Annotated in this window: 48 protein-coding genes, 1 tRNA gene and 2 riboswitches (1 of these 51 running past the window's edge); of the genes, 20 read left to right on the plus strand and 29 right to left on the minus strand. The window is 69.4% G+C overall.

Translation table 11 applies throughout. The features are described 5' to 3' along the window. The first annotated feature begins 410 nt into the window (after positions 1-410). The 4 genes from BLQ75_RS11785 (at position 411) to BLQ75_RS11800 (ending at position 7,015) form a co-directional block, all read left to right on the plus strand. Positions 411-785, plus strand: a complete 375-nt coding sequence (locus tag BLQ75_RS11785) for a CU044_2847 family protein (protein WP_092601624.1) — start codon at positions 411-413, stop codon at positions 783-785. A 35-nt stretch (positions 786-820) separates the two neighbouring features. Further along, positions 821-5,116, plus strand: coding sequence for an nSTAND1 domain-containing NTPase (locus BLQ75_RS11790; RefSeq protein WP_092601626.1), 4,296 nt, complete (start codon positions 821-823; stop codon positions 5,114-5,116). 872 nt (positions 5,117-5,988) lie between these two features. Continuing rightward, positions 5,989-6,801 carry a hypothetical protein gene (locus tag BLQ75_RS11795; protein ID WP_139182961.1) on the plus strand — a complete coding sequence of 271 codons (813 nt, stop codon included), beginning with the start codon at positions 5,989-5,991 and terminating at the stop codon, positions 6,799-6,801. Positions 6,802-6,811: 10 nt separating this feature from the next. Next, positions 6,812-7,015: a hypothetical protein gene (locus tag BLQ75_RS11800; RefSeq protein WP_092601989.1), complete on the plus strand. Its 204-nt coding sequence runs from the start codon at positions 6,812-6,814 to the stop codon at positions 7,013-7,015. A gap of 606 nt (positions 7,016-7,621) precedes the next feature. Here the strand turns inward: BLQ75_RS11800 and BLQ75_RS11805 are convergent. Both BLQ75_RS11805 and BLQ75_RS11810 read right to left on the minus strand, forming a co-directional pair. Beyond that, positions 7,622-8,665, minus strand: a complete 1,044-nt coding sequence (locus BLQ75_RS11805) for a hypothetical protein (RefSeq protein WP_092601630.1) — start codon at positions 8,663-8,665, stop codon at positions 7,622-7,624. Further along, the gene (locus tag BLQ75_RS11810; protein ID WP_211481327.1) at positions 8,662-9,012 is read right to left on the minus strand and encodes a PadR family transcriptional regulator; all 351 of its coding nucleotides are present in this window, start codon (positions 9,010-9,012) and stop codon (positions 8,662-8,664) included. The genes BLQ75_RS11805 and BLQ75_RS11810 overlap by 4 nt, the downstream gene beginning before the upstream one ends. A 251-nt stretch (positions 9,013-9,263) precedes the next feature. Here BLQ75_RS11810 and BLQ75_RS11815 point away from each other — a divergent pair, with 251 nt between their 5' ends. Beyond that, entirely contained in the window at positions 9,264-9,764 is a 501-nt protein-coding gene (locus BLQ75_RS11815; RefSeq protein WP_092601634.1) for a methylated-DNA--[protein]-cysteine S-methyltransferase, read from the plus strand. 154 nt (positions 9,765-9,918) lie between these two features. Here the strand turns inward: BLQ75_RS11815 and BLQ75_RS11820 are convergent, their stop codons facing one another. From BLQ75_RS11820 to BLQ75_RS11835, 4 genes are all read right to left on the minus strand, one after another. Further along, positions 9,919-10,275, minus strand: coding sequence for an NUDIX hydrolase (locus tag BLQ75_RS11820; protein ID WP_092601636.1), 357 nt, complete (start codon positions 10,273-10,275; stop codon positions 9,919-9,921). Between the two features lie 13 nt (positions 10,276-10,288). Further along, positions 10,289-11,035 carry a GNAT family N-acetyltransferase gene (locus BLQ75_RS11825; RefSeq protein ID WP_211481328.1) on the minus strand — a complete coding sequence of 249 codons (747 nt, stop codon included), beginning with the start codon at positions 11,033-11,035 and terminating at the stop codon, positions 10,289-10,291. Positions 11,036-11,096: 61 nt separating this feature from the next. Then, positions 11,097-11,795, minus strand: coding sequence for a response regulator (locus BLQ75_RS11830; RefSeq protein ID WP_092601993.1), 699 nt, complete (start codon positions 11,793-11,795; stop codon positions 11,097-11,099). Next, positions 11,792-13,492 (minus strand): ATP-binding protein, encoded by a 1,701-nt coding sequence (locus BLQ75_RS11835; RefSeq protein WP_092601637.1) that lies wholly within the window; start codon positions 13,490-13,492, stop codon positions 11,792-11,794. The genes BLQ75_RS11830 and BLQ75_RS11835 overlap by 4 nt, the downstream gene beginning before the upstream one ends. 298 nt (positions 13,493-13,790) lie before the next feature. On the opposite strand from BLQ75_RS11835, the gene BLQ75_RS11840 reads away from it, so the two are divergent. From BLQ75_RS11840 to BLQ75_RS11855, 4 genes are all read left to right on the plus strand, one after another. Beyond that, positions 13,791-14,780, plus strand: coding sequence for a Bug family tripartite tricarboxylate transporter substrate binding protein (locus BLQ75_RS11840; RefSeq protein WP_092601639.1), 990 nt, complete (start codon positions 13,791-13,793; stop codon positions 14,778-14,780). Further along, a complete protein-coding gene (locus BLQ75_RS11845) occupies positions 14,777-15,337 on the plus strand; it encodes a tripartite tricarboxylate transporter TctB family protein (RefSeq protein WP_092601641.1) in 561 nt (186 codons plus the stop codon). Before BLQ75_RS11840 ends, BLQ75_RS11845 begins: the two co-directional genes overlap by 4 nt. Then, positions 15,337-16,839: a tripartite tricarboxylate transporter permease gene (locus BLQ75_RS11850; RefSeq protein ID WP_092601643.1), complete on the plus strand. Its 1,503-nt coding sequence runs from the start codon at positions 15,337-15,339 to the stop codon at positions 16,837-16,839. The genes BLQ75_RS11845 and BLQ75_RS11850 overlap by 1 nt, the downstream gene beginning before the upstream one ends. Positions 16,840-17,196: 357 nt before the next feature. Beyond that, entirely contained in the window at positions 17,197-17,826 is a 630-nt protein-coding gene (locus BLQ75_RS11855; RefSeq protein WP_092601645.1) for an HNH endonuclease family protein, read from the plus strand. Between the two features lie 76 nt (positions 17,827-17,902). Here the strand turns inward: BLQ75_RS11855 and BLQ75_RS11860 are convergent, their stop codons facing one another. Both BLQ75_RS11860 and BLQ75_RS11865 read right to left on the minus strand, forming a co-directional pair. Continuing rightward, positions 17,903-18,994 carry a ribonucleotide-diphosphate reductase subunit beta gene (locus BLQ75_RS11860; RefSeq protein ID WP_092601647.1) on the minus strand — a complete coding sequence of 364 codons (1,092 nt, stop codon included), beginning with the start codon at positions 18,992-18,994 and terminating at the stop codon, positions 17,903-17,905. 129 nt (positions 18,995-19,123) lie between these two features. After that, positions 19,124-21,556 (minus strand): ribonucleoside-diphosphate reductase subunit alpha, encoded by a 2,433-nt coding sequence (locus tag BLQ75_RS11865; RefSeq protein ID WP_425286449.1) that lies wholly within the window; start codon positions 21,554-21,556, stop codon positions 19,124-19,126. A gap of 185 nt (positions 21,557-21,741) precedes the next feature. Further along, positions 21,742-21,975, minus strand: a riboswitch (cobalamin riboswitch). 511 nt (positions 21,976-22,486) lie between these two features. Between BLQ75_RS11865 and BLQ75_RS11870 the strand changes: the two genes are divergently transcribed. After that, on the plus strand, positions 22,487-23,332 hold the full coding sequence (locus BLQ75_RS11870; protein ID WP_092601651.1) for an SAM-dependent methyltransferase: 846 nt from the start codon (positions 22,487-22,489) through the stop codon (positions 23,330-23,332). A 43-nt stretch (positions 23,333-23,375) separates the two neighbouring features. Here the strand turns inward: BLQ75_RS11870 and BLQ75_RS11875 are convergent, their stop codons facing one another. The 4 genes from BLQ75_RS11875 to BLQ75_RS11890 all read right to left on the minus strand — a co-directional run bounded on the left by BLQ75_RS11875 (position 23,376) and on the right by BLQ75_RS11890 (position 27,468). Beyond that, positions 23,376-24,374, minus strand: coding sequence for an Acg family FMN-binding oxidoreductase (locus tag BLQ75_RS11875; protein WP_092601653.1), 999 nt, complete (start codon positions 24,372-24,374; stop codon positions 23,376-23,378). Between the two features lie 281 nt (positions 24,375-24,655). Next, on the minus strand, positions 24,656-25,591 hold the full coding sequence (locus BLQ75_RS11880) for a heme o synthase (RefSeq protein WP_092601655.1): 936 nt from the start codon (positions 25,589-25,591) through the stop codon (positions 24,656-24,658). Next, positions 25,588-25,971, minus strand: a complete 384-nt coding sequence (locus BLQ75_RS11885; protein WP_092601657.1) for a DUF3817 domain-containing protein — start codon at positions 25,969-25,971, stop codon at positions 25,588-25,590. Before BLQ75_RS11885 ends, BLQ75_RS11880 begins: the two co-directional genes overlap by 4 nt. A gap of 393 nt (positions 25,972-26,364) precedes the next feature. Further along, positions 26,365-27,468, minus strand: coding sequence for an LLM class flavin-dependent oxidoreductase (locus BLQ75_RS11890; protein WP_092601659.1), 1,104 nt, complete (start codon positions 27,466-27,468; stop codon positions 26,365-26,367). A gap of 325 nt (positions 27,469-27,793) precedes the next feature. Here BLQ75_RS11890 and BLQ75_RS11895 point away from each other — a divergent pair, with 325 nt between their 5' ends. The 5 genes from BLQ75_RS11895 to BLQ75_RS11915 all read left to right on the plus strand — a co-directional run bounded on the left by BLQ75_RS11895 (position 27,794) and on the right by BLQ75_RS11915 (position 32,561). Continuing rightward, on the plus strand, positions 27,794-28,882 hold the full coding sequence (locus BLQ75_RS11895) for a DivIVA domain-containing protein (RefSeq protein WP_139182963.1): 1,089 nt from the start codon (positions 27,794-27,796) through the stop codon (positions 28,880-28,882). A gap of 4 nt (positions 28,883-28,886) precedes the next feature. Next, positions 28,887-29,489, plus strand: coding sequence for a hypothetical protein (locus BLQ75_RS11900; RefSeq protein WP_139182964.1), 603 nt, complete (start codon positions 28,887-28,889; stop codon positions 29,487-29,489). A 168-nt stretch (positions 29,490-29,657) separates the two neighbouring features. Continuing rightward, complete coding sequence (locus BLQ75_RS11905; RefSeq protein ID WP_211481329.1) at positions 29,658-30,767, plus strand: DivIVA domain-containing protein; 1,110 nt, start codon at positions 29,658-29,660, stop codon at positions 30,765-30,767. 99 nt (positions 30,768-30,866) lie between these two features. Further along, positions 30,867-31,343 (plus strand): hypothetical protein, encoded by a 477-nt coding sequence (locus tag BLQ75_RS11910; RefSeq protein ID WP_092601665.1) that lies wholly within the window; start codon positions 30,867-30,869, stop codon positions 31,341-31,343. A 75-nt stretch (positions 31,344-31,418) separates the two neighbouring features. Beyond that, complete coding sequence (locus tag BLQ75_RS11915; protein WP_092601667.1) at positions 31,419-32,561, plus strand: polysaccharide pyruvyl transferase family protein; 1,143 nt, start codon at positions 31,419-31,421, stop codon at positions 32,559-32,561. Here BLQ75_RS11915 and tenA read toward each other — a convergent pair. From tenA to BLQ75_RS11930, 3 genes are all read right to left on the minus strand, one after another. Beyond that, positions 32,555-33,319 (minus strand): thiaminase II, encoded by a 765-nt coding sequence (tenA, locus tag BLQ75_RS11920; protein ID WP_092601669.1) that lies wholly within the window; start codon positions 33,317-33,319, stop codon positions 32,555-32,557. The two genes, BLQ75_RS11915 and tenA, sit on opposite strands and share 7 nt — an antisense overlap. Positions 33,320-33,538: 219 nt before the next feature. After that, positions 33,539-34,360 (minus strand): bifunctional hydroxymethylpyrimidine kinase/phosphomethylpyrimidine kinase, encoded by an 822-nt coding sequence (thiD, locus tag BLQ75_RS11925; RefSeq protein WP_092601671.1) that lies wholly within the window; start codon positions 34,358-34,360, stop codon positions 33,539-33,541. Between the two features lie 145 nt (positions 34,361-34,505). Next, positions 34,506-34,604, minus strand: a riboswitch (TPP riboswitch). Between the two features lie 95 nt (positions 34,605-34,699). Beyond that, entirely contained in the window at positions 34,700-34,942 is a 243-nt protein-coding gene (locus BLQ75_RS11930) for a biotin/lipoyl attachment domain-containing protein (RefSeq protein WP_092601673.1), read from the minus strand. A 312-nt stretch (positions 34,943-35,254) separates the two neighbouring features. Between BLQ75_RS11930 and BLQ75_RS11935 the strand changes: the two genes are divergently transcribed. Next, complete coding sequence (locus BLQ75_RS11935) at positions 35,255-35,989, plus strand: hypothetical protein (protein WP_092601675.1); 735 nt, start codon at positions 35,255-35,257, stop codon at positions 35,987-35,989. A gap of 159 nt (positions 35,990-36,148) precedes the next feature. On the opposite strand, the gene BLQ75_RS11940 is transcribed toward BLQ75_RS11935, so the two are convergent. Continuing rightward, positions 36,149-36,553 (minus strand): hypothetical protein, encoded by a 405-nt coding sequence (locus BLQ75_RS11940; protein ID WP_092601677.1) that lies wholly within the window; start codon positions 36,551-36,553, stop codon positions 36,149-36,151. 289 nt (positions 36,554-36,842) lie between these two features. Between BLQ75_RS11940 and BLQ75_RS11945 the strand changes: the two genes are divergently transcribed. From BLQ75_RS11945 to BLQ75_RS11955, 3 genes are all read left to right on the plus strand, one after another. Then, the gene (locus BLQ75_RS11945; RefSeq protein ID WP_425286450.1) at positions 36,843-38,387 is read left to right on the plus strand and encodes an AMP-binding protein; all 1,545 of its coding nucleotides are present in this window, start codon (positions 36,843-36,845) and stop codon (positions 38,385-38,387) included. A gap of 126 nt (positions 38,388-38,513) precedes the next feature. Next, positions 38,514-39,161, plus strand: coding sequence for an oligoribonuclease (gene orn / locus BLQ75_RS11950; protein WP_092601995.1), 648 nt, complete (start codon positions 38,514-38,516; stop codon positions 39,159-39,161). A 130-nt stretch (positions 39,162-39,291) separates the two neighbouring features. Next, positions 39,292-39,367 (plus strand) — tRNA-His (locus BLQ75_RS11955). A gap of 226 nt (positions 39,368-39,593) precedes the next feature. Here the strand turns inward: BLQ75_RS11955 and BLQ75_RS11960 are convergent. The 8 genes from BLQ75_RS11960 to BLQ75_RS11995 form a co-directional block, all read right to left on the minus strand. Then, positions 39,594-40,640 (minus strand): methionine synthase, encoded by a 1,047-nt coding sequence (locus BLQ75_RS11960; RefSeq protein WP_092601681.1) that lies wholly within the window; start codon positions 40,638-40,640, stop codon positions 39,594-39,596. Between the two features lie 229 nt (positions 40,641-40,869). Continuing rightward, complete coding sequence (gene mnmA, locus BLQ75_RS11965) at positions 40,870-41,958, minus strand: tRNA 2-thiouridine(34) synthase MnmA (RefSeq protein WP_092601683.1); 1,089 nt, start codon at positions 41,956-41,958, stop codon at positions 40,870-40,872. A gap of 2 nt (positions 41,959-41,960) precedes the next feature. Further along, entirely contained in the window at positions 41,961-43,184 is a 1,224-nt protein-coding gene (locus BLQ75_RS11970; protein WP_092601685.1) for a cysteine desulfurase family protein, read from the minus strand. Beyond that, complete coding sequence (locus tag BLQ75_RS11975) at positions 43,181-44,584, minus strand: MFS transporter (RefSeq protein WP_244515472.1); 1,404 nt, start codon at positions 44,582-44,584, stop codon at positions 43,181-43,183. The genes BLQ75_RS11970 and BLQ75_RS11975 overlap by 4 nt, the downstream gene beginning before the upstream one ends. After that, positions 44,499-45,554, minus strand: coding sequence for a lysophospholipid acyltransferase family protein (locus tag BLQ75_RS11980; protein WP_092601687.1), 1,056 nt, complete (start codon positions 45,552-45,554; stop codon positions 44,499-44,501). The genes BLQ75_RS11975 and BLQ75_RS11980 overlap by 86 nt, the downstream gene beginning before the upstream one ends. Continuing rightward, a complete protein-coding gene (locus tag BLQ75_RS11985) occupies positions 45,551-46,336 on the minus strand; it encodes a GNAT family N-acetyltransferase (protein WP_092601689.1) in 786 nt (261 codons plus the stop codon). The genes BLQ75_RS11980 and BLQ75_RS11985 overlap by 4 nt, the downstream gene beginning before the upstream one ends. Positions 46,337-46,666: 330 nt before the next feature. Beyond that, the gene (locus tag BLQ75_RS11990) at positions 46,667-47,626 is read right to left on the minus strand and encodes an electron transfer flavoprotein subunit alpha/FixB family protein (RefSeq protein ID WP_092601691.1); all 960 of its coding nucleotides are present in this window, start codon (positions 47,624-47,626) and stop codon (positions 46,667-46,669) included. 167 nt (positions 47,627-47,793) lie between these two features. Next, a complete protein-coding gene (locus BLQ75_RS11995; protein WP_043577098.1) occupies positions 47,794-48,576 on the minus strand; it encodes an electron transfer flavoprotein subunit beta/FixA family protein in 783 nt (260 codons plus the stop codon). A gap of 292 nt (positions 48,577-48,868) precedes the next feature. On the opposite strand from BLQ75_RS11995, the gene BLQ75_RS12000 reads away from it, so the two are divergent. Next, entirely contained in the window at positions 48,869-49,708 is an 840-nt protein-coding gene (locus tag BLQ75_RS12000) for a DegV family protein (protein WP_092601693.1), read from the plus strand. 128 nt (positions 49,709-49,836) lie between these two features. Here BLQ75_RS12000 and hrpA read toward each other — a convergent pair whose 3' ends face one another. From hrpA to glgP, 5 genes are all read right to left on the minus strand, one after another. After that, a complete protein-coding gene (hrpA, locus tag BLQ75_RS12005; protein WP_092601695.1) occupies positions 49,837-53,796 on the minus strand; it encodes an ATP-dependent RNA helicase HrpA in 3,960 nt (1,319 codons plus the stop codon). Between the two features lie 176 nt (positions 53,797-53,972). Continuing rightward, positions 53,973-55,154 carry a class I SAM-dependent methyltransferase gene (locus tag BLQ75_RS12010; RefSeq protein ID WP_092601697.1) on the minus strand — a complete coding sequence of 394 codons (1,182 nt, stop codon included), beginning with the start codon at positions 55,152-55,154 and terminating at the stop codon, positions 53,973-53,975. A gap of 10 nt (positions 55,155-55,164) precedes the next feature. After that, positions 55,165-55,947 (minus strand): enoyl-CoA hydratase/isomerase family protein, encoded by a 783-nt coding sequence (locus tag BLQ75_RS12015; protein ID WP_092601699.1) that lies wholly within the window; start codon positions 55,945-55,947, stop codon positions 55,165-55,167. A gap of 165 nt (positions 55,948-56,112) precedes the next feature. After that, positions 56,113-56,880 carry an ABC transporter ATP-binding protein gene (locus tag BLQ75_RS12020; RefSeq protein WP_425286451.1) on the minus strand — a complete coding sequence of 256 codons (768 nt, stop codon included), beginning with the start codon at positions 56,878-56,880 and terminating at the stop codon, positions 56,113-56,115. Positions 56,881-57,444: 564 nt separating this feature from the next. Continuing rightward, on the minus strand, positions 57,445-57,671 hold the end of the coding sequence (gene glgP, locus BLQ75_RS12025) for an alpha-glucan family phosphorylase (RefSeq protein WP_092601703.1). The gene runs 2,335 nt beyond the window's last position; only the last 227 of its 2,562 coding nucleotides appear in the window; its start codon lies beyond the right edge, outside the window; it ends in the stop codon at positions 57,445-57,447.

A 57,671-nucleotide genomic window follows, 5' to 3' on the forward strand; every position in this document is an offset into this window, starting at 1 on the left:
AGCGGGTGCGGACCCGGCTGCTCAACCAGGTCGACGAGCGCCGCAACCCGCGCACGAACGCCACCGTCGAACAGCTGCTGGACCGCTACCTCGAATCGATCAGGAACGTCACTTCTCCTCCCTTCCTCACCGCTTCCTCGGTACTGTGACAACGCTCCCTGTCAGTCAGATGATCAGCGGGCGCGGTGCCGGGGCGTCGCACACTTCGACCGGACGTGGTGGCGAGTCATCGATCTTGCGGCCGGCTGGACCATCCGCGTGGTCACGGCCAGGTCCGACGAGTAGCAGACAGCTACGGGATCTTGGATCAGTCGAAACCGCATCCTGGCGCTCGAAGTTCTCAGAAAACTGACCTCTCGGCCATCGGGCGTTGCTACGCTCTCTGAATCCCGAATGGTTGGAGGAGAGTTATGAGCGACCGCCCTGTCCACACGGTGGAAGTTCCGCTGAGTGACAACAACGGCCAGGCGGTTCGTGTCCAAATCCGGGAGGTGGACGAAACGCTCGTCCGGGCGGGCCGAGGAGGGCGCTCCATAGCACGGGCCGAACGGTCGTTCGGGCAGATGTTGGACACTATACGCCCCATGGCGGAGAGCTTTGTGGGGCGATTCAGCGGGCTTGCGAACGCGCCGGACGAGATCACGCTGGAGTTCGGAGTTTCGTTGTCGGCCGAGGCTGACGTGGTCATTGCCAGCACCGCGACGGAAGCCAATTTCTCCGTGAGTCTGACCTGGAACAGGAGTGTTTCGGGAGATGCCGACGAGAATACTGTGCAGGTGAGTTGAGCCGCTCGAGGCTCGCAACGGGGTAGGAGGTCTCAGTGACGGAGGCTCAGGAGCGGGATGGCGAGGAGGCGGAGCCGGTACTGGTTTCAGCGGTCGTCCGAGTCAAAGGGTCGGATGGTGCGATCGGCGGCGCAGGCTTCCTGATCGCTTCGGACCTGGTGCTGACCTGCGCCCATGTGGTCTCAGACGCGCTGGACCGGCCCCGGCAGGACACGGTTGAGGCAGGCGCCGAGGTCACGGTGGACGTGCCTCTGGCCAACAACGCCGACGGCGTGGACGGGAGCGACTACAGTGCCGAGGTCCGGCACTGGATACCGATCAGACCGGACCAGACCGGCGACATCGCCGTGCTACGGTTGCGGAACCCGATTTCCGGCTCCCGGCCTCTCCCCATGATCGACCCGGAGTCCGGCGTGTGGGACCACAACACGCGCGCCGTGGGCTTCACCGACGACAACCCGGATGGAATCTGGCAAAGCGGCAGGTTTCTCGGTCCCACCGGTCAGGGCTGGATACAGCTCTCGCGGACCGACAGTGAGGCCGTGGTCGTTCAGGGGGGCTTCAGTGGCAGCCCGGTCTGGGACAACGAGCTGGGTGCCGCCGTGGGCATGATGGTGGCGGCCCAGCCAGTGCGTGAGGTCCAGCAAGCGTTCGCCCTGCGAACGAGAACACTGCTGCGAGAAGTACCCGAACTCGCCCCATTCGTGAGCCCGGCAACGCCATTTCGGGGTCTGTCCGCTTTTCAGGAGGGCGACGCTGATGTCTTCTTCGGTCGGGACGACGACATCGAGCGAGTGATCACCACCTTGCGGGGCGATCATCCCACCGTGACGGTGTACGGGCCGTCGGGCTGCGGCAAGTCGTCGCTCGCGCTGGCCGGTGTGGTGCCGAGGATGAGGCAGGACGGCTACCGCATTCTGCGGGTGGACGCCACACGCTTCGCCTCCCTGCGTGCCGCGCTCGCCACCGAACTGTTCGAGAGCGTGCGATCGGGGCAGTACGGCCCACCGCGCGTGCGGAGCGCCGACCGAGTAGACCAGTGGTTGAGCGAATTGGGACTCGCGGACGCCTTCCACCGGGTGACAGGGGAGCCCGCGGCACGGTTGCTGGTCGTACTCGACCAGGCCGAAGCACTGCTGAACCATCCGGAACAGCGGCTCGCCGAGGCCATCGGACTCTTGTTCCCCAAACAGCAGCCAGCCGATCCGCAGGTCCTCGTCACCCTGCGCGCCGACTTCATGGACGCCGCACTGAGCGACGCGCACCTGGGACCCGCGCTGAAGCGCGGGGTGACACTTCCGCTCACACCCATGACCCGGAACCAGCTGCACGCGGTGATCACCGAACCGATCAAGCACATTCCGACAGTCGACTACGACCCTGGGCTCGACCGGCGCATCCTGGACGACGCGCGCGGTGAACCGGGGATTCTGCCGCTGCTGAGCTTCGTCCTGACGCAGCTGTGGGAAAACAAGGCCTCGGGACGGTTGCGGGCTTCGACGTACGAGGCCATCGGCGGGGTATCAGGTGCGCTGCGGCGGCATGCGGAGGAGGTGTGGAAAGAGTGCGTTCCGCCTGAGGAGGAGGCCGAGGCACGACGGCTGTTGACTGGGCTGGTGCGGGTGCTGCCAGGCAGCGAGGCTCCGCTGCGGCGCGCACTGACACGCGAAGAGGCCGGGGAACGACGCTGGCGCCTGGCGCAGGCACTGGCCGGCCAAGAAAGACGCCTGCTGGTCCTGTACGGAGGCGATGGTCGGCCGGAGACCGCGGAGCTGACCCACGAAGCGCTGATCACGGCATGGCCCGACCTGGCAGAGCTGGTCCGGGCCAACGCCGACTTCCTCGCGGTGCGGGCGGAGGTGCAGCACGACCTGGAACGGTGGCGGAAGGCGGACCGCCCGGCCGACCTGCTGCCCAGATCCCTCCAACTCGCGGCCGTGGAAGCGAGGCTGCGGGACCGCGAGGCGGACCTGACCGAGGAGCAGCGGGACTTCCTCGCGCTGGCGCGTCGGCGCCAGCGGACGCGGCGGGTCCAGGTGCGTGCGGGCTGGGTCGCGGTGACCGTGGTCGTGGCGCTGATCGCCATGCTGGGCATATCCCTCGTGCAGGAGTCACGGGTGAGCGCACAGCGAGAGGCGGAGGGAAAATCGCGGACGCTTGCCGTGCAATCGGACGAGCTGACGAGCAGCAACCCTGGGCAGGCCGCCCTGACCGCGCTCGCCGCATACGAGATCGCGCCAACACAGGAAGCGCGAAGCGCGCTGATGCGCCGGTACCTGGAACTCAAGGACGCGGCGTGGGTGCTGTCAGGAGCGGAAGGGCCGATCCAGGCATCGGACATGAGCGCCGACGGCCGGGTGACGCTGGCAACGAGCACGGGCGGCCGCGCGACCCTGTTCGTGCGCACGGCCAAGGGCAGGATCAGACAGGAGCAACTCCGCCTCGCCCACAATGTTCTGTCTCCAGTGGTCAGCCGGGACGGACGGCGGATCGCCTATCTGCGCGAGGCGGACGGGGTGGTGGTATGGCACGACGTGGCGCCCTCGGCAAAGAAGCTGGTGGGACCAGCGCACCTACTCCGCAGTGGCCAGATCAAGCACTATACGACCGGCACGCAGTGGGGCCAGCACAAGATCATGGACTTCTCCCCGGACGCCCGCCGATTGGTCGGGGTGTCGACCGAAGGGAACTGGGCGTCGTCGCAGCACCCGGTGCGGGTGTGGAACCTGGAGACAGGCGAGCTTCGGATGCTGCCCAAGCAGATCTCGGGCCTCCGTGAGGTGTGGTTCGGAGCAGACGAGAACACGTTGGTGGCCCGGCGCAGCACCGGACCGGAGACGCTGGAGGACTCGGTGGTGACAGTCGATATCACTGAGGGGACGCTGCGCACACTGGCGAAGGAAACCAATTCGTCGGCTACCGAAGTGTCGGGGGACGGCAGTGTAGTGATCGTCTGCCGGGACGGGCCCGGGGCGGACAACGAGCGAGTGGCGCGCTACGAGGCCATAGACGTGTCGGACGGACAGACACTGCGCCGCTACCAGCGGGGGAGCGACATTTCCTGCTCGGAAACCACCGTCGACGAAACGGGCGAACACTTCGCGGTCCCGCGCGTGGGAGTGGGAGAATGGGACCTCGTCGATACGCGCAATGACAAGAAGCCCCAGCCCTTCTTCGGTCCCGACGTCGATGACGGCTCCCATCTGCCTCTCCTGGGTACCCCGCACGAGCCCGTCATCGTCACCATGGACGAGGACACGGGGGTGACCGGGTCGGCGCTGCTGAGGTCTCACGGTGGCACCGCCTACAGCCCTCCAAAGCTGCTCGGCGACGGAAGCAGGATGGTGGTCCGCATGGGCGAAGACGGCAGAAGCCTGCGCGTCATGGAGACGGAAGGCGAGGAGCGGATCATTGCCGAGGTCGACAGCAATGCCGAAACGCCTCCGGACGCGAATCAGGAAATCCAGGTCAACCACGCCGAGACTCTGGTGGCGGATGTGGCGGACCGGAACCGGATCACCGTCCGTGCACTGCCCTCGCTCCACAAGGTTGCCGAGTTCACCACGGCGGAACCGCCCGTCGGCGAAGGCGGGAAACCAGAGCTGCTGCGATTCCACTTCCTCGGCGACGACCGGCTCGTGACGCTCTCCGGCACGCGCGTCGAGCACTGGGACGCCCGCGAAGGCCGCCGCCTGTCGCAGCCGATCGACCTGCGTGACCTGCAACTCACCACGCGGGATCAGCCGACCTACTTCGTGGGCAGCCACCCCGAGCCGGGGTATGTGGGGGTCACGGTGTCCCGCGAACCGGACGTCCATGCCGTCAACCTGCGAACAGGCAAAGAGAACAAGGAACTTCGCCTCCGCCTCGGCGATGACCTCAACGTGGCCGTGTTCCTGGAGGACCCGCGCTATGTGGCCGTGAAGACCACGGGCGGCATGGTGGAGCTGTGGTCGGTACAGTCCGGGCAGCCGGCAACGAGAGCGGTGGGCCCGCTCGGACCGCTGAACCCGAACCGATGGGCGGCAGGCACCCTCGAGGGATCCGGATTCTTCCTGGCCAACAACAGTTCCGTACGCTTCCTGAAGGCGGACGACCCCGGGGACCGGGAGACGTACGAGTTCGAGGAAAAGCAGGGCTTCGTGGCGGGGACCAGGGACGGCAAGGCGCTGCTACGCACGCCCGTGTCCGGCGGAGGCCGGCTTGAACTGGTCCGCCTCGACCCCGCCCTGTGGAAGCGGCACCTCTGTGCCGTCCTCGGCCGTGACCTCACCAAGAACGAACGCGATGGGCTTCCCGACGGCCTGCCGACCACTATCTGCCCTTCCTGAAGCCAGAGAGGCAAGTCCAGTCCAGCCGGACACTCGCGGACCGACAGCACCGGACCGTGCTTCCAAGCGGCGCGACCTGCCCGGCACACGGGCGAGAAGCCCCCTTCCCGGGTCCGGCCAGGTCCGGGTGCGGCCAGGGAACAGGCTCGTGCGACTGACAGAACCGGGGAACGAACCGGCCGAAGTGGACTCGATGCTCGATGCGGTCCCGACATCCTCGCCTGCGAACTCATCGTGTGCGACACCGACGACCAGCACCTCACCACACCCCACCACCATGCCCCCGTGAACGAGCCGGCCCCCATGAACAAGCCGGGAAAAGGCGACAACCCGAGGAAGGGGTGGCGTCCCCGTACGTACGGCTGTGCCGCGAGCGGACCCGGGAGTCGGGAGCGCGTTGAGTCTCGGCCGACTGGTCACCTCGTCCCGAACTCAGCCCTCGTGACTGAAGCAGAACAGTTCCGAGACGGTGAGCACCGGGGATGTGCCGCTCTCGCCGTATGACCATGCGAACACTGTCCTTCGGGGCCACTCGTGACTGGTTCCGGACGCGTTCCGGCCACACCCCGCCGGACAGCGGTCAGTGGGTCTGTTACAGCTAATCCACATTCGTTATGAAAAGCCGCTTTTTGGTGTTGTGGCTTTTCATCTGTTCGTAGTAGAGCATCGTGCTGGTCATCGTGCGACGATTTTTCACGGGTTCGCGCTCGCGTCACAATGCTCAAGGCCACGCTAAGACCGTGTCCGCGCGTAATACGCGTGCTTCGTGACGCGACGCCGACCCGTGGCGCCGACGTTTCCGGACGTCCCGCATTATCCGACACTCGACGGCGTCCGGAGTTTCCACAGGCAACGATACACAGTTTGAGAACGTGGAGAGCCATATCTTAACGACGACGAAGTTTCGCAAGCCGGTGATGGCAGTCGCTCCTCTGGCCCTGGCACTCGCGGTGGGAGGGATGACGCCGACACCCACCGTGGCGGCACCGCAGGAGGCCCAGCGGCCTGCCGCCACGGCTGCTCCCGATACGAATGGAACCTGCTCACCCCAGGGCCCCTCGGCGGGTTCGACGACCGAGATGACCCTGGTCGACGGCCATGAGACGCGTGAGTTGACGAGCGCGGCCTTCGAGGCCGTGAAAAACGGCGAGATCTCCGTCCAGACTCCGCGGAACGCGCTTTCCCGGGGCCAAGCCAAGGTTTACGCAGTGGACGCTGAGAACAGCGATTCCACTTCGGTGACGATTCCTGTCGGCGGGGAATACAGCCTGATCAGTAACCTCACGGTTCTCTTCGACACGAGCGGCGACATCGTCCAGTACAGTGAGACGCTCGTCAGTGAGAACGAAGTCGGAAACTTCAACATTACGAGTTACACGGACGGCGTTCTCGTGAACAGCGAGGACACGGATCTGCCGTTCATGACGGACGCCGAGCTGCGGCAGCAGGCCAACAACGGCGCCGATAGTTCCGACCCCATGGCCGCGATGGGGGTCGGAAGCACGGCTGCCTGCGTCGCGGCGGTACTCGGCGTGAGCGGCGCCACCGGGTATCTCATCGTGAGTGCCTGCACGGGTGCGTGCTCGACTCCTGGAGTGGGTACGGCGGTGTGCGTCGCTTGCATCGGCGCCTACGCAACCGTCGGCAGCGCGTCGGTGACCGCCGTCGCCAGCTGCTTCGGTTAAGGTGAGGGTGATGAAGCAGACGTGGCTATTCGTGGTCAGCCTGGCCGGGATGGCCGTCTCGGCCGCCGTGCTGATGTTGTACATCCCGTCGCTGTTCCGCTCGGGTGAGCAGGACGGCTTCTGGACCCTCGGGGTGCTCGCGTGCCTCACCGTGACTTTCGCGGTGGGGACGCGATACTGGCGTCCATCGACGTCGGGTTCGGACGGCGGATAGTCCCTGACTGCCCCCCCCCCCCCCCCCCCCCCCCCGCGCGCGAAGGTCGTGACAGCCGCCGGAGGGCCCACCTGGCGGCTGTCACGACCTTCTTCCGCGCGCAGTGACGGTGTCGCGCCCCGGAGACCGCGTCGACGATTCCCCGATCCCACCGCAGGAGGGTTCGGAGAGGACGAGGCGGGGCGGTCGCGGGACGTCGTCGCAATCGCTGCCCCACCCCGCCCCGCTCGGAAAACGCTGCCTGGCGGGGGATCTTCCCGTCCTTGTCCAGCACGGGTGGTACCGAACCGGCGCGCCTGGCTGAACGCACGTCTGGACTGACCCCGGCGTCGGCGCTGTGGGGAACCGCCGGGGTGGGTGGTTGTCCGTGCGCGGCGTCAACACCGTCGTCCGCGAGACCGCCACCGCGCCCGGATCGGTCCGCTGTGCCGGTTCGGGCGGGAAAGACGCGGGTCCGTCCGCACTTCGCGGTCTGCCTCCGTCATCCGGCTGCCGCGCGACGGCGTCGAGGTCGTTACCGTCGCCGAGCTGACGGGCCGCGCCGAGCTCGACTCCACCCGCGTCGGCGCCCGTGTCTCGACCGTCCTGTCAGCTACGCGGCCGCGATCAGTGCTCCGCCACCCCGAGTGCGGCCGAACCGCCCCCGCGAGGTGATCGGACAACGGTGAACACCAGAACGACCACGAGGACGAGCAGTGCCGCCTGCGGCAGCACCAGGAAAAGCGCGGACACACCGTCCGGCAGGCCGAATGCCACGAGCGGCGCCACGTACGCCAGCAGGGACAGCACACCGATCACGGCCAGCGCGACCGACCAGGAGTTCGTGATCAGCCTCGGACGGCGCCCTCGCACGACCAGGGTCGCCACGGCGGCACCCAGCATTCCCCAGATGAGGGGCCCGGCAACCACCACCGTCGGGTCGATTCGGCCCACCACTACGAACAGGAGACAGCCGAGAACCGCTACCGGCAGCGCGAGCGACCACGGCCTCCGTGACGGGGCGGGGGCGTCACGATGGAACCCGAGGAGCACGCAGGTGACGGGCAGCCAAACTCCGAGCTCGATCAGTACAGCGGTGACGAACATGGTCGTGCCCTCGGTGACCGTGGAGATCACCGAGGTTAACGAAGGCAGCGAGGCCACGACCGCGCAGCACCGACCGGAACGACGTTTCCCCAGCACGAGCAACAGGTACGCGGGCACCCACACCAGGTTCGGCAGCAGGCTCAGGGCGATGTGGCCGCCGGTCGGGCGCACCAGCACGCTCGGCCCGCCGAACGCCGCGCCGCCCCGAAGCTGAACGTAGGCCAGACCGGCCAGGGAGGCCAGTGCCAGCACAGCGCGCACGAGCAGCCCGAGCAGTGCGACGGTGCGAACGGTGTCACCCCACGCACGAGCCGCACGCGGGGCACCGACTCCGCCGAAGCGGGTACGAACCGCGAGCCCCGCCACGGCGACGACCTCCCGCCAGTCGGGCCAGCCGTACTCACCACGCAGATCCTCGTCGTCCTGCTCGTCGTCGCCGTACGCACTCTGCCTCGCTGCGTCGTCGAGCAGGAATACGGCCACCATCTCCTCCTCGCGGTCGGAGCGGTACCAGGCGGGCAGCAGCCGCAGCAGGTGTCGGTAGCGCTGTTCGAGCCTGGTCATGCCGTACCACCCGACCCGGGAAGCAGCCCGCGGACCCGCAACCGGTCGGTGGCCGCCCGCACCGCCTCCGAGCGGCGAGCGGTCTCGCCGGCCAGTGTGGTCAGTCCTTCGTCCGTGATGCGGTAGTAGCGCCGCAACCGTCCGTTGTGGACCTGCTCGCTGTCGAGTTCCACGAGTCCGTCGGCGCACAACCGGTCGAGCACCCCGTACAGGGTTCCCACGCGTAACACCACCCGTTGTCGGGAGAGTTCGCCCACCGCCCGCACGATCCCGTAGCCGTGCAAGGCTCCCTCTGCCAGCACGGTCAGCACCAGGAAAGTCTGCTCGGACATGGCTCGGCGTGACACGCGTACAGTATATATCGTTAACCGGTATATATGTCTCGTCGAGTTTTTTGAATCCACCGGACGCGTGAGAGAACATCACACGCCCACGGGAAGCGGTGCGCCGCTGACCAGGTTCTTCGCGAGTCGTCCCGTTCCGGAAGCCCGTTCACAGGCCGCTCCACCCGGACGACCACGAAACCGGGAACGCGCCCTCCCGATACGGATAGACTCGTGCTACACGCACCCGCCCGCACTGCTTCGAGGACCACGGCATGAGCACGAGACACACGGTGATCGCCTCGCCGGTCGGTGACCTGACCGCCGTGGCCGAGGACGACCACTTGGTCGGGCTCTACTTCACCGGACGGGAGGACGGGAGCCTCGCCGTCACGCTCGGACCGAGGATCGACGAGGATTTCCCGGACACGAGGCTCCAGCTGGACGAGTACTTCGCGGGCGAGCGAACCCGGTTCGACCTTCCGCTGGCCCCGCACGGCGACGAGTTCGAGCAGCGGGTCTGGGAGCTGATCGCCGAGATCGACTACGGCGAGACGCGCAGCTACGGCGAACTCGCCCGTCGGCTGGGCGGCCCCGGGCTGTCCAGGGCCGTGGGCACCGCGACCGGCCGCAACCCGATATCGGTGATCGTGCCCTGCCACCGCGTGATCGGCGCCGACGGCAGCCTGACCGGCTTCGGCGGAGGGCTGGACCGCAAGCGCTTCCTGCTTCGGCTGGAGGAGCCATCCGCCGAAGTGGCTGGCAGGCTGTTCTGAGCGAAGCACTCCGCTGGCCTCATCCCTCGGAGGCCGCGGGTTCCGAAAACGTCCGCCGCACGTGCCGGACCGGGTTCAGCGCCAGTGCCGCCTCCGGGCCGAACCAGCCGTACCGATCGTGCTCCTCGGGGACAGCACCACCGGCGCGTCCGGGTCAGTCTCCACCGCGTGGAACGTCACGGTGTGGAACCGGATGCGGCGCCTCTCGGTGTCCTCGTTCGTGTGGCACGACGACCGCGCCGATCTCGACGCGCAACCCGGTCTCCTCCCGTACCTCCCGACGTGCCGCCACCGCCGGGATCTCCCCCGCTTCCACGATTCCGCCGCGGATGTCCCACCGCCCGCCGAGACAACGCCCCGGCCGCCGTAGCAGCGGCCAACCATCTTCCCGCAGCAGCGCGTGGGCGATCCACCGCTGTTCCCACGCCCCCTCCGGCCCGTGACCGGCCCCGCCCGTCGCCGAGCCCGGCGTGTTCGGGCGTGGGGAACGAGCGCTCCCACCACTGCTCATCCAGTGAGCTTGCTCATCCGGTGAGCCGTACCGAACTGACATCGGCGACCTCGCGGTAGCCGAGCCGCTCGTAGAGCCCGATCGCCCGCGCGTTGTCCACGGTCACTCCGAGCGCGACCTCGCCGAACTCCGCCAGCAGCGCGCGGGTCATCGCGGCTGTCAGGGCACTTCCCAGACCACGACCGCCGTATGCGGGATCGACGGTGATCTTGACCAGGAAACCGACGCCGTTGACGCTGCGGTCGGCTCCGCACGCGACGAGCCGCTCTCCCTCGCGGATGCCGAACCACCGGCGGATTCCCGTGGCGCGGGGTTCGGCCGAGGTGGCCGGGTGCCCGTCCCGCAGCAACCGCTCGATCCGCTCGCTCTCCCCGCTCGGTAGCACCTCCACATCGGACTCACCGCGCCGCTTTCGGGGAGCTCGCTCGGTGGCGAGGAAGTACCAGTCCTCCTCCCGGTGCACCGGCAGCCGCTCGAGCTCGGCGTCGGGCAGCAGCGGGAGCCGCACCGGGGCCCCGGGACCGAGCGGTTCCTCCGCCCGGAGCCACTCGAGCAGGTCGATGGCCGCGTGCGCCCGACCGCGCAGCGAGACCGAACCGGGCTGCCACGGAACACCCGTGAACCAGGCGACGGCCTCGTCCGTCGCGTAACCGACCACGTCTTCGGTGACGGTCATGCGGGTGTAGGCGTCCGCGCCCGCGGCCGTGAACAGCTCGGGGACTCCGACGAGGCGGCGCGGGCTCAGGCAGGACACTGTCATGACGACGATCCTGGCAGAGCGGATCGGTTCCCGCGTGACCACGTCCGGAAACGCCCGCTGATCACGAGAAGCCGCGCCCGCCCGCCCACCGGTAGCGGTGTTCGGGTCGGCCCGCCGAACCGTACCGCAGGTGCAGCGTGATTCCGCCGGTGTTGGCGAAGTGGTCGAGGTAGCGGCGGGCGCTGACCCGGGACAGCCCCGCGCTGTTGGCGACCTCGGAGGCGGAGAGGTCGGTCCCCGCAGAGCGCAGCGTGTCGAGCACCAGCCGGGCGGTGACCGTCGAGAGCCCCTTGGGGAGCTCTTCGGGCACGGTGTGGGGTTCGGCTGGACGCAGCATGCCGTAGACCCTGTCCACATCGGCCTGCTCCGCCTCGTCGACCGCGTCCAGCTCGCTCTTGGCCTCGGCATAGCCGTTCAACCGCTGCCGCAGTTCGCGGAACGGAAAGGGTTTGAGCAGGTAGTGCACCGCGCCACCCTGCATGGCCGCCCTGACCGTCTCCACGTCCCGCACCGCTGTGATCACCAGCACGTCGAGTGGCCGGGCGTTGCCCCGCAACCGCTGCAGCACCCGCACCCCGGACTCGTCCGGCAGGTACAGGTCCAGCAGCACCAGATCCGGGAGCAGCCGTTCGCTCAGCGCCAGCGCTTCCCGCGCGGTGTGGGCCACCCCGACGGCCTCGAAACCGTCCATGCTCCCGACGAGCTTGCGGTGGTTGTCCGCCACCCGCACGTCGTCGTCGACCACGAGCACTCGGATCATCGGCGACTCCACGAGCTGGGCTGTCGATCGGGGCCGGGCAACCCGGCCGGTTCCGCTTCCTCGATGGGCTCTGCCACCGTCGGCAGCAGCGCGGTGAACACCGCACCTCCGTCATTGTCGGCACGGACCCAGCCGCCCCGGTTCCGGCAGGTCTGCCGTACCAGCGCCAGCCCCAGGCCGCAGGGACCTCCCTGCTGGGCCACCTTGGTCGTGAAACCGGCCCGGAACACCTCGTCGACCAGCTCGGGCGCTATCCCGACTCCGGAGTCGCCGACCTCGACACGTGTGGCGGCGGTTCCGTTCTCGGTGACCGAGCACAGCGAGACCCGCACCCTGCCGGTGCCCGCTTCCAGCGACTCCAGCGCGTTGTCGATGAGATTGCCGACCACCAGGATCAGATCGTCCCTGGCGGTGGTGGACGGCAGCGCGTCGAGGTCGGTGTCGGTGCCGAGCACGAACTCGGCACCCCGCTCGGTGGCCGCGGCGGACTTGGCCAGCAGCAGGGCGGCGACGGCGGCGTCGCGCACCCGCGTGGTGAGGTCCTCGGTGAACCGCCCGTGCGAGGCGCTGAGCTCGTCGACGAAGGTGCGTGCCTGCTCGTACTCACCGAGTTCCAGCAGACCGGCGATGGTGTGTATCCGGTTGGAGAACTCGTGCGCCTGGGCGCGCAGGGCGTCGGTGGTGGTACGCGCGCCGTCGAGTTCCTGGGCCAGCTGGTCGAGCTGGGTGCGGTCGCGCAGGGTCACCACCGAACCTCCCCCGATGCCGTCCGGTCGGATCGGCATCCGGTTCAGGGCCAGCACGCGCCCCCGCCGCAGCACGATCTGGTCGGTGCCGTCGGCCTGCCCCGCCAGCACCTCGTGCAGCCGTTCCGGCAGTTCGAGCTCGTCGAGGCGTCTCCCCTCCGCGTCCGGGGGCAGGCCGAGCAACCGGTGGGCCTCGTCGTTGACCAGGGTGATCCTTTCCGACGGGTCGAAGGCCACAACTCCCTCCTTGAGCGCGTGCAGCATGGCCACCCGGTGCTCGACCAACCTGCCGATCTCGTCGGCGGCCATGCCGAAGGTCTGCCTGCGCATCCGCCGGAAGACGAGGTAGGTGCCGAGCGAACCCAGCACCACCAGGGTCAGCACGGTTCCCAGCAGTTCGGGAAGGCTCTGGGCCACTTCCTGGCTGACCGTGGAGACGGGCACCCCGACGGAGACCACGCCGATAACCTTCCCCGCCTCGTCGAGCACGGGCACCTTGGCGCGCATGGATCGCCCGGTGGTTCCGGTCTGGACGCCGGTCCAGACGTCGCCCGCCAGCGCCGGGGCGGCGTCGGTGGACAGTCGGTGACCGATTCGCTCGGGGTCGGGGTGTGAGTAGCGGATCTGCCGCCGGTTCGCGACGACGATGAACGAGGCACCGGTGGCGCGGCGTATCCGCTCGGCCAGCGGCGCGATGGTGTTCTCCGGGTGCGGGTCGTCGAAGGCCTCGCGCACCGTGCGCAGCGTGGCCACCGACTCTGCGATCGCCAGCACGCGCTGCGCGTACTGCTCGTCGAGCTCGGCACGGGTGTTCCGCCACCAGAACAGTCCACTGGCGACGAGCGCGAGCACGACGAGCACCAGCTGCAGCGCGAAGAACTGCCCCGCCAGCGGCCAACGGCGCGCCGGGCCTCGGCTCCGCGTGGTGTTGCCCTCGGCGATGACGTCCATCCCTCCCACGGTCGATGACCGTCCGACCGTAACGGCAGCGCAACGTCCCCGGAAACCACAGTGCCGATGTGCGCTGCGACGACCCCGCGACCGCCGTGACCACAACGACCAGTACCGCGTTTATGAACACCACATTCCCCACGGACGGGGGAGGCACACACCCTGTGATCCACGACTCGCGACGTGCTGTTCACCTCACGGCGTCACGGCGAACACCTCAACCGGTTCCGCCGCCCGAACCGGGGAGCAGTGGGTTGGGAATCGTGTCGAAGAATCCGGACTCTCGCAGGGAAGGACCATGACAGGACGACTGATCCTCCGCCTGACCGCCGCGGTCCTGGGCGTGGTCGTCGTGGGGGCCGGGCTGGCCGACGCCCACACGAAGGCCTCCGGTGGAACCGACCCCCGGGACAAACTGCGGTTGATCGCACCCGCCGATCCCGGCGGTGGCTGGGACACCGTGGCCAGGGAGCTCCAGAGCGCGGTGGACGCGCACGACCTCTCACGGACGACCGAGGTGCTCAACGTGCCGGGGGCGGGCGGCACCATCGGGCTGTCCCGGCTGGCGAACCAGGCCGGCAGCGGCAACAAGCTGATGATGAGCGGGGCCGTGATGACCGGCGCCATCCAGACCACCGACTCCCGCACCACGCTGGACGGCGTCACCCCGATCGCGCGGTTGGCGGACGACTACGAGGTCGTGGTGGTGCCGAAGGACTCGCGGTTCCGGACGGTGCGGGACCTCATGTCCGCCTGGCGGCGGGCGCCGCGTTCGATCGCGGTCGGCGGTGGTTCCGCGGGCGGTACCGACCACCTGTTCGCCGGGATGCTCTCGCGTGCCGCCGGAGTGCCGACCTCCGAGCTCAACTACATCGCCTACTCGGGCGGCGGCGAGGTGGTCACCGGTCTGCTCGACGGCGGCCTCGACGCCGGAGTCTCCAGCTACGCGGAGTTCGCCGGGCAGATAGCGGCAGGCGAACTCCGCGCGCTCGGCGTCTCCGCCGAGCAACCGCTCGACGGGATCGACGTCCCGACCTTCGTCGAGCAGGGCGTGGACGCCACGCTGGCGAACTGGCGCGGGGTGGTGGCCCCGCCCGGACTGTCCGCCGAGCAGCGCGCGGAGCTGGAAAAGATCGTCACGCGGGTGCACGACACCGAGCAGTGGCGCGGTGCCGTGGAACGCAACGGCTGGGAGGACACCTTCCAGACCGGAGCCGAGTTCCGGAGCTTCCTCGAGTCCGAGACCGCACGCATCAAGAGAATCAGCGAGGAGCTGGGCCTGTCATGACCACATTCGTGCGAGGAAACGCCTCGCGGCAGCGAGGCGAAGAGGGCGAATCCACCTCGTTCTGGACCGGGCGCGGTGAACTGCTGGTGGGGATGCTGGTCGGTTCCATCGGCGGTTTCCTGCTGGTCCGGACCGCGAGCATGGACGTGCCGTCCTCGGTGAGCTTCCTGGGTCCCCGCTTCTTCCCCGCCGTGGTGGGAGCGCTGCTGGTGGTGCTGGGGATCTCGCTGGCCGTGCGGGTGGCGCTCGCCGGGCACCGCACCGGGACGGCCGACGCGGCGACCGAGGAACCCGCCGGCGCCACCGGCTCGGGCAGCGAATGGAAACCGTTGCTGCTGACCGCGGCGACCCTGGTGGCTCACCTGGCACTGCTGCGCACCGCCGGGTGGATCGTGGCGGGAGCGCTGCTGTTCTGGGGCGTCTCCTGCGCGCTGGGCAGCGAGCACAGACTGCGTGACCTGGGGATATCGGTGATCGTGTCCTCGGCCGTGCAGCTGGCGTTCTCGGCCGGGCTGGGACTGTCGCTGCCCTCCGGACTGCTGCTGGAGGTGCTGTGATGGAAACACTGTCGTTGCTGCTGGACGGCTTCGGCGCCGCCCTCACCCCGGTCAACCTGCTGCTGTGCCTGGCCGGTGTGGTGCTGGGAACGGTCGTGGGCGTGCTGCCCGGGCTCGGCACCGCCATGGCGATCGCGCTGCTGGTGCCGGTCACCTTCCGCCTGGACCCCGCCGGGGCCTTCATCATGTTCGCCGGGGTCTACTTCGGAGGCCAGTTCGGCGGTGCCACCACCGCCATCCTGTTGAACACGCCGGGGCAGAGCTCCTCGATGGCCACGGCGTTCGAGGGGTTCCTGATGGCCAGGAACCGCAGGGCACCGCAGGCACTGGCCACCGCCGTGCTCGGTTCCTTCCTGTCCAGCGTCGTGGCCGTCACGCTCGTGGTGTTCTTCTCGCCGCTGATGGTCGAGCTCGCCGTCGGGTTCGGCCCGCCGGAGTACTTCGCGTTGACCGTGCTGGCCTTCCTGGCGACCTCGGCCGTGGTGGCCGGTGACGTGCTGCGCGGCCTGAGTGGCCTGGGAGTCGGCCTGGCCCTGGCGATGGTGGGCATCGACGAGCAGAGCGGGGCGGTGCGCTTCACGTTGGGAACCCCCCAGCTGCTGGACGGGATCAGCATCGTCGTGGTGACGGTGGGGCTGCTGGCGATCGGCGAGGTGCTGTACGTGGCCTCGCGGGCGCGGCGCAGCCCCGCCACCGAGACGGTGGCCTCCGGCAGGCCGTGGCTGAACAGGCGTGACCTGGGACGTTCCTGGCGGCCGTGGCTGCGCGGCACCGCGCTGGGCGTGCCGTTCGGCGTGATCCCCGCCGGCGGCGCTGAGATCCCGACGTTCCTGTCCTACGGGGCGGAGAAGGCCCTGGCCGGACGTCGTGGGGACGACGAGTTCGGACGGGGCGCCATCGAGGGCGTGGCGGGCCCGGAGGCGGCCAACAACGCGACCACGGCCACCTCGCTGGTGCCGCTGCTGGGGTTGGGACTTCCCACCTCGGCCACCGCCGCGATCATGCTCGGCGCCTTCCAGCAGTACGGGATGCGTCCGGGGCCCCTGCTGTTCACCCAGGAGTCCGACCTGGTCTGGGCACTGCTGGCGAGCCTGTTCATCGGCAGCGTCATGCTGCTGGTGCTGAACCTGCCGTTCGCTCCGGTGTGGGCGAAGCTGCTGCGGATACCGCGCAACTACCTCTACGCCGGGATCGTCGTGTTCGCCACCGTCGGGGTCTACACCGCGAGGTCCGCGCTGTTCGACGTGCTGCTGCTCTACGTGGTGGGAGCGCTCGGCTTCCTGCTGCGCCGCTACGGTTTCCCGGTCGCGCCGGTGCTGATCGGCGTGATCCTGGGGCCGCTCGCGGAGACCTCGCTGCGCCGGGCCATGGCGATGAGCCAGGGGGATGTGGGCGTGCTGTTCGCCGGTCCCTTCGCGGTGGGCATCTACTCGGTCCTGATCGTGGCTGTGGTCCTCTCGGCGGTGCTGCGACCGCGGCGCGGCCGGGCTGGAACGGGCTGAGGCGAGCTGCCGGAGGATGCGGCCGGTGTCCTCCGGCGGCTTCGTGGCCGCGCCGAGTGCCGGAGGGATGAGGGGGTCGCACTGGTTCAGCGGCTTCGCAGCGCGGCCCCGGACCGGGGACGGCGGATGCCCGAGGAGTCCGGCGGGCGCTGTCTCGCCGACGCGGTGGCGCGAGCGGCGCGCGGGGGCGAGAACGCGTCCGCCGAAGGGTTTTCCGATGTCCGGAGACCCGGCCGTCGGGTTAACCGCGGAAGGCCCCTCGAAATCATCGGCTCTTCACCGCGATCTCGACCGGTGTTGTCCCTCGCTTGTCACGCTGCGGAGGTCGTCTCACCCCAGCACGTGAGGAGAACGGCCGTGCGACGTCTCGCGATCGCTTTGACCACCACGTCATCCGCCGTGGCACTGGTTCTCGCCTCGGTGGGAACCGCCGCCGCCTACCCACCCGACCCGCCCGGCGCGGCGACAGCACGACAGCAACTGTCCGAGCTCGCGGTGCGCGCCGAGGGCTCCATGAGTGGCTACGACCGGGACAGGTTCCCCCACTGGTCGAACCGGACGGGTACCTGCGACACCCGGGAGACCGTGCTGAAACGCGACGGCAGTGGGGTCTCCGTCGGACCGGACTGCTATCCGGACTCCGGAAGCTGGTACAGTGTCTACGACCAGCGGTGGGTGAGCGACCCCGGCGAGGTGCACATCGATCACGTGGTCCCGCTCGCCGAGTCCTGGCGCTCCGGCACCGCCGGATGGAGCGACGCGAAACGCGAGGACTTCGCCAACGATCTGAGCACCCAGCAGCTGATCGCGGTCTCCGGCACCTCCAACATGGCCAAGAGCGACGACGACCCGGCCGCCTGGCGACCCTCGAACACCGGATACCACTGCGTATACGCGCGTAGCTGGATCAACGTGAAACACGTTTGGGGACTCAGCGTCGACTCTGCCGAGAAGAACGCCCTGTCGAGTATGCTCGACGACTGCTGAGCGCGAACCGCCTCGGACCGCCGGTACCCATCAGCCCGGCGGTCCGAGCCTCGCGGGGCTCACGGGGCCGTTCCGCTCAGTCCCACTCCAGCGCCGCCCCGGACCGGTACTCGGTCACCCGGGTCTCGAAGAAGTTCTTCTCCTTCTTCAGGTCCATCGCCTCCGACATCCAGGGGAACGGGTTCTCCGTCTCGGCGAACACCGGTTCGAGGCCGAGCTGGGCGCAGCGGCGGTTGGTGATGAAGTGCATGTACTCGGCGCACAGTTCCGCGTTGAGGCCGAGCATCCCCCGGGGCATGGTCTCGCGACCGTAGGCCACCTCGAGCTCGCAGGCCTCGGTCAGCATCGTCCGCACCTCCTCCTGGAACTCCGTCGTCCACAGCCAGGGATTCTCGAGCTTGATCTGGTTGATGCAGTCGATTCCGAAGTTGAGGTGGATCGACTCGTCCCGCAGGATGTACTGGTACTGCTCGGCGATGCCGACCATCTTGTTCCGGCGTCCCAGCGAGAGGATCTGCGCGAAGCCGGTGTAGAACCACATCCCCTCGAAGATCACGTAGAACGCCACGAGATCGCGCAGGAAAGCCTGGTCGGCCTCGGGTGTTCCGGTGGCGAAGTCGGGGTTCTCCAGGTTCCTGGTGTAGCCCAGCGCCCACGAGTCCTTGTCCGATATGGACGGTATCTCGCGGTACATGTTGAACAGCTCGCCCTCGTCGAGTCCCAGGCTCTCGCAGATGTACTGGAAGGTGTGGGTGTGCACCGCCTCCTCGAAGGCTTGGCGGAGCAGGTACTGCCTGCACTCCGGATTGGTGATGTGCCGGTACACCGCCAGCACCACGTTGTTGGCCACCAGGGACTCGGCCGTGGCGAAGAAACCGAGGTTGCGCTTGAGCATCAACCTCTCGTCGTCGGTGAGCCCGTCCGGGGATTTCCAGAGCGCGATGTCGGCCTGCATGGACACCTCGGTGGGCATCCAGTGGTTGTCGCACCCGGCCAGGTACTTGTCCCAGGCCCAGCCGTACTTCAGCGGCAGCAGCTGGTTGACGTCGGCACGCGAGTTGATCATCGCTTTGTCCGCGGCGTCGACGCGTGCGCCGGAACGGTCGATCTCACCGAGTCCGCTGGTGTCGGGGTTGACGGCGGCATCCGGCACGTTCAACGAGGTCATACTGGTTTCCGGTCCTCCTGTGAGTGATTTTCGCGAACCGCTCCGGTTCGCGGCGGTGCGTGACGCTTCCACCGAGCCACCTTCCGGAGCCTCCCCCGGAGACGAGCTCTTCCGGGGCCGCCCGGCCGGTCACTGGCAGGCTTCGCACTCCGGGTCCTCGGCCGCGCAGGCAGCGCCGTCGGTCGCCCGCCCGGCGGGGACCACGGTGGGAGAGACGGCGTTGAGCTTGCCGTCGGTGCCGCGCAGCGTGCTCTTCTCGACGTCCGAAGCACTGCTGGAGCGCAGGTAATAGGTGGTCTTGAGCCCCTTGCGCCAGGCACTGCGGTACTGGCGGTCGAGTTCGCGCCCGCTCGGCCGCGCGAGGTACAGGTTCAACGACTGGGCCTGGTCGATCCACTTCTGCCTGCGCGCCGCGGCCTCGATGAGCCAGTCGGAATCGATCTCGAAGGCCGTGGCGTAGAGCTCCTTGAGCTCCTCCGGGATGCGCTCGATCGGCCCCAGAGCCCCGTCGAAGTACTTCAGGTCGGCGACCATACGCCGGTCCCACAGACCGGCCCGCTTGAGGTCGGCGACCAGGTGCGGGTTGATCACCGTGAAGTCGCCGGACATGTTCGACTTGACGTAGAGGTTGCGATACAGCGGCTCGATGGACTGACCGACACCGCAGATGTTGGAGATCGTGGCGGTGGGAGCGATCGCCATCACGTTGGAGTTGCGCATCCCCACCCGCCGCACCCGCTCGCGCAGCGAATCCCAATCCAGGGTAGACGATGTGGACAGTTCGACGTCACCGCCGCGTTCGCGGCGCAGCAGCTCCAGCGAGTCCAGCGGCAGAACGCCCCTGCTCCACAGCGACCCCTCGAAGGAGTCGTAACGACCGCGTTCGGCGGCCAGGTCCACCGAGGCCGAGATCGCGTGGTAGCTGATCTCCTCCATGCCCCGGTCGGCGAACTCCACCGCCCGCCGCGAGGCCATGGGGATTCGGCGTCGGAACAGCGCGTCGGTCAGACCCATGATCCCCAGTCCGACGGGCCGGTGCCGCAGGTTGGAGTCGCGGGCCTCCGGGATGGTGTAGAAGTTGATGTCGATGACGTTGTCGAGCATCCGCACGGCGGTCCGCGTGGTGCGCTCCAGCCGCCCGTGGTCGATCCCGTCCGCGGTGACGTGGTTGGCGAGGTTGATCGAGCCCAGGTTGCACACCGCGACCTCGTCGTGGTCGGTGTTGAGCGTGATCTCGGTGCACAGGTTGGAGGAGTGCACCACACCGGTGTGCTGCTGCGGCGAACGCAGGTTACAGGGGTCCTTGAACGTGATCCACGGGTGCCCGGTCTCGAACAGCATGGTCAGCATTCGGCGCCACAGGTCCACCGCCGCGACCTTGCGGTGGACCTTCACCTCACCGCGCTCGGCGGCGCGCTCGTACTCGCGGTAGCGCTCGGCGAACGCCGCGCCGTAGAGCTCGTGCAGGTCACCGACCTCGTCCGGGGAGAACAGCGTCCAGCTCTCGTCGGCCTCGACGCGGCGCAGGAACTCGTCGGGGACCCAGTTCGCGGTGTTCATGTCGTGGGTGCGCCTGCGGTCGTCCCCGGTGTTCTTGCGCAGATCGAGGAACTCCTCGATGTCGATGTGCCAGGTTTCCAGATAGGCGCACACCGCGCCCTTGCGCTTGCCGCCCTGGTTGACCGCCACCGCCGTGTCATTGGCGATCTTGAGGAAGGGCACCACCCCCTGGGACTGCCCGTTGGTGCCGTTGATGTGGGCTCCGATGCCGCGCACCGGTGTCCAGTCGTTGCCGAGCCCCCCGGCGTACTTGGAAAGCTTCGCGTTGTTGCCGATCGAGTGGAAGATGCTGTGCAGATCGTCGTCGACGGTGGTCAGAAAGCAGGAGGACAGCTGGGGCCGGGTGGTGCCCGCGTTGAACAAGGTCGGGGTGGAGCACATGAAGTCCATGCTCGACAGCGACTCGTAGAACTCCACGGCACGTCGCTCCCGATCGTCCTCGTGCAGTGCCAACCCCATGGCCACCCGCATGAAGAACGCCTGCGGCAGCTCGTAACGCGCTCCCCCCTCGTGCAGCAGGTAGCGGTCGTAGAGCGTGCGCAGCCCGAGGAACTCGAACAGCGTGTCCCGCTCCGGACGCAGGGCGGCACCGAGTCGCACCAGGTCGAACTCCCCGAGCCTCGGGTCGAGCCGGCCGATCTCGACGCCGTGTCGCACGTAACGGGCGAAGTACTCCGGGTAGCGGTGCCGCATCTGCTCCTGGTCGGCCTCACTCCGTTGTCCCTCCAGCAGGCTGAGCGCCTCACGTCGGAGGTCGTCCAGCAGCAGTCGGGCCGCCACCGAGGAGTAGTTCGGTTCGGCTTCGACGAGCGTACGTGCCGCCATGATCAGCGCGGTGGCCAGCTCGTCGGGGGAGATGCCGTCGTAGAGGTCGCGACGCACCTCCCGCAGCACGGTCCCGGTCGAGACGTCCGGCAGCCCGGCACAGGCCTGTTCCACCACCGTGGAGACCCTGTCCCAGTTCAGCTGTTCGAGTTCCCCACCCGACCCGCTCACGCGAATGTCGGGGGCGTCGGAGACGGCCTCGGTGGACGCTTGAGTCACTGTGCACTCTCCTCGCGAGTTCGAACCGTTGCCCGGACCGGGCGGGAACACACGAGGTCCACGGGACACGGCGTCGGACTCCGACACGCGCGTCCGGCCGGGTTCGCGCGGACCCTCCCTCGAGGTCGCGGACGGCGCGCACGGTCGTGCGCGCGTCGACGGCAGGTCTTCGGACTCACGGGCTTCCGGCGGCTCGGCCACCGGTCCTGATAACCGTCGCTTCCCGGACACCTCGGCGTCCAGTGCTTGCACCACCCGAGTGGGTGGCACGGCGTTCGTTCCCGTTCACCGCTGCGGGGCAGTCCCGGACTCCCACCGGGTTCCCTGTTGGCACACCGGCTGTCGGGAACCGGTGAACCGTCGACGACGACACACTACATGTTGATCTAATGGATCTATAAGACCCCCACATGAGCAAATTCAATATGTCGTCACCGGCACATCGACACGAACAGGCCACGAAGCCCCCTCGACGTGACCGGGCGCGGCGAAACCGCCCCCGAACATTCCGTCGCGCGAAACACCGGCTCGCCCTGGCCCACGGCGGTTCCTGGCTTGTGGAAGAAGCATCGACCGGCGGACCCCCGCAGGAACGGCGTTGTTCTCTCAGAACCGACCGGAAAACTCACCCGCTCCGGGAACGGATCGTTCGAGCGCTGCCGACGAATCGCCCGGCGAGGCCCCTTCACGACGAACTCGCGGCGGGACACCTCGTCCGAGGGCACGGCGCGCCGCCGGAAGGATTACCGCACCGTCACGCAGCACGCTCCGGGGCGCCCGTGGTCATCCACTTCGCGAAACGCACCGGTGTGTTCGGAAAACGCGGAGGAGTAACGTTGCTCGTAGTCCCGGTTCGGCCGAACGTGCCAGCGCTCGGAGGAAACGCGAATGGACCAGCACGACCCCCCTCACGAACAGGCTCCGCTCGGCTCCTTCGGCCCACCCGCGGGGGAGGCACGGATCGACCGGCCGAACGCCGCCCGCATGTACGACTACTACCTGGGCGGCTCCACCAACTTCGCCGTGGACCGCGAAGCGGCCGAGGCCGGGTCCGCCGCGATGCCCCACGCCCGCGAGTACGCGCGCGCGAACCGGGCCTTCCTCGGGCGGGCGGTCGCCTATCTGTCCGAGCGGGGAATCGACCAGTTCCTGGATCTGGGCTCGGGCATTCCCACCGTCGGCAACGTGCACGAAGTGGCCCACGGGCTCGACCCGAACGCACGGGTGGCCTACGTGGACCACGAGCCGGTGGCGGTGGCACACGCGCAGCGGCTGCTCGCCGAGCACTCGAACGTGACGATCACGCTGGCCGACGTTCGCGACCCGCAGGCGGTGCTCACCGCTCCCGGCGTGTCCGGGCTGCTGGACTTCGCCCGCCCCGTGGGTGTCCTGGCCGTGGCGGTGCTGCCGTTCGTACCGGACCAGCGGACGGCGCTGGACGTACTCGCCGCCTACCGTGAAGCCTGCGTGACGGGCAGCTACCTGGTGGTCTCGCACATCTCCGCGATCTCGGCGACCGAGCAGCAGGTCGCCGGTGCCGAGGAGGTCATGGCTCGCACCCCCACTCCGGTGAGGTGGCGTCCCCCGAACGAGATCGCGGAACTGCTGGAAGGCTACGAGTTGGTGGAGCCCGGACTGGTTCCACTGCCGGAGTGGCACGCGCGGGACGCGGTTTCGCGGTCCCAGGTCGAGACCTCGAACGCTTACGGGGCGGTGGGTTATCTGGCGCGTTGAACCGCTCGGCCCGGCTCGGTGGAACGAAACACCGCACTCGGGGTCAGACGCGGCGCTGCCCCGGCACCGGGACCGGATAGCCGAACCGAAGCAGCACGTGCGGGAACCCGGGTAGTCCGAGGCGCTCGCGCAGTCCCGCACGCACCTCGGTGAGGTGGAGGGGTTGGGTGATCACCGAGGCCGCCAGGCCGAGGCTGGTAGCGGTCAGCCAGGTGAACTGCATTGCCTCACCGGCACGCAGATGCCAGGCGGGGTCGTCGTCGGCGGTCGCCAGTACCATGATCGACTCGTTCGCGATCCACTCGGCGAGGCGCTGCTCGTCCGGGAGTCTGCTCTGGGAACCGGTCAGCCCGACCGCCGCGACTCCCTCGGTGCCCAGGTCCTCGGAGGCGATCCCGCCACCGGGGTCCACGCCGCCCTGTCCGTCCACCAGCCACATGGACAGTTCCCGCTGGTAGTGGCGGTCCTTTCGGTGCACTCGCGCGGCGTAGCCGAGCATCTCGGCCACGGAGCTCGCCTCGTCGAAGCCGGTTATCCACCGCGCGTGGACGTCCGCGGCCCCACCCGCCGCCAGCAGGGCCTCCCGGGCCACGTGGGCGAGCGGCTGTTCGTGGAACGGCCTGCGGTAACTGCTGCGCCGCGTGATCGCCCGGTAGCGCTGCCCCTCCGCGACCGAGGGTTGCTGCCGTTGGGTGGCGGTGACGGTGGCGACGAGCTCCGGCTCGTCGCCGCTCTCCTCCGGGCCGCGGCGCAGCCGGGCGGCCCACCCGAGGGCGCGAACGGCCAGGAACAGGTTGGTCACGGCGGCGCCGCAGGAGAGCCGGCGGTCCCTGCCTTCCGGGTCGTGCTGCCGCAGGGCCACGGCCGAGCGCTCGCGCAGCACAGCCGTCCGGTCACTCGTCGCCAGTTCCCAGGGCTGGGTGTTGTGGACCGAGGGTGCTCGCTCCACGGCCTTCTCCAGCGTCTGGACGTCCTCGGACGACCAGCCCTGTTCGGTCGTGGAGGTACCGGTTCGTCGCCGGTGTGGTCTGAGCCAACTCATGGTCGCCCCCCTGCGGCACGGAGTGCGCGCGGTGGCTGCGGTTTCGCGGTGGACGGGCGCTCGTGACGCGGAAGCGCCGGGAGAGCACCGAGCACGAACAGCTCGGCTGCGGGAGTTCCCCAGGTCACTATGGCGCCGCGCCCGCGGCGACGCACTCCGACGGCTCGGGACGGGACGGTGTTCGGCGGATATATGCCCCACCGCACTCGGGCGAACCACCGCGGCGGACACCCGAGCGGAGTTCCCGCCGGCCGTTCCGGGCGGGCGCGCGAACGGGGGGCTCAGCCGAGCACGGGCAGTCCGACCGCCGCGTCGACGGCCAGTGCCAGGAACAGGGCGCTGAGATAGCTGTTCGACAGGTGGAACAGCCGCATCGGGTTGACGGCGCGTCCGCGCCGCACCCCCCGGTGCAGCTGCTGCGCCACCACCAGGAACACCGCGCCGATCCCCAGGGCACAGCAGACGTAGATCCAGCTGGTGACCGGAATCAGCAGCAGCGTGCTCATCACGGTGGCCCAGGAGTAGACGAGGATGCGCACCGAGACCTGGCGGGGAGTAGCCACGACGGGAAGCATCGGGACCCCGGCACGCTCGTAGTCCGCGCGGTACTTCATGGCCAGCGACCAGAAGTGCGGCGGGGTCCAGAGGAACACCACGACGAACATCACCAGCGCGGGCCACCCCACTGTTCCGGTGACGGCGGCCCAGCCCACGAGCACCGGCATGCAGCCTGCCGCCCCGCCCCACACGATGTTCTGCGAGGTCCGACGCTTGAGCACCAGGGTGTAGATGAAAACGTAGAACAACGTCGCCGCCGAGGCGAGCACCGCCGCGAGCAGGTTCGCCCCCGTCCACAGCACGGCGAACGAGAGCACGCTCAGCGCGATGCCGAACACCAGCGCGTGCCCGCGCGGGACCCGGTAGCTGACCAGGGGGCGGGACTTGGTGCGGTCCATGACGGCGTCGATGTCCGAGTCGGCGACGCAGTTCAACGCGTTGGCGCTGCCCGCGGCCATCGCTCCGCCGACCAGGGTGACCAGCACCAGGCCGAGCGGCGGGATACCCCGCTCCGCCAGGAACATGGCCGGGATGGTGGTGATCAGCAGAAGTTCTATGACGCGCGGCTTGGTCAGGGCCAGGTAGGCGCCGAGCACTCCGCCTACGCCCGCGCGGCCGGTGGCCCCCTGCTCTCCGGTGGAAGACGTGGTGGTCGTCATGTCTGCGCCGACCCCGTCTGCTGCGTCGTCCCGGTCGAGGGACCGTACTTTGCTGTGCTCCACACGCGGAACCACTGAACCACCTTGTGCTCGGCGAAGAAGGCACCGAAGGGAATCGTTCCCGCCAGCAGGACCAGGATCATCGGGCCGATCGGGACCCGCAGCAGCCGAGTGATCAACAGTGCCAACACCAAATAGACCATGTACAGCCAACCGTGGGCGATGCCGACCACGGTCGTAGTGGTGGCACCGAAGCTGTGGAGATCGGTACCACTCGGCCAGCCGAGTTCGGCCGCCCAGGCGAGGCACAGCACGATCAACAGTACGGCGGTCACATACGCCATGACCCGGTAACCGGTCAGCAGAACACTCGGCTTCACGACAACTCCCTCAATCCCGCCTCGTGCCTCCACCACGACCGCGGCGACGACGTCCGTCCCGTTCGGGGCCGATGGAGCGGCTGCCTACCGCGGCCTCGCGGCTGAGGCGGGCCACCGTGGCTACCCATCGTTGAAGACCGTACGCCACGGCTCACGGTGGCTTGCGACTACCTGACGCGGACAGTGGACTCGCTCACTTCGAGGCAGAACAGCGTTCCCCGAACCGCCCGGATCACACGGGGGCGAGACGGCGCTGCTCCGGAATCGGTCTCGACGGTTCGCCGCGGCTGTGAGTTCGAACACATCCGTCCCGGTTCACGCCGATCAGCCGGGCCCCGGCGGAGCACTACTCGCCACTTCCGACCGAGAGAGAATCCGTGCCGACCGGTAGCCTCAACCGTCACCGAGGCGGTAGGCCTCGGCGACGAGCTCGTAGGAGCGCAGCTTGGCCTCGCGGTCGGCGATGTTGGCGGTGATCATCAACTCGTCGGCCCCGGTACGCTCCCGGAGTTCGTCGAGCTCGGCCCGCACGGTTTCCCGGGTTCCGTGGACCGCGTCGGACAACCAGTTGTCGATGAAGGCCTGTTCCTGTTCGCCGAACTCGTACTCGGCGGCCTGCTCCGGGGTGGGCAGCCTTCCCGGGTTGCCGGAGCGCAGCCGCAGCATGCTCACCGCGATCGGGCGGGCGAGGCGCAGCGCTTCCTCCTCGGTGTCGGCGGCGATCACCTGAACACCGATCATGGCGTAGGGCCGTTCCAACACACCCGACGGCTGGAACGAGTCGCGGTAGAGCTCCAGGGCGGGGACCGTGTTGGCGGACGAGAAGTGGTGCGCGAAGGAGAACGGCAGTCCTAGCGCGGCGGCGAGCTGGGCGCTGAAACCGCTGGAGCCGAGCAGCCAGACGACCGGCGGTTCGCCGCGGGGGACGGCGTGCACATCCACGTACGGGTGATCGACGGGGAAGTCGTCCCGGAGGAAGGCGAGCAGTTCACCGAGCTGCTGGGGGAAGTCATCGGCGGAGGGCAACCCCGTGGTTCGGCGCAGCGCCCGAGCGGTTCCCCGATCCGTCCCGGGAGCCCTTCCCAGGCCGAGGTCGATCCTGCCGGGGTGCAGCGCTTCGAGCATGCCGAACTGCTCGGCGACGACCAGCGGGGCGTGGTTGGGCAGCATCACGCCTCCGGAGCCGAGTCGGAGGCTGCTCGTCGCGGCCGCCAGGTGTGCGAGCAGCACGGCCGGCGAGGAGCTGGCGATGCCGGGCATTCCGTGGTGTTCGGCGACCCAGTAGCGGTGGAAGCCCCAGCGTTCGGCGGCCCTCGCCAGTTCTGTGGAGGTCTCGAGGGCCTCGGGCGGAGTGGTGTTCTCGGCCACGGGGGCGAGGTCGAGCACCGACAGCGGAACCGGTGACTCGCCGCGCGGCACTCCCGTGATCGAGGAGGCCCCGCCGGCCCCGACGGGTGTCCCGACCGTGACGCGGTTGGAGTTGGCGACGGAATCCATCCCTGCATACAACCCGGGGAGGGTGATGGTTGTTCCCGTTCGACCCCCTGGGGCCGTGCCCCCCCGTTCGACACGTCCGGATCCGCTCGCACGGGCGGACACCGGCACCGACACGGGAAAGCACCGACTATTTCGCGAAACTTTTTCTTTTTCGCTTCCGTTTCCCCGGAAACCCGAGAACACTTTCGAATCCCCAAAAATGAAATTATTTCATTCAGCACTCAATCTCCCTCATTCGAGTGAGAACGCGAACGTGCGCACCGAGCCTGCACCGCGAGGAGAACGACTCCGCTTAGGATTCTCACCAGCACAGTGTCGAGCGGAAATGCGGTGGACTATGGAAGACGAGGCCATCGTTCCCCTTAGGCCGGGGTTCGATAACGAGTTCCGCGGATTCAACCGCAAACAGGTTCTGGAACACATCGAACTGCTCGAGGACCAGATCCGGATCCTGGTCACCGACCGGGACGAAGCGATCCGGCTCAACGAGGACCAACGGCGTATCACCGACGAGACGCGCAGGCAGATGGAGGAAACCGCCGGTGAGCTGAAACGGGTCCAGAACGCCGACACGGGGCAGCCCTACATCACCGCGCGGATGCAGCACATGCTGAACATGGCGGAGGAGGAAGCCAACGCCATCCGCGAACACGCCAACCGGGAGGCCGAGACGATTCGCGGGGTCGCCGAGACCGACGCCGAGCGGATCCGCTCCGAGGCCGAGAACCGCGCGGCCGAACTCCGCCAGGAATGCGCGGAGCTCGTCGATGATCTGGAGGAACGCAGGAAACGTCTCGACGAGGAGCACGCATCCCGGTCCGCCCAGGTCGAGGCGAGGGCGGAACAGCTGAAACAGTCCTACCGCAGCACCTACGAGGAGGCGCTGAGCGCCGCGCGCAGGGACGCCGACGAGCTGCTCCAGAACACCCGCCAACGCTGCGGCGAGCTGGAGGAGGACGCCCGACGCCGACACTCCGAACTCATGGGCGACCTGCGTGCCCGCGCCGAACAGCTGGAAGAGCTGCGCAACAGGCTGGTGCAGAACGTGGACGCGGTCGCCACCTTCGTCGGACAACAGCGCGACGTGCTCAACGAGCAGCCCCGTCCGCTCCGGATCGTCGAACAGTCACCCCGGGAACCGGAGCCGTCCGGGACGACGGACGGCACCGAAGGAGCGACGGCCTCGCACGGCGAGCTCAGCCGGGCCACTTCGCGGTCCCACACCGAGGCGGCCGAGGAACGCCCCCTCGACCGGGCGGAACGGGAACCGGTGGAACCGACCGGCCGCCCGGTACCGGTGGACCCGGTCACCGAGGACGACCCGGTGCACGACGAGGTCCCCGTGCTGAACCGGGCGGGAACGCTGGGCACCGACGGCGAGAACCAACCCTACTCTGTCGACTACGGACACTGATTCGATGACTGCTGAGTTGATCGCGTGGGCCCCGGCCGGATGGCACCTGGTCCGGCTGGGGCTCGCGGTGCTTTGTGGGGTCCTCCTTACGGCCGTTCCGGCAACGATCCTGCTGGTCCGGGCGAGACGTCGGCAGCAGCGGCTGCGCAGGCAGCTGGCCAGGCTCAGCACCTCGACGGCGCTGTTGGCCGGTTCGGCCCGCAACGGGCAACCGCGTCGGGTCGGCACCGCCGCGGACCAGGACGAGGACGTGCGACGGCGCGACTCCCCGGATGCCGGTCCGGAGCCGGAACCGGAACGGAAGAAGGACCCCCAAAGCCCCGACGAACGTCCCACCGGTGTGGACGAACCCACCGAACCGGACGCGCTGGCGGCGACCGCCGAACCGGATAGGTCCACCGGCGCGGAACGCTCCGAGTACCGCGGGGGTTCCGACGGGGAGTCGTACTTCGGCAGCGAGGAGAGCGCGGAACGCTTCCGTCGGGAGTACCTGCAGCCGATGGACGACAGCAAACAACGGCTGGAGGAGCTGCGCATGCGACTCACCGGCGAGCTGCGCATGGAGGAGAACGAGCACTCCGGAAACGGGAGACAGCCGGGGGCCTGAGCGGAGTTCCCCGCGAGCACCGCGAAATCCGCTCGGCACCTCACGACGGAAAGCACCGCCGCTCACACCTTGAGGGCACCGGTGCCTCGTGTCGATCCGACGGGGCAACTCCGCTCTCGACCATCATCGAGCCGACCCGCAGGGCAGTCGCGGACAGGAGGATTCGACATGGAAGACGCCGCCGATGCCGTGGTGCCGCTCCGGCCCGGGTTCGACGTCCAGTTCCGCGGATTCCAACGCGAGCAGGTACTGGAGCATCTAGAGGTGCTGGAGAACCAGCTCGAACTGGTGACCATAGACCGCAACGAGTCGGCCCGGCTGAACGCGGACCTGCGCGAACTCTACGACCGAACCCGGCAGGAGCTGACCGAGACCCAACGGCGACTGCGGCATGTGGAGTCCTCTGAAACCGGCCTGCCCGCCGCCTCCCGGCGAGTGCAGGAGATGCTGGCGCTGGCCGAGGAGGAACTGCTGTCGATCCGCGAACAGGCCCGCCACGAGGCCGAGGTGATCCGCAGCTCGGCCGAGAGCGAAGCCAACCGGCTGATAGAGCAGGCCGAGAACACCGCAGGTGAACTGCACGGGCAGTGCGAACGGCTGCTCGCCGAGCTCGAACGGCGTCACGAACGGTTGCACCGGGACCGCGCGCGGCAGCTCAACGAACTGCGGACTCGGGAACAGCGGATGCGCCGCGCCGTGCGGGACGCCTACAAATCGCTGATGAGCGCGGCACGGCGGGACGCCGAGGAACTCGTGGAACGGACCAGGCAGGAGTGCGGCAGGCGGGAGGCGGAAGCGGAACGCCACCGTCGGGAGACCCTCGAGGAGATCACGCGGCACCGCGCGGAGCTGGAGAGACTGCGCGACCACGTGCTGAACACTCTCGACACCGCCAGCGACACCATCGGCGCCTCGGCCGTGTCGCTGCGCAACCCCCCGGAACATCCGGAGGACGGGCCAGCGGGCGAGGCGGAGAGGTCCGGGCCGAGTCCCGAGGAGGTGCACGAAGCTCCTCCCGGGCCGCGTTTCACCGCCGCCCCCTCCTCGGTTCCGACCCGGACGGAGTCCGTCGACAGCCGGACCGACGAAGCGGAGCCGACCTCCCCGACCGAGGTACCCGCCGTCACGAGTACCTCCGCTCCGGAACCCCGGGCCGGTGACCTCGAACAGCCCGGGGAGCAGCAGGTCGCCGCCGACAGCCCCGGTGACGGGGTCACGACCGTTTCCGGCTCGGCTCCGGTCCGCACGGACGGGCACGATCCCGCCGGTCGCAACTGAGCCGCGACGAGCGCGACCGAAACGCCGGAGGGACCCGTCCCCTTACCGGTGGCAGTGTGCTCGCGCTCCCGGAGACAGCAGAAAGGAAGGCCCGCGACGATGCCGCAGGCACAACTCACCTTCCCGGCGATCGATCTGCTCGCACTCGCCTTCTTGGCCGGTTTCGGGGTGGCCACCCTGGTGTTCGTGCCGCTGCTGCGACGAGAGCACCGGCGCGGTGGCCGGGCCGCGGTCCGCTCCCGGCGACGGGGACGACCGGAGGGCGCCACTATCTCCACCAGGACGAGCGCACCGGCCCCGTCTCCCCCGACTCCTCAGGCGGAGCCGCCCTCACCGTCCCGGTCACGAGTCGCCGTGGCGGAGTCCGACACGGAGTCGACCCTGCCGGACGGCGAGGCGGGGGCCGGGAAGGACGACGACACCCGCGCGGGCACGCTCGCCGAACACGGCACCGTCGGATCGGCTTCCTCCCGCTGGCACGAACGGGTTGAGCTGTGCGCGGCCAAGCACCGAGTACGATTCGGTCAGGCGCAGGCTCGACTGCTGAGCATCAGCGAGGAACTCGAGCTCGATTGACCGACGGCACGATGGACCTGCTCCGGGGCCGTTCGGGAGCCTTCCCCCCAACGTGGACCGGCTCAGGAGTACGTCTTGACCACCCCGCCCCCGAACCGGAGGACCATCTACCTCGTCGGCACCACCGGCCACCCCAACTACGGCGACGAGCACATAGCCGCCTGCTGGCTGCGTCACCTGGCGGAGCGGGAGCCCGACGCGGAGGTCTGGCTGGACTGCCCCAACCCGGGCCCGAGCGAGGTGCTGCTGGGCGACCTGCACCCGAGGGTGCGGTTCACGGACACGCTGTGGCGGCTCTGCTGGCACGCGGGCTCGCAGGAACCCTGGCAAGTGGCTTCGTTCACCCGCGAAGCGATCCGCGATCCCGGCAGAGCCCCCCGTTGGGTGGCCGGCATAGTCGTGGCCGCCCGGGCCGATGTGGTGCACGTCGTCGGCGGGGGATACATCAACGGGATCTGGCCGCACCACATCGGGCTGCTCGCCGCGGCCGTGGCGATCCGGGAGCACTCCGGCGCACGACTGGCGATGACCGGGCAGGGGCTGATCCCGTTGCCGACCGAGGCACGACCGCTGCTGCGGACGCTGTCGACACGGTTCGACGTGGTGGACGTGCGGGACACCCCCTCGCAGGACATGCTGGCCAACGTGCCGGGGATCACCGCCACCGGCGACGACCTGTTCTTCGGGATCGCCCCGCACCTGTACCGGCAGGACGAATCCCTCGACCTCCCCGAGGTCATGGTCTGCGTCCAGTCGGACCTGCTGAGCATGAGCGTTCCCTCACTGGCCGGTTTCGTACTGGAAACGTTGCGACGCTGGAAAGTCCCCTCCGAGCGGATCGGGTTCGTGGAGGGTATGCCGCTGGTGGACCGCGAGGTCTTCGCGCTGCTGGAGCACGAGCTGCCCGGGGCCCGCTTCTACCCCTTCTCCGACATCATGGAAGCCGGGATGCCCGTGGACTCCGGACAGCGGTGGCTGTCCACCCGGTTCCACACGCATCTGGTCGCGGCGGCAGCGGGGGCCGCCGGAACCGCGCTGGCCGTCGACGCCGACTACTACACCAACAAGCACGGTTCGCTGCTCGAGAGCGGCTCGGGGTGGTCGTTGAACACTAATCTGAGCGTTTCCTCGGCCGCGGAGCCCGCGGGCGGGTTCGACCCCGCCACGCTGGACTCCCTGCGCTCGGCCAAAGCCGAGCTCGCGGCCAGGATCTACTGATTCCCGCCACTCGTGCCGGTCGGGCCACCGACCGGGTCGTGGGCGTCGGGCAACCACGCGGCCGTGGGCCACTGTTCCCGCTCCCAAGCGCTGTTCCAGAACAGCCATTCGTACTCGCTACACCGCACGAAGGCGGTGAGCATGCGCCGACGGGTCTCCTCGTCGGTCCGCGCGGCCAGCCTGTCGGTGAGTTCCCTGGCACCGAGCACCGTGTCGGCGAACTCCTCGTCCGCGTAGGTCGCGATCCAACGACCGTAGGGGTGGTCCGCCGTCGTGCCGGTGGACTCCAGGATCGTGCTTCCCACGTGCTGGTACACCCAGAAGCACGGCAACAGCGCCGCTACCAGCACGGGGTAGGGCTCGCTCAACGCGGTGGCCCGCAGGTAGGACGTGTAGGCCAGGCAGGTCGGCGAGGTGGCCACGCCCGCCATCTCCGACTCGGTGAGTCCGAACTGTTCGATGTAACCGGCGTGCAGCTTGCGCTCCTCTGCCAGGGCTCCGTGCGCGCTGCCCGCCAGGAAGGCGGCATCGGCGGGAACGTCGGCACGGGCGGCCGCACCGGCCAGTGCCTGGGCGAATCCGAACAGATAGCGCGAGTCCTGCACGATGTAGAACACGAACCGCTCGCGTGACAGGCTTCCGTCCGCGAGAGCCGTGTTGAAGGGGTGGTGCACGATCGCCCGCTGCAGTTCGGCGGTGTAGGCCCACGCCTCGGCGCAGAAACCGCCGGGGGTGGGGTCGGGGAGACGGTAGTTCATGTCTTTTCCTCCACTGGGGCACGGCTTGCTCGGGTGACCCGGGAGCCGGTGGGCGGCTCCGGGTCTCGGCCCGGCGGGGCCGATGGGGCGCGACCGGTGAACGGCCGCACACGTCTCCGGCGTTCCGGGAGCGACGCGGACACCTCGGGTGTTCCCGCCGCGTACGTGGCAGGGCGGCGCCACCGCGCCGACCGGACTCGTCGGGAGGTCGCGGGACCGTCAGGGAAGTGGCGCGCCATCGACCGGCCACCAGCGGTGGAAGTGGTGCACCGGGCCGTGCCCCCGTCCGACGTCGAGCAGCTCGGCCGCACGCATCGCACCGGTGAGGTACTCCTTGGCCGCACGCACGGCGGAGGGCCAGTCGTGGCCCTGGGCACGCAGTGCCGCCGTCGCGGCCGAGAGGGTGCATCCCGTTCCGTGGTCGTTGCTGGTGATCACGCGTTCGTGCGAGAGGGTTTCGGAACCGTTCTCGGTGTGCAGCACGTCCACGCTGGAAGCACCGAGCAGGTGCCCACCCTTGAGCAGCACCCGTTTGACTCCCAGCGCGGCCAGACGCTCGGCCTGCGGGGCCATGCCAGCCGTGTCGGTGCTCTCGCTCTCCCCCAACAGGTCCGCCGCCTCGGGCAGGTTGGGGGTGATCAGGTCCACGTGGGGCAGCAGCTCCTCGCGCAGCGCGCGTACGGCATCGGCGGCGAGCAAGCGGTCTCCGCTCTTGGCGACCATGACCGGGTCCAGCACGATCTCGCGCGCCGAGTACTCGGACAGCACCGCGGCCACGGTGCGGATGATCTCCGCGTCCGACAGCATCCCGATCTTGACCGCGTCGACGCGCACGTCGTCGAGCAGGGTGCGCAACTGGTCGGCCACGAAACTCGCGGGTATCCCCAGCACCGAGGAGACCCCCGTGGTGGTCTGGGCCACGAGCGCCGTGGTCACCGCCATGCCGTAGGTCCCGTGGGCGGAGAAGGTCTTCAGATCGGCCTGGATACCGGCTCCCCCGCTGGGGTCGGTACCGGCGATCGTGAGCACGTTCGGAATCACTGCTGCCCCTCTCGCGGCTGGACGCGCACGGGGGCGTGCTGACGGCGCACGTGGCTCCTCCACGGTCGCCGCGCGGCACGGCGCGAACCGGTCCCCGCAGCGTGGAAACCACCCGTCGAACGGGCGTGACGACAGCACGGACGAGCCCACGACACCGCGACGTCCCTCCGCTAGTGCGAACTAGTTCAGGTTCTACGGGTCTCTCTCAGCCCGGCTCACGAGCCGGGCACCCCGCGTCACTGACCGGAACGGCGGGCTCGGTCGCCGCCCCGCTCCGGCGGAACTCAACATAGCAGCGGAAGTCAACGACCACGGGAGCGACGCCGCTTCCCAGGCTGGCTACTCGATCAGGCCGACCGGAAAGCCGGGCAACAGGAACTCGCCCTGCCGCACCTGTTGGCGCAGGGTTCCGGTGGCGAGGGAGTGCACGTGGTCGCGCCTGCCCTCGGCTCGCACCTCGGCCAGCGGCTGCCCGGCCCGTACACGGCTGCCGTCCGCCGCCAACCACCGGACGAGCACCCCGTGGGCCGTCTCCGGGATGCGGCCGTTCGGCTGTTCGGCGCAGTACAGCAACTCGGTCATCCATCGCCTCCGGATACCCAACGTGCGGCGCGTCGGTCGGTCGCTGACCTCTCCGACCGACGGGTACCTTCGAGAGGAGCAGCCTCCAGAACGCACTGGTCCGGACGCAACACCCGCGGAACCGGCGTGGCGGAGGCGAGCGCACCATCGAAGGACCACGTCGTACGAGACGGTTCCGCCATTTCCGGACACCGGTGAGACCCGCGCCGACGACAGTGGGTGGGCGAGTTTCGTCACACCGACCCCTCACCGGGCCGAACGGCCGTTCCGGGACGATGAGCCGACGGAAGGTGGCGGACTAGAGTTGGGGCAATGAACAGCACTACCGAGGTACTCAGCACCCGCTCCGGGCGGACATCCGGTCAGGACCCGGCCGAGGTGTGGGCGCCGCTGGCGGAACTCGCCGAAGCGGCCGCCGCGAGGACTAGCGGCTCCACGGTCGCGATCAACCGTGGTTTCGACCGCAAGGCGCGGGAACGCGCCCGAGCGCTACGGCAACTGCTCGAGGAGCGCGGCGTGCACGCCACCGAGATCACCCCGGCACCGGACAGCGAGGAGCTGCTCGCCGACAGCAGCGTCGACTCGGTGATCAACCTGGTGGGTACGGGCTCCTGGCAGCCCTACCGGCTGGCAGCCAAGGAAGGCGCCGAACTGCTGGCACCGCGCCCCGAGGAGGGGGAAGCCGGCGAGAGCCTGCGACGCGACGTCATCGCCATGAGCCGCCAGGACTCGAGCAGGGACGCCGCGCTGAGCAGGGTCGTCGTCCTACCGGAGAACGCGACCGAGGGCAGCATCACGCTCAACCGCGGTGGTGAGCCGCTGTCCATCCCGGGCGGCCAGGTGACCATCACGCTGCACGAGGGGCAGCTGGACGTCCGGATCGAGGGCCCCTCCTACTCCGAGCAGCACTTCACCGCCGACCGGTTGAGCGTGGAGACGCACGGTGGCCCGCACCGACTGATCCGCGACGAGATGCCGATCGCGGAGTTCGAGGGCTCACTGGATTTCATCTGCGAGCGGGACGGGCTGGTCGTCCGGTCGGTCTGATCTTCTCCCACTCCGTGGCCGGCGGGTCGAGGCAGCGCGGGGGTCCGGCGAACTTTCCGCCGTCCCGCTGCCTCCCCGCTCCACCGGGCGGCGTGGTCCTGAGCAGGACGAGGAGCCGCCACTACCGAGATTCTTCGCCTTCGTGCGGGCAGGGCCCGATCAGCGGGTCCGCCGCCCGAGGACGCGGCTGCCCGCCGTGGCGATCCCGGCGACGGCGAGCGCGGGCACCGCCAGCGCCAGTGGCGCCGACGTTCCGGGCGCCACGATGTTGAACAGGCTCCAGAGCGCTACGCACACCGCCGCGCACGCCCCCAGCAACGCGGTGATCGTCAACAGCCGACGACGCCGCGGCAGCTCCGGCAGTCTCGCGCGGGCGTGGGCGGGCAGTCGAACCACGGTCACCGCGACGGGAAGTACCGCCGCGGCCAGGATCAGCAACCCCAGCAACGAGTCAGCCCGTCGTGACGAGCCGCCGACCGCGATCAGCAGTGCCACCGTGCCGACGGCGAGGACCAGCAGGGCCCGGTCGAGAACCCGCCACAGCCGCGCGTCGTAACCACTCACTCCACTGAGTGTGCCACTCGATCGCGCGTTCGGGAGATTCGTGACGCGACTCCCCTTCCTTCGAGACATCACACCAGGCATTATCTACTCACCAGTAGATAGATTTGCGAGGTGCCGTGTGACGAGCGAGCGGACCCCCGAGAGCCCGCCCCGGACCCCGTTCTCCGGGACAGCCGCCAGACGTCGACGCCAGCGAGCCGGTGACGGCGCGCTCGCGCGCTGGGCCGAGCGCCGAGCTCCGCTGCTGCTCGATGTGCTGACCCTGATCCGACAGGGTGTCGTCCGCCCGATGCGTCCCGACAAGCTGCTGCGGATCGCGCTGGCCTACCGCCGCTGGGGAATCGCGATCCCCCTGGGATACGCGGTCGGGGCGATACGCCACCCCGACCGGCCCGCCGTGATCGACGAACGCGGCGCGCTGAGCTTCGCGGAGGTGGAACAACGCACCACCCGGCTGGCGAACGGGTTGCGCGGATACGGCGTGGAGTCCGGCTCCAGGGTGGCGATCCTGTGCCGGAACCACCACGGTTTCGTCGAGGCGCTGCTCGCGACGAGCAAGCTGGGCGCCGACGCCGTGCTGCTCAACACCGGCATGAGCGCCGAACAGCTCTCGGCGGTACTGGCCGAACAGCGCGTGGTCTCGGTGATCTCCGACGCCGAGTTCGCCGAGGAACTCACCCTGCCCGAAGGTGTGGAACCGCTGGTGAGCTGGACCGAGGGCACAACCAGCCGTCCAACGCTGGAGCAACTCATCGGACGCTCCCCGGCCACCCCCCTACCCCGGCGCCCCAGGCACGGCCGCATGATCGTACTGACCTCCGGGACCACCGGCACCCCCAAGGGGGCGAGGCGCCCCGACCCGCCGAGCCTGAGCCCCGCGACGACGATCATCTCCCGGGTCCCGCTGCGCAGCGGTGAACGGATGCTGGTCTGCGCACCGATGTTCCACACCTGGGGTCTCGCCGCGTTTCAGCTGGGCACGGTCCTCGGTGCCACTCTGGTGCTGCGTCGGGGATTCGACCCGCAGCAGACTCTCGCCGCGCTGCAGCGGCACAGGTGCGGCGCGATGTTCGCGGTACCGGTGATGCTGCAGCGAATCCTGGAACTGCCCGAGGAACAACGCCACAACTACGACCACCGCGCGCTGCGGATCGTGGCCTGCAGCGGTTCGGCGTTGTCCGGCACCCTCGCCGCCGAGTTCCAAGAGGCCTTCGGTCCGGTGCTGTACAACTTCTACGGGTCGACCGAGGCATCCTGGGTCAGCATCGCCGATCCACGGGACCTGCGCGATGCCCCCGGTACGGCGGGCAGACCACCACGCGGGACCATCCTCCGGATTCTGGACGAGGACGGTTCCCCGGTGCCGACCGGCGAGACCGGAGGCGTGCACGTCGGCAACGACATGCTGTTCGAGGGCTACACCAACGGCAAGGAGGTCAGGCGCCGCGACGGGTTGATGCCCACCGGTGATCTCGGCCGCCTCGACGAACGAGGACGGCTGTTCATCGTCGGCCGGGCCGACGACATGATCGTCTCCGGCGGGGAGAACGTCTACCCCAAGGAGACCGAAGACGTGATCGCCGCGTTCGAGGAAGTGCGCGAAGTGGCCGTCACCGGCGTCGAGGACGCGAAGCACGGACAGCGGTTGGCCGCCTTCGTCGTCCCGCACGAGGGGTACGAGCTGGACGAGGACACCGTGCGGGACCGGGTGCGGGAGAAGCTCTCCGCGTTCGCCCGCCCCCGCGACGTGGTCTTTCTGGACGAACTCCCCAGGAACGCCACCGGAAAGGTCGTCCCGAACCGGCTGCCGCAACGCCCCCCGTCATCGAGCTGAGTTCCGGGCCCGCCGGACGCGGGATATCCGAGTTCGGCGGGTGGCGAGCGCACGGCACGATCGGGGGAAGTGGCGACACACCAGCGGCTTAGCGTGCACCCACCGTGGCGCGTTAGGCTAATGACGGTGAACGATCGTCTAGTGTGGATCGACTGCGAGATGACCGGGCTGGAGCTCGGCAAGGACGCGTTGATCGAGATCGCCGCCCTGGTCACCGATGCCGACCTGAACATCCTCGGCGAGGGCGTGGACGTCGTGATCCACGCCGACGAGGATACCCTGCGCGGGATGCCGGAGGTCGTGCGCGAGATGCACGACCGGTCGGGACTGACCGAGGAGGTACGCCGTTCCACGGTCACGCTCGCCCAGGCCGAGCAGCGCGTGCTGGAGTACCTGCGGGAACACGTGCCCAACGGGCGCTCCGCGCCACTGGCGGGGAACTCGATCGCGACCGACCGCGGTTTCATCGCCAGGGACATGCCGGAACTCGACCAGTACCTGCACTACCGCATGGTGGACGTCTCCTCCATCAAGGAGCTGTGCCGCAGGTGGTACCCGCGCATCTACTACGCGCAGCCCGAGAAGGGACTGGCCCACCGGGCCCTGGCCGACGTACGGGAGTCCATCCGGGAACTCGCCTACTACCGGCGGACCGCCTTCGTCCCGCAGCCGGGGCCCTCCAGCGAACAGGCGCAGGAGATCGCCTCCGAACTGCTGTCCGAGGAGCGGGTCGGCGGTACCGAACAGGCGAAACGACGGCTCGAGGAGGACTGAAACACCTCACCAACGGGGTTGCGCAGCGGAATCTCGATCACGGTCGCCGAAAGGGGAACCCGCTGCGAGTCCGAGAATCGGCCACGCTAGGATGGGATTCGTTGCCCGGCGATGAGCCCGGGCGAGCACGGTGGGTGTAGCTCAGGCGGTAGAGCACTGGGTTGTGGTCCCAGGAGTCGCGGGTTCGAATCCCGTCACTCACCCCAGGAACGGCGGTTCCGTTACCGGATTCCCGGTAACGGAGCCGCCGTTTCAGTCTTTCGGGCCGTTTCGCGTACCTCTCGGAATCCGTCCCGGGACGGGTACCCGACCGGCCCGGGACGCACCGGTCCGATCCCCGCCCCCGTCCCTGACGCGGCCCGGAAGCCACCCACGCGGTTCCGGGGCGGGAGGCGTGGTGCGGAATCTCCGGGGCCGCTGTGGGGCCGCCGCTCAGTCCTCCGGGAACCGTTCAGGGAGCATCTCGCCGAGCTCGCGGGACAGCTCCAGCGCACGGCGCGCCCAACGCGGTGAGGCGCCCGCCAGCCCGCAGGTGGGGGTGGCGACCACCTGTTCGGCCAGCACCCGTTCGGAGAAACCGAGCTTCGTCACGAACGCGCGCACGGGCTCCACGAGTTCGCGCGGGCCCGGTTCCCGACCCGGTTCGATCGCGGGAACCATGCCCACCAGCAACGGCAGCCCCGCGTCACAGGCCTCGCCGACCTCCTCCGCGAACTCCCCGGAGACGGACTCCAGGACGCGGGCGTCCAGGCTCAGCGCACCGGCCCCGGCTCGCCGCAACAGCCGCACCGGCGGCCGCGCGGCGCAGCAGTGCACGATCACCGGACGCGCCACGGTCTCGCCCAACCGATCGATGGTGTGCTGGAGCAGTTGCCTCGCCTCCGGCTCGGCAACGGCGGGGACGGTGCCGTAACCGGAGGGAGTGGGCAGGTCGCCGGAGAGCACGGCAGGCAGCGTCGGTTCGTCCAGTTGCACCAGGGGCCGACCACCGGTCCTGGCCGCGACCTGCGCGGCGTGCTGGGTGACTCCCTCGATCAGCGCCTCGGTGAAGTCGCGCAACGCGCCGTGGTCCGTCAGCACGCGGTGACCGTTGCGCAACTCGATCCCCGCCGCCAGGCTCCAAGGGCCTGCGGCCTGGAGTTTGACCAGCCTGGGAGCGGTGTCGGCCGCGGTCACCTCTTCCAGCGCGTCGAGGTCCCATCGCAGCAGGTCCACCGCGCGTCGCTGGTCACGCCCAGCCGTACGGGCGACCCGATATCCGGACGGCACGACCTCCACCGCCAGGTCGGGCAGCATCCCGGCGGTGCGTCCCAGCATGTCGCCACCCACACCACGTGCGGGCAGCTCCGGTATCGGGGTCAGCCCGGGCAGTTCTCCCGCGACGATCCGCGCGGTCTCCAGCGGGTCGGTACCTGGCATGGAACCAACGGCGGTCGCGGTACCGGGTTTCCAAGGCTGTTGCTGCGTCACGAGGACCATTCTCGCAACGGAGTTCGCGCCATTCGCCAAACGGGAATCAAGCGTTTCTCACTGGAGGCGGGGTCACACCGAAAGCCGCCAGACATCGCTGCCCCGAACATCTCACCATGATCGCTTCAGCTCGGTGGGTGCCGAACCCCTACCATCACGCCGTCGGCGCCGCCGCGGGTTCTCGCGTGCGGCTCTCGCGAGGTTCCGCCACAGCACCAGCCAGGAAAACCGAGCCGCATCACCGGGTGCTGGAGATCTTGGCACTGCCGAGCACGAGATCCCCCTCCTCCTCGGGCCGGTAGAGCACCACGGACTGGCCGGGGGCCACGCCGCGCATCGGCTCGTGCAGCCGCACGCGAACGCCCTCCTCGGTCGTCTCGGCCACGGCCCGGCCGGTCTCACCGTGCGCGCGGATCTGGGCCACGCACTCGGTCGGCCCCTCCAGGGGGCGTTCCGAAGGCCAGATCGGCCGATCCGCGTCTATCTCGGTAACGCCCAGCCGGTCCGCGGAGCCGACCTTGACCGTGCCGGAGACCGGCTCCAACGAGAGGACGTAGCGCGGGCGCCCGTCGGGGGCGGGCTTGTCGATGCCGAGCCCCTTGCGCTGGCCCACCGTGAAACCGTGCACTCCGGAGTGCTCGGCCAGCACCTCGCCGGACTCGGCGTCGACCATCTCGCCCGGCCGCTCACCGAGCTTGGAGTCCAGGAACTTCTTGGTGTCACCGTCCGGGATGAAGCAGATGTCGTGGCTGTCGGGCTTGCGCGCCACGGCGAGATCCCGCCGGGCCGCCTCCTCGCGCACCTCCGACTTCAGCGAGTCGCCCAGCGGGAACATCGCGTGCCGCAGCTGCTGCGGCGTCAACGAGGCGAGCACGTAGGACTGGTCCTTGCCCTCGTCCCTGCTCCGGCGCAGCTCCGGCACACCCGACTCGTGGGAGAGCCTGGCGTAGTGGCCGGTAGAGACGGCGTCGAAGCCCAACGCCACGGCCTTCTCCAGCAGGGCCTCGAACTTGATCTTCTCGTTGCAGGTCATGCACGGATTGGGGGTGCGCCCCGCCGCGTACTCCCCCACGAAAGTCTCGATGACCTCCTCGCTGAACCGCTCGGCGAAGTCCCAGACGTAGAACGGGATTCCCAGGATGTCGGCGGCGCGCCGCGCGTCGCGGGAGTCCTCCACCGTGCAGCAGCCCCGTGCTCCCGTTCGCAGTGTGCCCGGCTTGGCGGACAGCGCCAAGTGCACACCCGTGACGTCGTGCCCGGCGTCGACCGCCCGCGCGGCAGCCACAGCCGAATCCACACCGCCGCTCATCGCCGCGAGTACTCGCACCCTCACACCTCCGTAGGCGCGGTGGCCGATTCCACCGAAGTCTTGCTCAGCCCCGAGAGCCCGGCGCCGCGGGCCCGTCGTACGGCCGGTTCTATCGCTTCCAGAAAGGCCCGCACGTCCTCGCTGGTCGAGTCGTGTCCGAGCGAGAGCCGCAACGACCCCCGGGCGACCCGCACGTCCGCGCCCATCGCCAGCAGCACGTGGCTGGGCTCGGCGACCCCGGCGGTGCACGCGGACCCGGTGGAGCACTCGACACCGCTGGCGTCGAGCAGCATCAGCAGGCTGTCACCCTCGCAGCCCGGGAAGGTGAAGTGCGCGTTACCGGGCAACCGACCACCTTCGACGGTACCCGGGTCACCGTTGAGAACCGCGTCCGGCACCACCGAGCGGACTCCCTCGATCAGCTCGTCCCGCAGCGCGGTGAGTTCCCGGGCGTGGTGCTCCCGGCGGTCAACCGCCTCGCGCAGCGCACCGGCCAGGGCCAGGATCGCGGGGGTGTCCAGCGTGCCGGAACGGATCTCGCGCTCTTGGCCTCCGCCGTGCAGCAGCGGCGTGCAAGGGACGTCCCTGCCCAGCACCAGTACTCCCACACCGTAGGGGCCGCCGATCTTGTGTCCGGTCATGGTCAGCGCCGACACCCCGGAGAACTCGAAGTCCACGGGCAGCGTCTCCACGGCCTGGACCGCGTCGGTGTGCAGCGGTATGTCGTAGCGTCCAGCCACCTCGGCCAGCTCCGGGACAGGGTTGACCGTACCCACCTCGTTGTTGGCCCACATCACGGTGGCCAGCGCGATCTCCTCCGGGGCGCCGCGGACCGCCTCCTCGAAGACCTCGGGTGTCACCCTTCCGTAGGAATCGACCTCCAGCCAGGTGACCTCGGCACCCTCGTGCTCGGCCAACCACTCCACGGTGTCGAGCACGGCGTGGTGCTCCGCCGCGGCGGCGAGCACTCGACGACGTCGCGGATCGGCGTCCCTGCGGGCCCAGAAGATCCCCTTGACCGCGAGGTTGTCGCTCTCGGTCCCCCCAGCGGTGAACAGCACCTCGGAGGGGCGGGCTCCGAGGGCGGCGGCGATGTCCTCGCGGGACTCCTCCACCGCACGACGGGCTCGCCTGCCGGAGGTGTGCAGGGACGAGGCGTTGCCCAACGTGGCGAGCGCCTCGGTCATGACCTCGATGGCGCCCGCCCGCATGGGGGTGGTCGCCGCATGGTCCAGGTACGTCATCGCCCGTCCAGGATAATCCTTCGGGAACGCGCCACCAGGCTCGCACCCAGCGAACCCGTCACGATCAGCCCCACGGCGAGCACGAGCACCCCCGCGGTCGGTTCCCGCGTGCTCGCCAGCGCGTTCACCACGGCACCGCCGAAGCCGACCAGCAGCGCCTGCCCGAGCATGTCGGAGATCTGCAGCGCCGCCGAGTTGAAACCGCGTTCGGCGGGGTCCGAAAGGCCCAGCACGCGCACCGCGGTGCTGGATATCGCCAGTCCCATCCCCGCGCCGCCGATCGACCAGAACACGAAGACGGCCCGATCCGCGCCCCACTCCGGGGCCGCCAGAGCCACCCCGAACACTCCGACCACCACCAGCAGGAATCCGGCCGCCACCAGGTGTTCCCTGTTGAAACGGTGCTGCCTGGCCTGCCAGAACGATCCCGCCGTCCACCCCAGCGAGGCCACGGTCAGCGGTATCCCGGCCAGCGCGGCGGAGTAACCGTGCACGACGGTCAGCACCAGCGGGATGAACGCCTCCGCCGTGAAGAAGATCCCCGCGAGCAGACCGCGCGCCAGCACCATGACCGGGATGCCGGGACGTGCGGCGAGCGTCCCGCTGGGCAGCAGCACTCGCAGGGACCCCCACAGCGAGCCCACGGCCAGCGCCCCGAGCACACCCGAGAGCGCGGAGGGGTGATCGGCACTCCAGTTCAGCGCCACGGTGGCGACCCCGGCACCGAGCCCGGCCAGGACCAGCCCCCGCCGCGCCGCCGGTTCTCCCTCGGGACCGCTGCCCGCCCGGAGCACGGTGGAGCCGAGCAGGACCGCGCCGAGCAGCACGAGAGGTGCCAGCCCGAGGAAGACCCACCGCCAGTGCAGCTGTTCGGTGACCACTCCGGACACGGCGGGGCCGAGCAGCGACGGCAGCACCCAGGCGGCCGACATGATCCCGAACGCCCTCGGCCGGTACCGCTGCGGGTACACCCTGGCGATCATCACGTAGAGCGGGACGGCCACGCTTCCGCCGCCCAGCCCCTGCAGGGCTCGGGCCCCCAGCAGCACGGGCATGTTCGGTGCCGATCCCGCGACCACGAGTCCCGTGGCGAACAGCGGCAGCGCCAGCAACAGCGGCAGGGCGGGCCCGTGGCGGTCGGAAAGCCGCCCGGCGAACACGGTCCCCACGGCGCTGGAGGCCATGAACAGCGTGAACGCCCAGGAGTACCACCGCTGCCCGTCCAGTTCGGAGGCTATGGTGGGCAGTGCCGTGGCCACTCCCATCGCCTCGAAGGCGACCAGCGTGACCACCAGGACCAGCCCGACGGTGAAGTTACGGTACGGCGGTGCCCACAGCGACCTGCCGGGTACCGGTTCGGTCGCGGCACTCGTCCCTTCGGGTTCGCTCTGATCGCTCACCGCACGATGCTGCGACTTCCACCGCGGTACAAGTCCAGTGGTTTTCCGGGGGACGTGTCTCACAGACCTCGGCGGTGGCCCGGGCGCACCGGGCGGCGAGCCGCCGCCGCGCGGTCGACGCCGGAGTCCGGGGACCTCCCCTCGGTTCCGGCGGTCCCGTCGAACCGCCCCGACAGTTCGCGGGGAGTCCGGGACGACCGGTGTCGGGCACCGATTCCGGACGAGGCGACGGCAGCGAAACCAGTTCGACGACGAGGCCGCGTACACCGAGCACCTCGCGCAACGAGCCGAGCAGGGTGTCCTCACCCACGAAGGCGGCCGCGGTGGTCGGGGAACCGTCCGCCAGCCGGTAGCGCAGGGCCACAGGGTGTATCGGCGCCCCCGTGTCCAGCGCCGCCTGGAAGAGGGCGGAGCGGTACCGTCCGACCCTCCGACCGCACCGGGTCGTGCCCTCCGGGAACACGCCGACCACGTGCCCCCGGCGCAGTGCGTCGGCCACGGCGCCGACCACGAGGGGCAGGCGGCTGGGCCGGTCGCGGTCGATGAACAGGGTGCCCGCCCGCACCGCGAGCACGCCTATCAGGGGCCAACCGCGCACCTCCGACTTGGCCAACATCCGCATCGGACACACCGCCTGCAACGCGAGCACGTCCAACCAGGAGACGTGATTGGACACGACCAGAGTGCCCACGTTCTCCTCGATGCCCCGGGGCGGGGCTCCCCGCACCCGCAACCGCACCCCGAACGCCGCGAGGAGACCGCTGAACCACACCCGGCCCGCTCCGCCCCGAACCCCGCGGGGCAGCACCGGCACGGCGGGGACGAGCAGCAGTCCGCACGCGACCAGCACTCCCACCGCCAGAACGCGGCGCAACCTACGGCCGAGCGTGGCGCGGGGCAAGGTGTGCCGGGCGGGCAGGCAGCGCGTGTCGCACGGCGAGGTGGGGGTCCAGGCGTCCGTGCCGCTCACGACTCCCCCAGGAAACGGGTGAGGTAGCGCTGGTCGATCTCGTGCGAGTCCAGCAGCACGAAGAAGTCGGCGACGCCGAACTCCGGGTCGTGGGCGGGTGGGCCGCACACCCGCGCGCCCAGCCGCAGGTAGCCCCGCAGCAGCGGTGGCAGGCGCACCCGCGCGGGGGCGGGCACCGCTCGGGTGGGCCAGGGTTCGTACGGCCACACCCGCTGAGCGCGGGAAGCGTAGTGGTGCCTGCGGACCGCCTGCCACACCCCGGCGGCGGTGGTTCCGCCGTCCCCCAGGGGCACCGAGGCGCACCCGGCGAGCCAGCGATGGCCGTACAGCAGCAGGTAGCGGGCGATGCCGGCCCAGATCAGGCCGATCACCGCCCCGTTCCGGTGGTCCGGGTGCACGCAGGAGCGCCCGGTCTCGACCAGATCGGGGCGCAACGGGGCCAGCGCGGTGAGATCGAATTCGTCGTCGGAGTAGAGCCGTCCCGCGGCGAGGGCGTGCCGGGGCGGCAACATCCGGTACGTGCCGACGATCTCGTCCGAACGTCGCGAGTGCACCACGAGGTGGTCGCAGAACTCGTCGAAGCGGTCGGTCTCCAGTCCTGTCGGGCTCCCGCGCACGACAGCGCCCATCTCGGTCGCGAACACCCGGTGGCGCAGCCGCTGGGCGGCGCGGATCTCGGCTGGTTCCCTGGTCAGATGCAGCGAGTAGCGGTCTGCCCCGTTCCGGTCCCACCCGTCCGTGGCGGCCAGCAACGTCGAGTCGGAATGCGCTGTATCGGCCATGTCCGCAGATGTAGCCGGATTCGTGCGACCACCGGTAGTGGCGCCGGGCGGACGCGGCGGGAACTTCGGGTGAATGCCGGGTGGTTGAGCGGGCCCGCGTGCGGAGCCCGGTCGTGGCCCGCTGCGGCGGGACCCGTTGGCAGGTCCCGCTGTCACGGCCCGTCGGCAGGACTCATCGGCGGGAACCGCCGCCGGGACGCCGTTCGCGAGGAAGCAGCCCAGCGGCGAACCGTCCGGCCACTGTGGGCGGGCGACCGCTCCCGAACAGCGCTCGGGGGCGGGACCCGATCGGTTCCCGCCCCCGGACGGACGCGTCAGGCGAACTCGACGTCAGCCCTTGCGCTTGCCGACCTCCTCGGTCAGCTGCGGAGCCACCTTGAACAGGTCACCGACGACGCCGAAGTCGGCGATCTCGAAGATCGGCGCCTCGGCGTCCTTGTTGACGGCCACGATGGTCTTGGAGGTCTGCATACCGGCGCGGTGCTGGATCGCACCGGAGATTCCCAGCGCGATGTAGAGCTGCGGGGAGACCGTCTTGCCGGTCTGACCGACCTGGAACTGGGCCGGGTAGTAGCCGGAGTCGACGGCGGCGCGGGAGGCACCGACGGCGGCACCGAGGGAGTCGGCGAGCTTCTCGACGACCTCGAAGCTCTCCGCGCTGCCGACGCCACGTCCTCCCGAGACCACCACGTTGGCCTCGGTCAGCTCGGGACGGTCGCCCGACTCGGCGGGCTGCCTGCCGGTGACGGCGCCGGCCTTGCCGGAGTCGGCGGCGGGGACCTCGACGGACTCGCGCGCGCCGTCCCCGTTCAACGTCTCGGGATCGACGCTGCCCGGCAGCATCGAGATTACCGGCACACCGGAAGCCACCCTGGCCCTGGCCTGGTAGGAACCGCCGAACAGGGAGTAGTCCGCCACTCCCTCGGCATCGATGTCGGCGACCTCGGACAGCAGTCCGCTGCCGGTGCGCACCGCCAGCCTGCCCGCGATCTCCTTGCCGTCCACGCTGGCCGACGTCAGCACCGCCGCGGGCGAGACGCGCTCGACGAGGCTCGCCAGCACATCGACCTGCGGCGTTACCAGGTAGTTGTCGACGTCGGCCGACTCCGCCGTGTAAACCTTGGCCGCCCCGGCCGAGGCCAGCGCGTCAGCGATCTTGTCCGTGGCTCCGGGGCCACCGGTGACCACCGCGGCGGGCTCACCCAGCCGGCGCGCGGCCGTGAGCATCTCGTACGTAACCTTCTTGACCTCGCCACCCGCGTGGTCGACGAGGACCAACACCTCAGACATGGATAACGCCCTTCTCAAACGCGACCGAAGCCGAAACACACCACGACCCGCGACTTTCCGGGTCCCCCGCGATCACCCTCGTGGGCGGACACCGGTCGTCCCAGCGCCGGAACCGGTCGCCTCGCCCGAACCGGCGCTCGAGTCCGACCCCCTCCGGTGAGGGTCCTTCAGACGAGGTTCTTGCCCGACAGGAACTCGACGATGCGGGTTCCACCGTCACCCTCGTCGGTGACCTGCTGACCCGCTTCCTTCGGGGGCGCGGGCGCGGACGAGACCATCTGCGTCAACGCGCCGGACAGTCCGACCTCACCGGCGTCGATGCCCGCGTCGGCCAGCGTCAGCGTGGAAACCGGCTTCTTCTTCGCGGCCATGATGCCCTTGAAGGAGGGGTACCGCGGCTCGTTGATCTTCTCCGTGACGCTGACCACGGCGGGGAGCTCGGCGCGCACGCTGGTCACCCCGGCGTCGGTCTCCCGCTCGATCGTCACCGTCGAACCGTCCAGCGACAGCGAGCGCGCGTAGGTGAGCTGCGGCCACCCCAGCAGCTCGGCCAGCATCGCCGGGACCGCACCGCTGCGCCCGTCGGTGGATTCGTTGCCCGCGATGATCATGTCCACGGACTCCAGCGTGCCGACCACCTTGGCCAGCGCCTTGGCCGTACCGACCGCGTCCGTGCCGTGCAGCGCCTCGTCCGAGAGGTGCACTGCCTTGTCGGCGCCCATCGACAGCGCCTTGCGGATCGCCTCGGTCGCGCGCTCGGGACCCATGCACAGCGCGGTCACCTCACCGCCGTGGGCCTCCTTCGCCAGCAACGCCTCCTCAACGGCCCGCTCGTTGATCTCATCCAGCACCGCATCGGCGGATGCCCGGTCCAACGTGTGATCCGAGTCGGACAACTTGCGCTCGGACCACGTGTCCGGCACCTGCTTCACCAGGACGACAATATTCATGGGTCCTCTCCGACCTCCTGCGGACTGTTGACGGCTTCCTGGCTGAGTAGTCCCGGCGCGGCATGTCCCCGGGAAGGTTGACCTTGCCACGTGGCCCCGTGAAAAGCACAGTGACGCCAACCACCCCGGATGTTACCGGCCGGTAGCCCCAGCGTAACCCAGGTACGAGGGTGACGGTACTCACTCCGCGACGGCTCCCTCCCGCGGGGCACCCGAATTCCCCCTCGTCACCGAACACCTCTTCCCTCACGGGGAACTCATACGAAAAGGTGATCAAGTCTAGCCTGAAAGAATGAACCAACGCGTCGCCATCGTTACAGACTCCACCGCTTCCATCCCGTACCGACTGGCAGAGCAGCTCGGAATCACGGTGGTGCAGCTGGACCTGACCATCGACGGAGAGAGTGACGACGAGCGACGCGTGCCGCACTCCAGACTCGCCGAGGCGATGCGCGGTGGGCTCCCGGTCGAGACCTCCGCCCCACCGGCCCCGGCGTTCTTCTGGAACTACTCGGACGCGGTCAGCGCCGGGGCCGAGGCCATCGTCTCGGTGCACCTCTCATCCCGGCTCTCCGCGACCTGCGAGGCCGCGCGCACGGCAGCGGCCGAGGTCAGCGTGCCCGTGCACGTGGTCGACTCCGGCCTGTGCGGCCTCGGGTTCGGCTATCCCGTGATCGCCGCCGCCGAGGCGGCCGCCGAGGGCGCGGACGAGCACACCGTGCTCGACCTGCTGCACCAGCGGCTGAACGGCACCACCGAAATGGTCTACGTGGACACCCTGGAGTACCTGCGACGCAGCGGACGGGTCGGCGGCGGGCAGGCGAGCCTGGCCAAGGCGCTTTCCATCAAACCCCTGCTGGTGATGCGCGAGGGAGAGCTGCACCAGCTGAGCAGGGGAATCGGCCCGGAACGAGCACTGCGCAAGGCCGTGGACCAGGCCACGAACACCAGTCCCGGCAGGGTCAGCGTCGCGGCGGAGCACTTCCAGGCCCCCCAACGCGCGAAGTGGGTGCTGGACAGGCTGAGCGGCAGGCTGTCACCGGCGCGGGAACCCCTGCTGGAGGAGACCAGCGCGATCATCGGCGCGCACGCCGGCCCCGGAGCGGTGGGAATCACGGTCACGCCCGCGTGAGATCCGAGTTCGACCTCTCGGTCCGCCTGGTTGGTTCCGTGGCGGAACCTCCGGGGGCACCCGCGGCGAGAGCCGCACGAGAGGTTCCGCCGCCCGGCCAGCTACGACGACGGGGCGGCCACAGTGCATCAGGATCGGAGCTTGTCCATGGCCCGGTGTATCCGCTTCTCCGAGATCGAGCGCGGCGTCCCGAGCTCCTGCGCGAAGTAGCTCACCCGCAGTTCCTCGATCATCCAACCGATCGACCAGAGCTGTTCCCCGACCGGTTCGCCCTCACCGAGGGAGTCGAGCATCTCCTGGTAGCGGCGTTCCACAGCCCGAACCCGGTCCATGAGATCGCGGTCCCGGGCCGGGTGGTGGGCGACCTTCTGCAACCGGTAGGAGACCGCGCTGAGGTAACGCCGCAGATCGGCCAACCGCCACCAGCCCGCGTCCGTGACGAAACCGGGGTAGACCAGGTTGGACAGCTGCGTTCGGATGTCCTCGGCCGCGTCCGCCGAGAGTGAGCGCGTTCCCTCCACCTCGGACTCGACACGCTGCTGCGTGGTGAGAATTCGCTCCACGGCGGAGACGACGTGGGCCGAGGTCTCGTTCAGCCCGGCACGCACCCGCTGGACCACCCGGTCGAAGGCTTCCTGGTCGGAGGGGACCCCACCGGCCTGCTCGATGAGCACGTCAGCCGCGCACGCGATGCAGTCCTCGAACAGGCGCTCCTGGTCCCCGTGCGGACTGCGCCCGAACACCAGCTTCGCCGAGTTCGTCAACTGGCGCCGCAGGAACTTCGCCGGTGAGGGCAGGTTCAACAGCACCAGTCGGCGCGCACCACGACGCTGCTGCTCCCGCTGCTCGGCGGCCGTGTCGAAGGCGCGGATGCCGACGCTGTCGCCCTCGTCGACCAACGCCGGGTACGCCTTGACCACCTGGCCGTTGCGCTGGCGCTCGAAGGTGCCGGGAAGCTTGCCGAAGTCCCACTCCCGCAGGCCGTGCCGCTCGATGGTCTCGGCGGCCGCCGATATCTCGGCCCGCAACCGGGGGCGCAACCGCTCGGCTAGCTCCTCGAGGTCCTTGCCCTCCGCCAGGACGCGCTCCTCGCCGCCGTCTCCGTCGCCGTCCACCACCCGGAAGGTCATCCGCAGGTGGTCGGGTACCCGTTGCGGATCCCATGCCTCCGGCGGAACGGTGACCCCGGTCATGCGGCGCAACTCGTTGGAAAGCGCTTCCAGCAGCGGCTCCTCGTGCGGTCGCAGCCGCGCCAGCACCGCCTTGGCGTGATCGGGAACCGGCACGAACTCGCGCCGCCACTGTTTCGGCAACGTCTTGAGCAGGGAGGTGACCAGCTCCTCCCGGAGGCCGGGGATCTGCCAGTCGAAACCACCGGGACCGAGCTGGTTGAGCACCGCGAGCGGCACGTGCACGGTGACCCCGTCGGCGTCGCTGCCCGGTTCGAACTGGTAGCTCAACCGCAGGCGGTGCCTGCCCTGCTGCCAGAAGTCGGGGTAGTCGGTGTCGCTCACATCGGCGGAGGTCTCGTTGAACAGCAGCGACCTCGGGAAGGTGAGCAGATCGGGCCGCTCCCCGCGGACCTTCTTCCACCAGGTGTCGAAGTGCCGGGCGGAGACGACCTCGGCGCCGACCCGCTGGTCGTAGAAGTCGTAGAGGGTGTCGTCGTCGACGACGATGTCGCGGCGGCGAGCCCGCTGTTCGAGCTCCTCGACCTCGGCCAGCAGTCGGCGATTGGTGTGGAAGAACTCGTGGCGGGTGTCCCAGTCCCCCTCGACCAGGGCGTGCCGGATGAACAGTTCCCGGCAGAGCTCGGGCTCGATACGACCGTAGTTGACCTTGCGACCGGCCACCAGCGGAACGCCGTAGAGCGTCACCCGCTCGTAGGCCATCACCGCGCCCTTGTCCTTCTCCCAGTGCGGCTCGCTGTAGTGGCGCTTGACCAGATGCCCGGCCAGCCGCTCGATCCAGGCGGGCTCGACCTTCGCCACGGTGCGCGCCCACAGCTTCGAGGTCTCCACCAGCTCGGCGGCCATCACCCACTGCGGCTGCTTCTTGAACAGCGCCGAACCGGGGAAGATCGCGAACTTGGCCCCGCGCGCCCCGAGGTACTCGCTCGCGGAACGCCGGTTGGACCCCGACTTGCGCTCGGTGTCCTTCAACCCGATGTGCGAGAGCAGCCCCGCCAGCAGCGACTGGTGTATCCGGTCCTCGTCGGCGGGCTGGTCGTTGATCGAGATGTCGAGGGAGTTGACCATCTGCCGCAGCTGCCCGTAGAGGTCCTGCCACTCCCGCACCCGCAGGTAGTTGAGGTACTCCTCGCGGCACATCCGCCGGAATCGGCTGCCGGACAGCTCCCCGCGCTGCTCGCGCAGGTACTGCCAGAGATTGAGGTAGGCCAGGAAGTCGGACTGTTTGTTGGCGAACCGGGCGTGCCGCTGGTCGGCCGCCTGCTGGTGCTCCGCGGGACGTTCCCTGGGGTCCTGGATGGACAGGCCCGCGGCTATGACCATCGTCTCGTGCACGCAGCCGTTCGTCTCGGCCTCGACGATCATCCGCGCCAACCTGGGGTCGATCGGCAGCTGCGCCAGCTTGGAGCCGATCCTGGTCAGTCGCTGGTTGTCCTGCTTGCCCCGTTTCGTGGGCTGTTCCAGGGCACCGAGTTCGTGCAGCAGGTTCACCCCGTCGGTGATCTGCCGCCGGTCCGGCGGTTCCACGAAGGGGAAGGAAGCCACGTCCCCCAGTCCCAGGGAGGTCATGCGCAGGATCACCGAGGCGAGGTTGGTGCGCAGGATCTCCGGATCGGTGAACTCCTGCCGGTCCAGGAAGTCCCGCTCGGAGTACAGCCGGATGCAGATCCCCTCGGACTCCCGCCCGCAGCGGCCCTTGCGCTGGTTGGCGGAAGCCTGCGAGATCGGCTCGATGGGCAGCCGCTGCACCCTCGTCCGATAGCTGTAGCGGGATATCCGGGCGGTTCCCGGATCGATGACGTACTTGATCCCCGGCACGGTCAACGAGGTCTCGGCGACGTTGGTGGCCAGCACGATGCGCCGGGTGGAGTGCCGTTGGAACACCCGCCGCTGTTCGGCCGAGGACAGCCGCGCGTACAGCGGCAGCACCTCGGTGCTGGCGGGTTTTCGTTGTTCCAGGGCCTCGGCGGTGTCGCGGATCTCCCGCTCGCCGCTGAGGAAGACCAGGATGTCCCCTGGCCCCTCGGCGCACAGCTCGTCCACCGCGTCCCCGATGGCGGTGATCTGGTCGCGCTCGACGTCCTCCAGCTCGTCGGAGTCGTCCACCAACGGCCGGTAGCGCACCTCGACCGGATAAGTACGGCCGGACACCTCCACGATCGGGGCGTCGTCGAAGTGCCGGGAGAACCGTTCCGGATCGATGGTCGCCGAGGTGATGATCACCTTGAGGTCGGGGCGTTTGGGAAGGATCTGCTTGACGTAGCCGAGGATGAAGTCGATGTTGAGGCTGCGCTCGTGCGCCTCGTCGATGATCAGCGTGTCGTAGCGCCGCAGCAGCCGGTCCCGCTGGATCTCGGCCAGCAGGATGCCGTCGGTCATCTGCTTGACCAGCGTGTCCTCACCGGCACGCTCGGTGAATCGGACCTGGTAACCGACCGCGCCGCCCACCTCGGTGTCCAGCTCGGCCGCGACGCGCTCGGCGACGGTGCGCGCGGCGAGCCTGCGCGGCTGGGTGTGGCCGATCGAGCCGAGGATTCCCCGACCGAGCTCCAGGCACATCTTCGGCAGCTGCGTGGTCTTGCCTGAGCCGGTCTCCCCCGCGACGATGACCACCTGGTTGTCCCTGATGGCGGTCATCAAATCCTCCCGTCGCGCCGTGACGGGCAGCTCCTCGGGATAGGTGATCTCGGGAAGCCGCTCCCTGCGACGCGTGACGCGCTCGTGGGCGGCGGTGATGTCGGCCGAGATCTCCGCCACGACGCCGCGCAGCGCCTCCTGGTCGCGGATCTTGTGCGCACCTTCGATGCGCCGCCGCAGCCGCCGATGGTCCTGCGGCATGAGGTCGGTCAGGCGGTCGCGCAGTTCGGACAGCGAGGGCGAAACGGGTGCAGTGGCCATAACTCTCCCCAGGATAGAGATCCGGGCGGGCGCCGCGCCGCCGTATTTCACGCGTCACACGTCACTACGGCTACGAACACCGTGCCGAACGGTGCACGCGGCGGCTGAACCGCTCGGCACACGCGCTGGTCGACAACCCGGTCGTACGGACGGCGGTCAACGGCGATCGCCGCCTGTCACGTCGTCTCGGCACGACACAGTATCGCGGTGGGGGTTCTGCCCACCCTGGTGAGCACCACGGTGGCGCCCGCCTGCCCGGAGAGCTTGAGCCTCCCGCGCAACGCGTCCGGGTCCACGTCCAGACCTCGGACCAGGATCTCCAGCCGACCGACACCGTGACGACGCAGCAGGGCACGCAGAGTCTTCTCGTTGTACTTGCCGTGTTCGAGCACCCGGAACGCGCGCACTCCGGGGGGCGGCTCCTCCCCGGTCAGGTAGGCGATGCGGTGGTCGAGCTGGCCCAGTCCGTAGCGGGCCGCGTACTGGCGCACCAACCCGGCGCGCACGACGGCGCCGTCGGGGTCGACCAACCATTCGCCGATCTCCCGCTCCGGGCACTCGTCCGGTTCGGCGTCGGTGACCCGCAACCTCACCGCGCCCCCCTCGTCCAGCAGGGTGGCACCGCGCCCGACCCCCGGATCAGCGATCCCGCCGAACCACAGGGACGCTTCACGCACCTGCCCGGCCAGCGAGACCAGTTCGATCTCGGCTTCGTCCGGCACGGCCTCGAAGTCCAGCCCGGGAGCGCACTTGATCACCAGGTCACGACCGCGGTAGGTCTCGATCAGCTCCCGCAACGGCGGCTCCAGATCCTCCGGACTCCAGCGCCTGCGCCCTCCGCCGTCGCGCCTGCCCGGATCGGCGACCACGGCGGTTCCCGTGGTCACCGGCCGCAACGCGTCCGCCCGCACCAGGGTGGGGGCCAGGCCGCGCACGGCGAGGTTCCCCCGCGCCATGCGCAGCCGCACCTCGTCACGGTCGGAGCCGACGCAGCGCCGGGCCACCGGTGCGACCTCGACGAGGTCGGCTCCGATGGAACAGGTCACGTCGTGCACGTCCCTGCCAGCCAGCCGGGAGGCCCGGTGGGCGGCGACCGAACCGGTGGTGGCCTGCTGCAACGCCGTGTCGGTGAACAACCAGTCAGCGGGGTCGCGCAGCTTGGCGGTCGCCCTGCGGCGCAGGGCGACCGTTTCGAGCACGGCCGGGGCGTACCGCCTGCCCGCCACCTCCCTCGCGGTTGCCGTGTCGGCCAGCCGGGAGGTCTCGCTCAGCGGCAACCGCGCGACCCGCTCCAGGGCACGCCGCCCCTCGGGAGAGCGCAGGAAGGCGACGTCGGAAGCGTCGAACTCGTACGCCACGGCCGTCGGCTCATTTCCCGCCGAACTCGGCCTTGCCCGGGCCGTTCTCGATGAACGAGCGCATCCCGGTCTTCTGGTCCTCGGTGGCGAACAACGAGGTGAACAGGTGTGTCTCGATGCGCAGCCCGGTGTTCAGGTCGACCTCGAGCCCCTCGTCGATGGCCCGCTTGGCCGCGGCGAGCGCGTGCGCCGGGCCGTTGACGAACTGTTCCGCCCAGCGTCGGGCGGCGGCGTAGACGTCGTCGGCCGCGACGATCTCGTCCACCATGCCCAACGACAACGCCTCCTGGGCCTCGACGAACCTGCCGCTGAAGACGATGTCCTTGGCCTTGCTGGGACCGACCAGCCGTGCCAGCCGCTGGGTTCCGCCCGCCCCGGGGATGACCCCGAGCAGGATCTCGGGTTGGCCGACCTTGAGTCCCTCGGCGGCGATGCGGCGATCACAGGTGAGGGCAAGTTCGAAGCCGCCTCCGAGCGCGTAGCCGGTCAGGGCGGCCACGGTGGGCTTGGGGATCTCGGCCACCGCGGTCAGCGCGGCCGACAGCCCCCGGCGCTCCTTGGCGGCCATCTCCGGTGCGGACTTCTCGGACATCTCCTTGATGTCGGCACCGGCGGCGAACACCTTCTCGCCGCCGTAGACGATCACCGCACGCACCTCGTCCCGTTCGGCCGCCTCGGTGGCCACCTCCAGGATCTCGCGTTCGACCTGACTGTTGAGCGCGTTCATCTTGGGACGATCCAACCTGATCGTCCCGATACCGCCGTCCACTTCGAGCCTGACGAACTCACCCACGCCGCGACCTCCTGAGAATCAGTAGCAGAACCAACGCGACCGGCCGAGGGCCGGCCGGTCACGCGAGTCGAGCAGCAACCATGCCGAAGTTCTCCGTTCAGGCTATCCGGACGATCGGGGAACGGAACCTCCCCACCGCCTCGGCTCCCTACACGGGAACACCGGTCAGGTGCGCCGCGCCGCGAAGTAGCGATCCCCGCTGCGCCGCAGCCGCAGGTCCTGGTCGAAGGTCTTGGAGAGGTTCTCCTCGGTCAGCACGTCGTCGAGCAGCCCCTGGGCGACCACACCCCCCTCCCGGAGCAGCAACGCGTGCGTGAAACCGGGCGGGATCTCCTCGACGTGGTGGGTGACCAGCGTCATGGCGGGCGCGTCCGGATCCAGCGCCAACGCGGACAACCTCGCGACCAGGTCCTCACGTCCACCGAGGTCCAGCCCCGCCGCGGGCTCGTCCAGCAGCAGCATCTCGGGATCGGTCATCAGCGCCCGCGCGATCAGCGCGCGTTTGCGTTCCCCTTCCGAAAGGGTGCCGAAGGCCCGGTCGCCCAGCTCTGCGATGCCCATGTTCCCGAGCAGCTGCTCGGCGCGCTCGGTGTCGACCGACTCGTACTCCTCGTTCCACCGGCCGACCACCGCATACCCCGCGCTGACCACGACGTCGCGCACGAGCTCGTCGCCGGGCATCCGCGCCGCCGTGGCGGCCGAGCACAGCCCGATGCGGGGGCGCAGCTCGAAAACATTGGTGCTGCCGAGGCGTTCGCCGAGCACATCGACAGTGCCCGTGGTCGGATACATCTCGGCGCCGGCGAGCCTGAGCACGGTCGTCTTGCCCGCGCCGTTGGGGCCGAGCACGACCCAGCGCTCGTCCAGCTCGACCGACCAGTCCACATCGGCCACCAGTGTGTTCGCCGCCCGCCGGACACTGACGCCATCCATCCGGATGACCAGGTCGTCCACGTCTACCTCCCAGCCGTGACCGGCCGTCGTGCGCGCTGCTCGGCGCGCGGTTCGCCTCCGCCGCGGAGCGGCGGTGCCCGCCACGTCCGCGACTGCCATTGTCCCGTTCACCACGTGGGAGTCCTCGACCGGGAACCCCCACCGCGGACACGATATGCCAGTTCCCGCCACAGGATCGACGGTCGAAGGGACGAGACACTCGTAACACCCACCGCTCGCGCCCAACCGGTCGAGGCCGCCCGGCGATCGGCGCCCCTCACGACGCCGGGCCGTGGGAGGACCGGGGACGACACCGGACAGCTGGTCCTCCGAGCGGAGGAACACCGTGCTGGGCCCGTACGGTGCCGTCGGTGAGGAACCGGCTTCGCCGGAAGACCCTTGCCGGGCTCCGGAACCGGACACCGCGCTCAGCTGCGGGCGCCGTGCGCGAGGACGAACTCGAAGTGACCTTCCGCACAGCCCACGGCACGACCGGCACCGGTTCGCGCCACACCGGCCCGGGGAGACGAACGACTCGCCGAACCGCCGGGCGGACCTCCCCGGTCAGGACCTCTCGCCCGCCAGCACCACCTTCCCGAGCTCGGCGGGACTGGAGAGCAACCGGTGTTTGGGCAGCACCCGAACCGTGTAACCGGCGGGCCCGGTGTGCGGCAGCGTCACGGTGGCCTGATAACCGCCGTCCGCGACACAGCGCATCGAGGTCGTCACGAAGTCGCGCAGCTCGTCGGAATCGTCCACCCTGCCGACGACGACCTGCACCGTCACGTCGG

Origin of the sequence: Actinopolyspora xinjiangensis (genome assembly GCF_900104475.1) — a bacterium.
In the GTDB taxonomy this organism is placed as follows: Bacteria; Actinomycetota; Actinomycetes; order Mycobacteriales; family Pseudonocardiaceae; genus Actinopolyspora; species Actinopolyspora xinjiangensis.

What these genes read in the sequence shown, in the direction of transcription:
- BLQ75_RS11995 (WP_043577098.1), bottom strand. Translation starts at nt 48,576, where the DNA reads ATGAATATTGTCGTCCTGGTGAAGCAGGTGCCGGACACGTGGTCCGAG.
- BLQ75_RS12020 (WP_425286451.1), bottom strand. Translation starts at nt 56,880, where the DNA reads ATGGATGGCGTCAGTGTCCGGCGGGCGGCGAACACACTGGTGGCCGAT.
- BLQ75_RS11870 (WP_092601651.1), top strand. Translation starts at nt 22,487, where the DNA reads ATGGACCAGCACGACCCCCCTCACGAACAGGCTCCGCTCGGCTCCTTC.
- BLQ75_RS11905 (WP_211481329.1), top strand. Translation starts at nt 29,658, where the DNA reads ATGGAAGACGCCGCCGATGCCGTGGTGCCGCTCCGGCCCGGGTTCGAC.
- BLQ75_RS11935 (WP_092601675.1), top strand. Translation starts at nt 35,255, where the DNA reads ATGAACAGCACTACCGAGGTACTCAGCACCCGCTCCGGGCGGACATCC.
- BLQ75_RS11820 (WP_092601636.1), bottom strand. Translation starts at nt 10,275, where the DNA reads ATGAGCAGTGGTGGGAGCGCTCGTTCCCCACGCCCGAACACGCCGGGC.
- BLQ75_RS11960 (WP_092601681.1), bottom strand. Translation starts at nt 40,640, where the DNA reads ATGGTCCTCGTGACGCAGCAACAGCCTTGGAAACCCGGTACCGCGACC.
- BLQ75_RS11840 (WP_092601639.1), top strand. Translation starts at nt 13,791, where the DNA reads ATGACAGGACGACTGATCCTCCGCCTGACCGCCGCGGTCCTGGGCGTG.
- tenA (WP_092601669.1), bottom strand. Translation starts at nt 33,319, where the DNA reads ATGAACTACCGTCTCCCCGACCCCACCCCCGGCGGTTTCTGCGCCGAG.
- BLQ75_RS12000 (WP_092601693.1), top strand. Translation starts at nt 48,869, where the DNA reads ATGAACCAACGCGTCGCCATCGTTACAGACTCCACCGCTTCCATCCCG.
- BLQ75_RS11930 (WP_092601673.1), bottom strand. Translation starts at nt 34,942, where the DNA reads ATGACCGAGTTGCTGTACTGCGCCGAACAGCCGAACGGCCGCATCCCG.
- hrpA (WP_092601695.1), bottom strand. Translation starts at nt 53,796, where the DNA reads ATGGCCACTGCACCCGTTTCGCCCTCGCTGTCCGAACTGCGCGACCGC.
- BLQ75_RS11800 (WP_092601989.1), top strand. Translation starts at nt 6,812, where the DNA reads ATGAAGCAGACGTGGCTATTCGTGGTCAGCCTGGCCGGGATGGCCGTC.
- BLQ75_RS11825 (WP_211481328.1), bottom strand. Translation starts at nt 11,035, where the DNA reads ATGACAGTGTCCTGCCTGAGCCCGCGCCGCCTCGTCGGAGTCCCCGAG.
- BLQ75_RS11895 (WP_139182963.1), top strand. Translation starts at nt 27,794, where the DNA reads ATGCGGTGGACTATGGAAGACGAGGCCATCGTTCCCCTTAGGCCGGGG.
- BLQ75_RS11890 (WP_092601659.1), bottom strand. Translation starts at nt 27,468, where the DNA reads ATGGATTCCGTCGCCAACTCCAACCGCGTCACGGTCGGGACACCCGTC.
- BLQ75_RS11845 (WP_092601641.1), top strand. Translation starts at nt 14,777, where the DNA reads ATGACCACATTCGTGCGAGGAAACGCCTCGCGGCAGCGAGGCGAAGAG.
- BLQ75_RS11970 (WP_092601685.1), bottom strand. Translation starts at nt 43,184, where the DNA reads ATGACGTACCTGGACCATGCGGCGACCACCCCCATGCGGGCGGGCGCC.
- BLQ75_RS11830 (WP_092601993.1), bottom strand. Translation starts at nt 11,795, where the DNA reads ATGATCCGAGTGCTCGTGGTCGACGACGACGTGCGGGTGGCGGACAAC.
- BLQ75_RS11875 (WP_092601653.1), bottom strand. Translation starts at nt 24,374, where the DNA reads ATGAGTTGGCTCAGACCACACCGGCGACGAACCGGTACCTCCACGACC.
- BLQ75_RS11910 (WP_092601665.1), top strand. Translation starts at nt 30,867, where the DNA reads ATGCCGCAGGCACAACTCACCTTCCCGGCGATCGATCTGCTCGCACTC.
- BLQ75_RS11945 (WP_425286450.1), top strand. Translation starts at nt 36,843, where the DNA reads ATGCGTCCCGACAAGCTGCTGCGGATCGCGCTGGCCTACCGCCGCTGG.
- BLQ75_RS11785 (WP_092601624.1), top strand. Translation starts at nt 411, where the DNA reads ATGAGCGACCGCCCTGTCCACACGGTGGAAGTTCCGCTGAGTGACAAC.
- BLQ75_RS11850 (WP_092601643.1), top strand. Translation starts at nt 15,337, where the DNA reads ATGGAAACACTGTCGTTGCTGCTGGACGGCTTCGGCGCCGCCCTCACC.
- BLQ75_RS11805 (WP_092601630.1), bottom strand. Translation starts at nt 8,665, where the DNA reads ATGACCAGGCTCGAACAGCGCTACCGACACCTGCTGCGGCTGCTGCCC.
- BLQ75_RS11815 (WP_092601634.1), top strand. Translation starts at nt 9,264, where the DNA reads ATGAGCACGAGACACACGGTGATCGCCTCGCCGGTCGGTGACCTGACC.
- BLQ75_RS11880 (WP_092601655.1), bottom strand. Translation starts at nt 25,591, where the DNA reads ATGACGACCACCACGTCTTCCACCGGAGAGCAGGGGGCCACCGGCCGC.
- BLQ75_RS11985 (WP_092601689.1), bottom strand. Translation starts at nt 46,336, where the DNA reads ATGGCCGATACAGCGCATTCCGACTCGACGTTGCTGGCCGCCACGGAC.
- BLQ75_RS11900 (WP_139182964.1), top strand. Translation starts at nt 28,887, where the DNA reads ATGACTGCTGAGTTGATCGCGTGGGCCCCGGCCGGATGGCACCTGGTC.
- BLQ75_RS11835 (WP_092601637.1), bottom strand. Translation starts at nt 13,492, where the DNA reads ATGGACGTCATCGCCGAGGGCAACACCACGCGGAGCCGAGGCCCGGCG.
- BLQ75_RS11990 (WP_092601691.1), bottom strand. Translation starts at nt 47,626, where the DNA reads ATGTCTGAGGTGTTGGTCCTCGTCGACCACGCGGGTGGCGAGGTCAAG.
- BLQ75_RS11860 (WP_092601647.1), bottom strand. Translation starts at nt 18,994, where the DNA reads ATGACCTCGTTGAACGTGCCGGATGCCGCCGTCAACCCCGACACCAGC.